Genomic DNA, 47,169 nt, shown 5'->3' on the forward strand with positions numbered 1-47,169 from the left:
GAACGCCCCGCATACGAATACAGATTCCACGCCAGCGGACCCTCGACCCCGAAAATCGGGGTTTTTCGGCCAACTTGGTGGAATCTGTATTCGGATGACACAACCGCGGTGGTCGAGAGACCACCGGTGACACCGCTCAGGCGGGGACGGTTTCCTTCTGCTCGGGAGCGGCACTGAACTCCCCGGCCGGTGTGAACCGGGCCAGCACATCGTCGGCGGGCTCGCCGGCCACCGCGGAGATGAAGCCCAACACGTCGTCGCGAGACTTCAACGACAGCAACGGATTCGGATCGGACAGCAGACCGAACAGGGCGGAGGCGATGTCGGTGTTCACCGCCGCTGCCGGGAACGCCAGCTCGAGGTGGGTGGCGAAGTCCGGATCGCCGAGATACAGACGGGTGACCTCGGTGGCCGCGTGACCACGCCGCTCCCAGTGCTTTTCGAACTCGGCGGTCAGCCAGTTCTCGTCGAGGGCGGCATCCGGGTCGTCGGCCAGCCGGGCGCGTGCCGCCTTCACCAGTTCGGCGACCTGGATGAGGGTGTTCGCCGCACCCTGACCCGCGACGGGGTCGACGGCGATCGCGGTGTCACCGATGGCGGCGACCACATGACCACTCGCGGTGTGTCCGACGGCCTTACGAACCGTCGGAGTCACCGCGCCGGTCAGCCAGGAGTACGGATCGGACTCGATCACCTGCAGCCGCGAGACCACCGGGGCGTCCTTCGGGAAGAACTTCTCGAAGATGTCGAGGACGGTCTGGCGCGCCGATCGCGCGTCGACGACGTTGTCGATGAGCGGCGCCCACTGCCCGTCGGGCTTGGCGAACACGATGAACGACCACGTCGATCCGGCATCCTTGTGCAGGAACGGGCCGACGAAGATCTCGCCGTTGTCGCTGTCGAGATTGAACAGCGAGTGCTGCCCGCCCTCGCGCGAGCGGTAGGCGAATGTGTCCGGGCCGTGGTCGACACCCTCGAGGGTCACCTGGAGAAGCCGGCGCTGCGGCTCGTGATAATGCGTGCGCGATTCGTCGACCTCGAACAGCGCCGACAGGCCACCCTTGCCGGTGGCCACGAGGGTGACGTCGTGGGCGCCGGCGATCTCGTCGAGGCGAGCGGCGTCGACATGTCCCACCTCGAAACGCCCGCCACGGTCCAGGAAACGGCCGAGTCGGTCGTCGGCCCGCAGTCGGAGGTCCACCGCCTGCGCCACATAGCCGTAATCGGGATTGAATGCGAGCACGTCCGCGCGCTCGTCCCCACTGCCCGAATGCAGCCGAACGCTGATGCCGGTGGTGTTACCGACCTCGTAGAGATCCTCGATGATCTCCGCGTCCCACTCCCGCGGCTTGCCGAACAGCACGCCCACGCCCGTCGGCGGCACCTTGTCGCGGAGCTCTTCGCGGTTACGGTCGCTGTAGAGGGTGACGTCGAAACCGGCGTCGGCGAACCCGAGCGCCGCGCTGGTCCCGGCGAGCCCAGCGCCCACCACCGCCACCGACCTCTTCCGCGCTTCCCCGTTGTGCTGATCTGTCATGTGTTGTCCTCTTCCCTTGTCGACCTCGTGGTCCGCTCGGATTCGACGTCGCGGGTCAGGCGTCGCAAGTCGCCCGAGCGGGCAGGTGCGAGTCAGGGTGCCGGGTCCTCAGGAACGGCAAAAGGATTTCGTTCAGTGCAATCTCATCGGTCGCCTGCAGGGAAAGATGAGGTCAGGGCGACGTGCATCAGAAGAGCACATGTCGGATTCGCGAAATTCATGTGATGTTGTTCACTTGGGAACGTACGTCCAGAATTGTCTCAGCGACCCGCAAGGTGGCGCTGATACTGTGACGCTTGATCACGGATAGATCACGACGGTCTTCGGATGCGACGCCGCGTCCGCACGTCGGCGGTGTCGCGGACCACCCCGCGCGACGTGGCGATCATCCGTCCCGAGCAGCCGTTCGAGAGTTGAGGAATGACGACAGCACTCACGCGCGCGACCACCACCGGCGTGCAGACGCAGGCACCTTCGGCCAGCGCCCCGTCCGTCGGGCAGCGCTCCAAGCGGGCCTACCTGCACCACGTCGACCTCATCCGCGCGACGACGTTCTCCCTCGTCATCTTCGTACACTGCCTCACCCAGACCACCGACGAGTTCACCAGCCTGCCGGTCAACACCACCTCGATGCTGTTGCACTTCACCCGCAACACCTTCTTCGCGCTCACCGGCTTCGTGCTGATGTACCAGAACTTCGACAAGCGTGACTTCTCGACGTTCGCCTTCTGGCGTCGGCGCATCAAGCTCGTCATCTTCCCCTACGTGATCTGGTCGTTCATCTACTGGGTCGTCGAGGACATGTGGGTACACGGACGGCTACGCGAGGTCCCGACGAGCCTCAACGAGTTCGGCAAACTCGCGATGTGGGGCCTGTCGGGCTTCCAGATGTACTTCCTGTTCGTGATGTTGCAGGTCTATCTACTCTTCCCGTTGGTCCTGTGGCTGGTGCGGGCGACCGTGGGCAAGCACAAGTGGGTGCTGCTGGCCAGCCTCGCCGCGCAACTCGCGATCACCGCCACCATCACCTATTGGGAACCGCCGGCCTCGATCGCCACCTACTGGTGGCACAACTACGCGACCTTCATCCCGTACCAGTTCTTCATCCTCTACGGTGCGGTCGCCGCAGTGCATCGTGAAGAGATCGGGCGCTGGCTCTCCGGAAAGGGCTGGTGGCTGTTCGGCGCGCTGCTGGCCACGGCCGCCCTCGCCTTGGGTACGTACCTCTACGGGGTGTGGTACGACGGAAAGCCGGTGCACGACAACAACTCCGCGTTCTACCCCGCGCTCGTGCCGTTTCTCGTCGTGGCGATGACGTGCCTGTATGCGGTGGCCGCGCATTGGGGTGAGCACTGGCGCGAGATGACGCCTCGGTTCGCCCGCGCGGTCTCGTTCGCCTCCAACCGGTCCTTCAGCGTGTTCCTCTGCCACGTACTGGTGTTGTTCTTCATCCTGTACCCGCAGATGAACGGCAGGCCCGCGATGCTGGTTCTCATCGGCGAGCCCTGGAGCACCTTCGTGGTGTACCTGCTGACCCTGGCCGGCTCGCTGCTTCTCGTCGAGATACTGCGTCACCTTCCCGGCTCGCTCTACGTCACCGGACGCCCACGCTTGCCGATCCCGATGCCGTGGCGTCGGAACCGGGCCTCGCAGAGCTGACCGGGCGCATCGCGAGCACCACGGCCGACGCCGGCCGATAGCCGCTCCGGGCGAGGCATTCCGTCCGCACAGCCGCGCGAATGCACAATGGACCCGTGACGTCATCGGGGACACACCACACCACTCGGTACCTCGTCACGCTCCTGGTGATCCTCGCGGGTCTCGTCGCGGCGTGCGGCGCACCCGAATCGGCAGGCCCGGCATCACCGCCGCGTGGATCGCCCTCACCATCGGCGCCACCGACGAAGAAGTATGTGGCGCTGGGAAGTTCATATGCGGCGGGACCGGGTGGGACGCGGCTGACCGACAAGCGGTGCATGCGCTCGGCCGACAACTATCCCAGTCTGGTCGCGCGGCGCCTCGGACTCACACTCACCGACGCGAGTTGCTCGGGCGCCGTCGTGGCCGACGTCATCGACCGCGCCCAACCGGGACGGGCGAGTCGACCACAGGTCGACGTGCTCACCCCCGACACCTCGCTGGTGACCGTCACGGTGGGCGGCAACAACATCCACTACGTCGGTCGAGTCATGGCCTACAGTTGCCAGGCGGTCGGCCCGGTCGTCGGGGTACGACCCGACCACTGCAATGCCAAGCCCTCCCCACCACCGGGTGTGCGCGAATTCGCCCATCTCACCGACGATCTGGTCCGCATGCTGCGTGTGATCCACCAGCGTGCGCCGCGGGCGTCGGTCCTGTTCGTCGACTATCTCCCGCTCGTCGACGGCACGCAGTGCGACCTGCTGCCCTTGACCACCGAGCAGCAGGCCGAAACCGACGCCGTGTATCGCGGGCTGAACGCCGCCATCACGACCGCGTCGAAACGCGGTGACGCGCGCGTCGTGGCGGTGTCGACGGCCGGGCGAGACCACGGGGTGTGCTCACCGGTTCCGTGGCTGCTCGGATACCAGGGGCCGGCCCCCTATCACGAGACTCCGGCGGGCAAGGTGGCAATCGCCGACTTGGTGTCCGAATCGGCGCGCGGCACAACCTGATCGGCACTACAGAACCGGATCGTCGCCGTCACCATCCGGTCACCGCCGTCACCAGTGCTCTGGGTCGTGCGAGCAGCGCCTCACGGATCACGTTGCGCGCCTGCGTGATCACCGAGCACTCGCACCGCGCATCCACACCGGTGGCGTCGACACCGAGACTGCGGCACAACGCAATCGCACGCGGGATGTGGAAGTCCTGCGTGATGAGCACCGGACGATCGACGCCGTACACCGTGCGCAGGCGTCGACAGGTGTCCGCGGTATCGAACCCCGCGGGATCGTCGACGATCACCCCCGACGGCACACCCCGCTGTTCGAGATAGGCGCGCATCACCGCGGGCTCGTCACCGGCATCGGCAGAACCGTTGCCGGAGTTGATGATCCGACCAACCGCACCGGATCGGTACAGGTCCAGCGCGGTGTCGAGACGGCCCCGGACGTAGTCGCCGGGATCACCATCGGAGACCAGGGATCCGAAGACGACAACCGTCGAGCCGCGGGGCACCCGATCCGGCGCCAGCACACGACCATGGGCAGCGACGAACACCCATGTCGCCGCGATGGTGACGACGAGTTCGACGACGATCAGCGCCACCGGGATCGCACGCCGGGCCGCGCTCCGCAGATCCACCCGCCCACCGTAGCCCGACCCGCCAACGGGCACCCGGGACCTTTGGCCTGCGTCGATGGATCTCGTGTGGGCGCCTGCCGCAAGAGGCGGTAGTGTGATCCCAGCCACAGTTCGAGTCAGCAGGAGGGGGTGGCCCGCATGCCGTACATGCCGATCACGGAATCGATGTTTCTCATCGCCGAGACCCGCGAGCAGCCGATGCACGTCGGAGGGCTGCAGCTGTTCGTCCCGCGCGAGGGCCAGTCGTCGAACGAGCTGGCCGAGGAGATGGTCGAGCGGTTCTACGCCTGCACCGAGCTGCATTCACTGTTCCGCAAGCGCCCGGCGAGTCCGGCCAGCGTCATGGGATATACGGCGTGGTCGTTCGACGAGGAGATCGACTTCGACTACCACGTGCGCCGCGCCGTTCTACCCCGGCCCGGCCGCGTCCGCGAGCTGCTGCGTTACGTGTCGCTGCACCACAGCGCGCTGCTCGATCGCAATCGTCCGATGTGGGAGGTGCACATCGTCGAGGGTCTCGACGACGGCCGCGTCGCGCTCTACACGAAGATCCATCACTCGCTCATCGACGGCGTCTCGGCGCTGCGGATGCTGCAACGGACCCTGTCCACCGATCCCGACGACCGGAGCGGGTCGGCGCCGTGGGATCCGGCGCTCTATCGGCGATCCCGTAAACCCAAGGCGCCGAGCCCCTCCCGCATCCCCGGCCTGTCCGGCGCGATGGGACTGGCGGGTGCGGCTCTCGAGGTCGGCGGACAGCTCGTCGGCATGGTCCCCGCCACCACCAAGATCGCGTGGACGGCGATGACCAACAAGGACTTCGCCGCACCGTTCCGTCCGGCACCCAAGACGATCCTCGACGTCCCGATCGGCAGTGCACGCAGGTTCGCCGCCCAGCAGTGGCCCACCGAGCGCCTGCGGGCGGTCGCCCAGCAGATGGACATCACCCTCAACGACGTGGTCATCGCCATGTGCTCGGGTGCGCTGCGGTCCTATCTGATCGACCGCGACGCCCTGCCGTCGGCGCCACTGATCGCCGCGGTCCCGGTGTCGATGCACCTCGGTGGCCCCGACGGCAAGGACGGCAACTCGATCACCGCGATCCTGGCGAACATGGCCACCGATCAGCCCGATCCCGAGCGTCGGCTGCACACCCTGGTGAATTCGATGCGCGAGTCGAAGAAGGTGATCCGCGGACTCGCCCCGCTCCAGGCGCTCGCGTACGGCGCCGCGACGATCGCCTCGCTGGCGTTCGCCACCATCCCCGGCTTCGTGCGGTACACGCCGCCGCAGTTCAACATCATCATCAGCAACGTGCCGGGCCCGAGTGAGCACATGTACTGGAATGGCGCCCGCCTCGACGGCGTCTACCCGGTGTCGGTCGCCATGGAGGGCCTCGCGCTCAACATCACCGTCACCACGACCGCCGAGCACGTGAACTTCGGCCTGATCGGCGCCCGTAAGGAATTGCCGAGCCTGCAGCGGCTGCTGACCCATCTCGACACCGCCCTCGAGGAACTCGAGAAGGTCGCAAATGTCACACCCGCCGGTACTGACTAGACAGTAAGTTACCGGCGGGTATTCTTTTCTGGACAACTCCGAAGACCGACCGAACGTTACTTAGGTCAGCCTTGGCAGCGCTTGCACGTCCTCAGCAATTACGGTTACCCGTAGTAGACGTCGGACCCCGCGCACGTCAGCCCGCGCCGGAAGGTCTCTAGACAACCAGAGAGGGGCCGTGACGCCGTGAATGCCACGACGATCACCATCGGCACGATTGCCGCGGTCATCAGCCTGTTCTGCTGGGCGTTGTTCCTGCGCGGCGTGTGGACAATGATCCGCGCCATCGCACAGGGCCAGCGCGTCGACAGTTCACGCTACTTCCCGATCCTCCCGCGACTGTGGACGATGCTCAAGGAGTTCGTCGGCCACACCCGGATGGTGAAGTTCCGAACGGTCGGCTGGGCGCACTGGCTGGTGATGTTCGGCTTCCTCATCGGCGCGATCTTTTGGTTCGAGGCCTACGGGCAGATCTTCGACCCGCACTTCCACTGGCCGGTCATCGGCGCCTGGAACATCTACATCTTCGCCGACGAGGTCCTCGGCCTCGGCACCGTCATCGGCATCACCGTGCTGATGATCATCCGCCAGCTCAATCACCCGCGGGTACCCGAGCGCCTGTCGCGCTTCTCCGGCTCCCGTTTTGGTGCCGCGTACTTCGTCGAGTGGGTGGTGCTGCTCGAGGGTCTGGGCATGGTCTTCGTCAAGACCTTCAAGATCTCGGCCGGCCTCGAGAATCCGCCCATCTGGACCTCCTTCTTCACCCACTACTTCGCCCAGCTCTTCGAAGGGTCCTCGGAGTACTGGGTCACCGGTGCCGCGGTCATCAAGCTAATGAGCGGCATGATCTGGCTGGCCGTGGTGGGCTCCAACATCGACTGGGGTGTGGCCTGGCACCGCTTTGCCGCGTTCTTCAACATCTATCTCAAGCGCGAGGCCGACGGCGGTGTCGCACTGGGTGCGGCCAAGCCGATGATGTCGGCGGGCAAGGTCCTCGACATGGAGACCGCCGACCCCGACGTCGACGCCTTCGGTGCCGGCAAGGCCGAGGACTTCTCCTGGAAGGCGTGGTTGGACTTCACCACGTGTACCGAGTGCGGCCGTTGCCAGAGCCAGTGCCCGGCATGGAACACCGGAAAACCGTTGAGCCCCAAGCTGCTCATCATGTCGCTGCGCGATCACGCGCAGGCCAAGGCGCCCTACCTGATCGCCGGTGGCCGCACCGACATGGGTGGCGACGAGGTGGGTCTCGTCGACGCCGACGGCAATCCCGACGAGGCCAAGCTCGCCAAGATCCCCGAGGCCGCGCGTGCCGAGGCCGCCCGCAAGCTGGTCGGCGAGTCGGCCGGCACCGGGGCGATCGACGGTGAACTCGGTGCGGTCATCGACACCGAAACCCTGTGGAGCTGCACCACCTGCGGGGCGTGTGTGGAGCAGTGCCCGGTCGACATCGAGCACGTCGACCACATCATCGACATGCGCCGCTACCAGGTGCTCATCGAGTCGGACTTCCCGACCGAGCTCGCGGGCATGTTCAAGAACCTGGAGAACAAGGGCAACCCGTGGGGCCAGAACTCCTCGGCGCGCACCAACTGGATCGACGAGATGGACATCGAGATCCCGGTGTTCGGCCAGGACGTCGAATCGTTCGAGGGCTTCGAGTACCTGTTCTGGGTGGGTTGTGCCGGCGCCTACGAGGACCGCGCAAAGAAGACCACCAAGGCCGTCGCCGAGCTGCTCGACATCGCCGCGGTGAACTTCCTGGTCCTCGGCGAGGGTGAGACCTGTACCGGTGACTCGGCTCGCCGCGCGGGCAACGAGTTCCTGTTCCAGATGCTGGCGCAGCAGAACATCGAGATGATGAACGAGGTCTTCTCGACGGCTCCGCAGCAGCGCAAGAAGATCGTCGTCACCTGTGCGCACTGTTTCAACGCGCTGGGCAACGAGTACCCGCAACTGGGCGCGACATACGAGGTCGTGCATCACACCCAGTTGCTGAACCGCCTGGTCCGGGAGAAGCGTCTGGTCCCCGTCGCGCCGCTCGGTGAGGGCGTGACCTACCACGACCCCTGCTACCTCGGTCGCCACAACAAGGTCTACGACGCCCCGCGCGAGCTGATGGCGGCCTCCGGGTCGAACCTGCGGGAGATGCCGCGCCACGGCGAACGGTCCATGTGCTGCGGCGCCGGTGGCGCCCGCATGTGGATGGAAGAGCAGATCGGCAAGCGCATCAACATCGACCGGGTCGACGAGGCACTCGACACCCTCGGCGACAAGATCGGCGGCGACGTCCCGCAGAAGGTCGCCACCGGTTGCCCGTTCTGCCGCGTGATGCTCACCGACGGGGTGACCGCCCGAACCTCGGGCACCGAGAACGAGGGCAAGGTCGAGGTCGTCGACGTCGCACAGTTGCTGCTCGAGTCGGTCACGCGTGGGGCCCCCGAGGTCAAGCGTGGTGGACGTTTCCTCGGTCCGATTCCCAAGCCGGCACCGGAGCCGGAACCCGAACCCGAGGAGGAGAAGGCTCCCGCCGCGGCCGCCGCATCTGCCGGTACCACGACCGAGGCCAAGCCGAAGCCGAAGGTCGGCCTGGGTATGAAGGGCGGCAAGAAGCCCGGTGCCGCCAAGGCCGCCCCCGCGGATTCGGCTGAGGCCGGCTCGGGTGACGCCGCTGCGGCCGAAAAGAAGCCCGCGGCCAAGGGATTCGGGATGAAGGGCGGCAAGAAGCCGGGCGCCGCCGCGAGCTCGGCCCCGGCGCCTGCTGCCGACGCCGGCTCGACCGAGACCGCAGCAGCCGAAAAGAAACCCGCCGCCAAGGGATTCGGGATGAAGGGCGGCAAGAAGCCCGGTGCCGCCGCGAAGTCCGCTGCGCCCGCACCGGCCGAGCAGGAGTCGTCGGCCGCGGTCGCCGACGCCGCCACCGAATCCGGTGAGACCAGCGGTGCTCCGAAGAAGGCCGCCGCCAAGGGCTTTGCGATGAGTGGCGGCAAGAAGCCCATGAAGAAGCCCGGGGGCGCTGCAAAGGCCCCGGCGCAACCGAATGCGGCCGCTGCCGACGCCGGAGTGACCGCACCCGCGGAAAACCAGGTGGACGACGCCGATTCCGCGCCCGACGCCGCGGCAACCGCCGACACCGAGTCGGCCGGCACGGTGAGCGCGGTGACCGAGGCGAGTACCGCCAAGGCCAAGGGCTTCGGTATGGCCGCAGGCAAGAAGCGCCCCGGGGCGAAGGCCGCAGCCGCACCCGCCGCATCCGCGACAGCGCCCGATGAGGAGCCGACAGCGCCCGAAGAAGCCGCGACGGCGCCTGCCGAGGAGCCAACGGCGCCTGCCGAGGACGAAACCCCGGCGGCGTCGTCCGACGGATCGGCGTCCAACGGATCAACATCGGACGATCGGACGATCGGCGAGGTCGGTGCGTCGAAGGCCAAGGGCTTCGGATTGGCCGCGGGCAAGAAGCGGCCCGGTCACCGGTCGTGACGATCGACGCCTGAATATCCGCTCACAACGAGCCCGCCCGGTGAATTCCGGGCGGGCTCGTTGCTTTCGGCTCGTCGAAGGGCGCTGTCGACGCCATGAGGAGCGCTGTCGGCGAAATGAAGGGCGCCGTCGCGGGTTTACTGGGCGCCGTCGGCGAAAACAGAGGGCGCTGTCGGCGAAACAGGGGGCGCCGCGAGCGCGCTCACCAACCCCGAGAAATCGATTTGCCTGCGGCTGCGACAATTGAACCCGTGAGTAGGCCTTACGTATCCCACCTGAACCAGAACCTCAAGCCGCTCGAGCAGTCCCTGAAGCTGCAGAACGTGTGCTACGAGATCAGGGGGCCGGTGCACGCGCACGCGGCCCGGTTGGAGGCCGAGGGCCACCGGATCATGAAGCTCAACATCGGCAACCCGGCGCTGTTCGGCTTCGAGGCCCCCGATGTCATCATGCGCGACATGATCCACGCCCTGCCCTACTCCCAGGGGTACTCCGAGTCCGCGGGCGTGCTGTCCGCCCGGCGGGCCGTCGTGACGCGCTATGAGCTCATCCCCGACTTCCCGTACTTCGACGTCGACGACGTGATCCTCGGCAACGGTGTCTCCGAGCTGATCACGATGACGATGCAGGCGCTGCTCAACGACGGCGACGAGGTCCTCATCCCGGCACCGGACTATCCACTCTGGACCGCGATGACCGCGCTGTCCGGCGGTCAGCCGGTGCACTATCGGTGCGACGAGAGCAACGGCTGGAACCCCGACATCGAGGACGTCGAGGCCAAGATCACCGACCGCACCAAGGCCCTTGTGATCATCAACCCGAACAACCCGACGGGCGCGGTCTACTCACGCGAGGTGCTCGAAAAACTGGCCGACATCGCGCGCAGACATTCGCTGCTGATCCTGGCCGACGAGATCTACGACAAGATCCTCTACGACGACGCCGTCCACACCAACATCGCCTCGTTGGCCCCGGATCTGTTGTGCCTCACCTTCAATGGGCTCTCCAAGGCCTACCGCGTGTGCGGTTATCGCGCCGGCTGGGTGGTCCTCACCGGCCCGAAGGAGCACGCGCAGGGCTTCATCGAGGGCCTCGGCATCCTCGCCTCGACGCGATTGTGTTCCAACGTGCCCGGCCAGCACGCGATTCAGGTGGCCCTCGGCGGGTATCAGAGCATCGACGCGCTCGTCGAGCCGGGCGGACGGCTGTACGAGCAGCGCAACGTCACGTGGGAGAAGCTCAATCAGATCCCCGGCGTCAGTTGCGTCAAACCCAGCGGCGCGCTGTATGCCTTCCCCCATCTCGACCCCGAGGTCCACCAGATCCACAACGACGAGCTGTTCGTCCAGGATCTTCTGCTACAGGAGAAGATCCTCGTGGTGCAGGGCACCGGCTTCAACCTCGACGACCACAATCACTTCCGGATCGTCACCCTGCCGTGGGCGCGTGAGCTCGGCGAGGCGATCGAGCGGATCGGCAACTTCCTCTCCTCGTACCGCCAGTAGCCAACCCGCAGTCACAGGTACCGACACACCGACGTCCGAGCCCCGGACGTCGGTGTTCTCGTATGCAGAGCCTGCCCATTGGCTATTCCTGTAACCGTTGGTAACGTGTACTCCCATCCAGGGGATCGAGGAGTCGATGGTGAGTTGGAAGCGGCGCAGAAACGTCAACAGCGCAGGGGTGAACCTCGCGCTGTTCGAGGCGGTCGCCGACGACGGCACCGCCACCGACGACGACGCGCCGACAATCCTTCTCGTGCACGGTTGGCCCGATACCCACGTGGTGTGGGACGGCGTCGCCTCCCATCTGGCCCGTCACGCTCGGGTCTTCGCCTACGACACCCGCGGCATGGGTGACAGCGATCGCCCGCTGCCGGTGTCGGCGTATCGGATCGAGAATCTCGCCGACGATCTGTTCGCCGTGGCGGCCGCGGTCAACCCGGGCGGCAAGGTTCACGTCGTTGCCCACGACTGGGGATCCATCCAGAGTTGGGAGGCCGTCTCGCGCAGCGGCGCCGCAACGCAGATCGCATCGTTCACCTCGATCTCCGGGCCGAGCCTCGACCACGTCGGAGCCTTGTTGCGCCACAACATCACTCACCCGACGCCACGCAATCTGGGCACCTCCATCTCGCAGATGGTCAGCTCCACCTACATCGGCCTGTTCCATCTACCGGTGCTGCCTCGACTGTTTCTCGGAGTTCTCGGCTCCCCGCGGGTGTGGCGCGAGTTCCTGCATCTGATGGACGGCACACCGCGCGATGCGATCACCACCGCCCCGACGCTACGCCGCGACATGAACTCCGGGGTCCGGTATTACCGCGCCAACATCCTTCGGCGCCTGCTGTTCCCGTCCCCGCGTACGGTCGCGGTACCGGTTCTCGAACTGCTCAACACCCGCGACTTCGCGATCCGTCCGGCAACGTTCTCGACCACCCACCGCTACGTCACCCGGCTGTGGCGCCGCGACGCCGCGACCGGGCATTGGCTGCCCTCGACGCACCCCGCCTACATCGCCGAGAACGTACACAACCTCCTCGCCACCCTCGACGGCGATCGTCTCGTCCCCGAGAGCTTTTCGCGAACACGACGTTTCGGCCCCGGGCAGGCGTTCACGGGCCGGCTCGCGGTCATCACCGGAGCGGGCAGCGGTATCGGCCGCGAAACGGCACGGGCCCTCGCCGAACTCGGATGCGACGTCGTCCTCGCCGACATCGACACCACAGGCGCCGAGGTGACCGCCCGCCTGTGCAAGGAAAGCGGCTCGGCCACAGCGGTATACCACCTCGACGTCGCCGACACCGACGCCTTCATCGACTTCGCGAAGGACGTCGAGCGTGAGCACGGGGTCCCCGACATCGTCGTGAACAACGCCGCGATCGGGCTCTCCGGATCGTCGCTCGACGCCACCGACGAACAGATCGATCGCCTGTTGGAGATCGATCTTCGCGGTGTCCTCACCGGGTGCCGGGAGTTCGGCCGACAGATGGTGACCCGCGGAACCGGCGGCCACATCGTCAATCTCGCGTCCGCGGCGGCCTTCACCCCGCAACGGGGGCTGGGCATCTTCGCCGCGGCCAAGGCCGGGGTGTTGCTCTACAGCGAATCGTTACGCGCGGAGCTGGCCGAGCATCACATCGGCGTCAGCGCCATCTGCCCCACCGTGCGCGACACACCGGACGCCGACGAGGTCGCCACACAGATCGTCACAGCGATCCGAGCCGACAAGGCCGTGGTGCCGGTGACAACCGAAGCCCGGATCGGTTATCGCCTCTACCGTTTCACCCCGTGGATCTCTCGTGTCATCGCCCGACGTCAGGTCGTCGGCGCGACGCGACCGTGAAAGGAACGATCATGTCTGCCCAGGCCCATTCCATCAACGACTCCCGCGAGCCCGCCGACGCCGACGGGTCCGACCCCGGCCCCGTCGAACTGCATGCCCGCAACGTTGCTTTCGACTGGACGCAGACACCACTGCACTGGATTCCCGGACACCCGGTCGCGTCGAACTTCATCAGCGTTCTCAATCTCCTTCTCCCCGAGGGCGAACGGTGGTTCGTCCAGACCTACAACGAGGCACTGCCACTGGTGCGCGACGACGAGCTCGCCGCAACGATGCGCGGATTCATCGGCCAGGAGGCCATGCATGCCGAGGCCCACGACCACGTGCTGTGGGAGTTCCTCGACCACCACGGCATCGATCCGCGCCCGTTCTGTCGGCAGATGGAGTGGATCTTCCGGAAGTTGTTGGGGCCACTGGAGAAAGCCACTCCGGCAGCGCGCCAGAAGCACCTCATCGAACGTTTGTGGCTGATCGCCGCGCTCGAGCACTACACCGCCATCCTCGGTGACTTCGCGCTCAACAACACCTGGGTCGAGCACGGCGCCGACCCGGCGATGACGGATCTGTTCACCTGGCACGGCGCGGAAGAGGTCGAACATCGGGCGGTCGCTCACGAGGTCGCGGTGTATTTCGGCGACAGCTACCTGCGTCGCGGGCGGGCCATGCTGGTGGCACTGCCGGTCTTGCTGCTGCTCGTCAATCGTGGGTTCCGGTTCATCATGAAGTCCGACCCGACGATCGACTACAACTTCTTCCAGCGCGAGTACCACTACTTCCGCGGGGTGCGAGCCGGGGTCCTGCCGAAGCTGTGGAAGATCGTCTTCTCGACCTTCAGCTACTTCCGTCCGGGGTTCCACCCCAACGAAATCGGTTCCACCGCACAGGCCGTCGCTTATCTGGCGGCCTCACCGGCGGCCCGGAACGCGAGCTGAGGAGCTGCGACGAGATGAACCAGCGCGCACATCCCCACACGACGACGTTGACCTCTCCGCCACCGCATCTCTACGGGCGCTGGCGCCACGACCCGTTGCTGACCGTCGGCACGGCCATCTCGAAGATCTGGTGGCCACTGTGGCGGCCGTTGTCGCCGCTGCACGACACCGTCGCCGACAACGGCATCACCGTGGTGCGCGTCGTCGGCCGTGAGGTGGTCGCCGAGGACGAGAACGTCGTCGCACTGACCTTCGCCGACCCCGACGGCGGGCTCCTGCAGCGCTGGCACGCCGGGGCACACCTGGATCTGCTGTTGCCGTCGGGCCGGATGCGTGAGTATTCGCTGTGCGGCGATCCCGCCGATCAGTACACCTATCGCATCGCCGTGCGCCGCATCCCCGACGGCGGTGGCGGATCGATCGAAGTGCACGACACGCTGAAGGTCGGTGATCTCCTCTCGATCAAGGGCCCGCGCAACGCCTTTCCGATCTCGCTTCCGGGTCATGGCTCCGCGGCGACAAAGCTGCGGTTCATCGCCGCGGGCATCGGGATCACACCGATCCTGCCGATGCTCGCCGCCGCCGAACGCTTCGGTCTGGACTGGTCGATGATCTACACCGGCCGCTCGCCCGAGTCGATCCCGTTCCGTGACGAGGTCGCGCGCTTCGGCGACAAGGTGACCATCCGCACCGACGACGCCGACGGACTTCCGACGATGGACGCACTCCTCGGTGCCGTCGACCCCGAGACCGGTCGTGCCCCATCGGGTCTCGCGGTGTACTGCTGTGGCCCGGTGCCGATGCTGGAAAGTCTGCGCCGACATCTCGCCGACCGCCCCGACATCGAGCTGCACTATGAGCGATTCACCCCACCGCCGGTGGAGAACGGCCGTGAGTTCATCGCGACCATCGCCTCCACCGGTGCCGAGATCACGGTCGGTGCAACCGAATCGCTGCTCTCTGCTGTGCAGCGCGAGATCCCGTCGGTGCCGTACTCGTGTCGACAGGGCTTCTGCGGAACCTGCAAACTCGGGACCCTCGCCGGGGCGATCGACCATCGCGACAACATCCTCACCGAGCCCGAGCGCGACGCAGGTCAGATCCTGACCTGCGTCTCACGCGCCCAGGGCGATCACCTCACGCTCGATCTCTGACCAACCCATCGTCGGCGGTATCACTGTCGCCGGCAACGGAATCCGCGGAGGGCGACACGCCACGCGGCGCCCCCGTAACAGCGCTGCTGCGGCCACCGCGGCCGCCGCGGTGATCGCCACCGCGACCCACACCGCCGAGTGCAGCCCGTCGACGAAGACGTCTTGCACGGCCGCGCGCATGGCGTCGGCCGCGGCACCCGGCGCCCGCCCGGCGACCTCGACACCGGCCATCACCGACTGTTCGGCGATGGCGCCCGCCGCATGGGGAACTCCGAGCGCGGCAAGCTTGTCCCCGACCCCCGAGGTGTAGACGGAGGTGAGCACCGACCCGAGCACCGCAACCCCCAGCGTGCCGCCGACCTCGCGCGTGGTGTCGTTGACGGCACTGCCCGCACCGGCCTGTTCGGGCTTGAGCGCATCCATGATCAGTTGCGTACACGGGCCGGAGATGAACGCCAATCCCATGGCCATCAGCGACATCGACCAGATGATCAGTTCCCAATAACCCGAAGTACGCGTGGAGAATTCGACCAGCGCGAAGCCGCCGGCCATCAGCAGCGCTCCGGCCACCACCACCGGACGTGGCGAGAAGCGGTGCGACAGCGCCATCGCGACCGGCGAGAAGACGGCCATCACCACCGCGAACGGCAGTGTGCGCACACCGGCGTCGAGCGGGCCGTATCCCTTGACCGCCTGGAAGAACTGGGTGATGAGGAAGATGAATCCGAACAGTGCGAAGAATGCGACGCTGACCATGCCTGCGGCGGTGGCGAAGTGGCGATTGGCGAAGAGCCGGACGTCGAGAATCGGATGTGCGATGACGAGTTGGCGCCAGATGAACAGCCCGATCACCACCACGGCACCGGCGAGACCACCGATGGTCCGCGGATCGCCCCACCCGAAGTGCGGCCCCTCGATCAGCGAATAGACCAGCAGGCCGAGGCCGACGATCGACAGCAGCAGACCGCCGATGTCGAAGCGGGACACCGTCGTCGGACGCGTTCCGGGTACGACGGCGACGATCGCGGCCGCCGCGATCACCCCCATCGGCAGGTTCACCCAGAACACCGACGACCAACTGAAGTGCTCGAGCAGCCACCCACCGAGCACCGGGCCGATCGCGACCGCCACGCCCGACGTCGCCGCCCAGACCCCCACGGCCGCAGCACGTTCGCGCCCCTCGGCGAAGATCGTGGTGATGAGGGCCAGGGTCGCCGGAAAGACCAGTGCGGCAAAGAGTCCCAGTCCGCCACGGGCGGTGATCAACTGCCCCAGGGTCTGCGACTCGGCCGCGAGCGCCGAGACGGCAACGAATCCGGCGATGCCGAGCAGCAGCATCCGGCGATGCCCGTAGCGGTCACCGAGATATCCGCCGGTGACGAGGAGACCGGCGAACACGAGGGTGTAGGCGTCGACGATCCATTGCAGTCCGGAGATGCCGGCGTCGAGATCGCGCGACATGGTCGGCAGCGCGACATTGACGATCGTGTTGTCGATCATCACGAGTAGTTCGGCGAAGCACAGGGCGCCCAGCGCCCACCAACGAGTCCGCATCACACGTCCTTTCGGGAAACGGCCAGAAGAGTTCTGTAACGGCGATCCATTGTTGTAGCACGTTGTTCTACACAAGAAGAACACTGTTCTAGTAGGTTGTCAATATGGCCAGCCCCTCGACCCCCGGTTCTCCGACGCGCGCTTCCTCACCCCAGCGCCGCACCCCTGCCACCGAGGTTCGCGCCAATCTGATCCGCGCCGGGCGCCGCATTCTCGAGACCGACGGGGTCAACGGCCTCACCGTGCGGGCGGTCGCAAAGGCCGCGGGGGTCGCGCCGATGGGTGTCTACAACCACTTCGACGGCAAGGAAGGACTACTCGACGCCCTGGTCAGCGACGCCTTCGTCGAGTTGGGACGGGTCGTTGCCACCACCGAGGCCGACGCCACCGAGCGACTGGCCCACAGCGGGCGGGCCTACCGGCAGTTCGCCCTCGATTACCCGATGCTCTACGCGCTGATGTTCTCCGCGGACTGCGATCCGTCGACCGAGGCCGCCGCGTCGGCGTTCGACGCACTCGCCGACGTGATTCGCTACGGTCAGGTCGCGGGCGTGATCCGGGTGGGCGACCCGCTGGAATTGGCGATGCAGGTGTGGTCGTGTGTCCACGGCGCGGTCAGCCTCGAGTTGGCGGACGCGGGTCCACCCTTCATCGATCCCGCGCAGAACTATGGCGCGGTGATCGCACTGATCGCGCGCGGACTGCGCCCCTGACCACTCGCAGTTCGCCGACCTGGCCGAACGTCGAGGCCCATCTGAGAGAATGTGCAATCGTGACCGAATACCGGATTGACGACCTGGCGCGCGCGGCCGGGACGACCACCCGGAATGTGCGCGGGTATCAGGACCGTGGCCTGCTACCGCGACCGCTCCGACGCGGGCGCATCGCCATCTACACCGATGCCCACCTCAAGCGCCTGAAGGTGATCAACGACCTGCTCAAGCGTGGTTTCACGATTCGCCACATCGGCGAATTCCTCACCGGGGTACAGCGCGGCGACGACCTCGCCGACGTCCTCGGGTTGCGCGAGGTGGTCTCCGAGCGGTGGTCGACGACGCAATCGGCGACGGTGAGCGCCGACGAACTCGCCGAGATGCTGCACACCACCGACCCCGACAACATCGCTCGGCTCACCGAGTTCGGCCTCATCCGGCCCGACTCCGACGATCCCGACCCGAAGGGTTACGTGATCCTCGACCCCGAGACCGTCGCCGGATACGGCCGCCTCGTCGCGCTCGGTCTCACCCTGAGTCACATCCTCGACGTCCACGCCGAACTCGATCGCGCGATGGATGCCGCCGCGAACACCCTCATCTCCGCGGGCCGGCGTCAGGTGACGCTGGGGCATGCCGACGGGTGGATTCCGCAGACTGCCGAGGAGTCCGAGAAGACCACCCGGCTCCTCACCGAACTCCGTCGCTCAGGCCAGGTTTCGGCGCACAATGCGCTCGACCGCGCACTCGATCGGGACATGGCACGCCAGCTCGCCGACTACCTCGACGCCGCACGCGAATCCGGCCAGGACCCCGAGCTCGCCGACTGAACCATTGGGCGCAGAACTCGCCGGGCTCGCGCGCCTCACGGAATGACGATGGGCGGGCGACCGGGGATCGGGATGGTCAGTCGGGGCGCGGGTCGCGGCTGAGCCCGGCGTGGTGGGTTGTTGGGGGTGCGCGAGTTGGTCTGAACCGGCGGCGGAGGCGGCGGTGGCGTCGTATAGACGACCGCGGGTTGACGCGCCTGCACCAGATCTGACGGGTCGGCGAACTGCGGTGGCGAGGTCGGCGTCGACGACGTCGCGGCGGCCTGCTCGGTGGTCGTCGAGACCGCGGCCGCAGGCGGTGCCGGTGCGGGCGAGCTACCGGCGGACGACACGGCCATCGCGGCCCCGAAGACGAGCAGCACCCCGGCCACCGCACCGCCGAGCAGCCAGCGCGGCCGCGAATACCATCGGCGATCCGCCGCGTGGAGCTCCGAACCGGCAAACACACCGTGGTCGTAGAGGGAATCCTCGTGAAGTGGATCGTCGCTGTGGGGATGATCGTCGCCGTGTAGTACCGGAATCTTGTCGGTCACCGTGAGGATCTCCTCGGTGACGGCGTCGGCGACCTCGGGCGTGGACTGCTCGGCGGCGAGTGACCCTGGGGCGGGCGGCTCGGCGGCAGGCGGCTCGGTGGCAAGCCCTGTGGCGATCGGTGCGGGCTCCACGACGCTGACGACGTCACCGCTGACCGGGCCGGGGGTCGGGAAATCGCCGGACGGCGTCGGTGTCACGCCATGGGTCGGCGTGTGCAGGCTGGCCTCGTCGTCGACGACGATGACCGGCTTGCGGCGCGCGTCGGCGAGCATCGCGGGCAGTCCGGGCCACTGCGTATGGGTGGTGGTGAGCACGACGGGTGCATCGGTGGACCCGGTCTGCGCGAGCACCCCGTCGAGATGTACCGCGAGGTCGGCGACCAGCGCGGCGGTGGCCACCTCGACGTCGCGTCGCGTCACGCGGAACAGCCGGACCTGCCGCTCACCCATGATGAACGCACCGCCCGACGCCGCGAGCCGGGTGCGGGCCCGGCCGGCCAGTTTGCGGAGTTCGTCGCGCCACTCGTCATCGGTGGGGCGGTTGACCCGCCCGACCGCGACGAGGTGGTCGGCGAGTGCGCGATCGAGCTCGCGCGGCGTGATGTCGTGCAGCGGGGGTGCAGCCAGAAGTACCTGGTCATCGACGGTGTCGGCGACCACGATCACCGCTCCGGAGACGTCGAGGTCCACGACCGCGGCGACATGCGCGCCCAGGGTGGAGACCCGCTGTCGGACCGGCTCGGTGAGAGCCGCGTCGATCACGCGGGTTGCGGTGTGTGACTGTTCGATCATCGTGGGTGACATTCCTGCGGTCGTCGGGGGCGCGGCACTCGTCGACCGATTACCCCGGTCGAACCGGGATGAATCCCGGTCGCCCGGACGCCCCCCTGCGCCCATCGATTGTCAACTTAGCATGTGACCGCGTCGTGACCGGACCGATGAGAGAGCGGTCATCCGGTCGGCGGGCCCGGCGACCTCCGCCGATGTGGTCACCGGCGATGGTCGGCGGACCTCGCCGCCGAGGGCCCGATACTCCCAACCGGCTGCCCGCCACTGCGCTGCCGCGAGGCATCGGCGGCCGTCGACGATGACGCGGTGCGCGACGACGCCGTCGAACTCATCGGGGCTCATGTGGACGAATTCGGCCCATTCGGTGGCCAGTGCGAGGACGTCGGCGTCGGCGGCCGCGGCGCGCGCGGTGTCGGCGAAGTGGAGCATCGGGTACATGCGACGCGCGTTGTCGGAGGCCTTCGGATCGAAGACCGTCACCGACGCACCCCGCAACGCGAGCTGGCCGGCCACCGAGAGGGCGGGCGAATCACGGACGTCGTCGCTCTCGGGTTTGAATGCGGCGCCGAGGATCGCGATGTTCGCACCGATGAGATCACCGGGGCAGGCGTCCTCGATCAGATCGACCATCGCCGCACGCCTGCGCATGTTGATCGCGTCGACCTCGTGCAGGAAGCGCAAGGTGCGCCCGGCGCCGAGCTCCTCGGCGCGTGCCATGAACGCGCGGATGTCCTTGGGGAGGCAACCACCGCCGAAACCCAAGCCGGCGTTGAGGAATCGTCGACCGATCCGGTTGTCGTAGCCGATGGCGTCGGCCAGGGCCGAGACGTCGGCGCCGACGACCTCACACAATTCACTGACGGCATTGATGAACGAGATCTTGGTCGCCAGAAAGGCATTCGCGGAGGTCTTCACCAATTCCGCAGTGGCCCAATCGGTGGTGACCATCGGGACGCCGGTGTCGAGGATCTCGCGGTACACCTCGCCGATCACCGCGACCGCGGCGCTCGACGACGGATCATGCGCCGGGTCGGTGCCGACGACGATGCGATCGGGGCGCAGCGTGTCCTCGACGGCGAATCCCTCGCGGAGGAACTCCGGACTCCATGCCAGTTCGACGTCGGCGAGGTCGCCGGTGATCGCCGCGATCCGCTCGGCGAGTTCGGCCGAGGTTCCCACCGGGACAGTCGATTTCCCGATGATCAGGTGCTCGCCGCGCACGAGCCCGGCGAGCGTTTCCACAGCCGAGAAGACGTGTGAGGTGTCGGCGCCGTAGCCGCGCGCCTGTTGCGGGGTGCCCACACCGACGAAGTGCACGTCGCCGTGGTCGGCGGCCGCTTGCATCGACGTCGAGAACTCGAGGCGGCCGGCGGCGATGTTGCGGCGCAAGATGTCGGAGAGTCCGGGCTCGAAGAACGGCACCTCACCGGCGCGCAGGCGGGCGACCTTCTCGGCGTCGACATCGACCCCGAGGACGTCATGCCCGAGTTCGGCCATGCAGGCCGCGTGCGTCGCGCCGAGGTAACCACATCCGATCACGGTGAGCTTCATAGGAGTAGACGTACGCGCGGCGTCGGGCGCACAGCCCACCATGGCGTGGCGACGCAGCGACGCGTCGGTGAACTCCCGCCCTCGTGCTCTCGCCGATTTTCCTCCCGATGGCCGACGCCTCCCCCGACGATCGAGGCCTCCCCCGATGGTCGAGGCCTCCCCCGATGGTCGACGCCTTCCCCCGATGGTCGAGGTGAGAGGAGCGATAGCGACGAACCTCGAGACCACCCTCACCGACGCCGGAACCACCCCTCCACCGATCGCCGACGCCTTCCCCGACGGTCGAGGTGAGAGGAGCGATAGCGACGAACCTCGAGACCACCCTCACCGACGCCGGAACCACCCCTCCACCGAAGGCCGACGCCTTCCCCCGATGGTCGAGGTGAGAGGAGCGATAGCGACGAACCTCGAGACCACCCTCACCGACGCCGGAACCCGCCCACGGCCCTTCAGTCGGCGTCGCGCACGAAGTTCAGATACGCCTTCGACGGCGTCGGTCCCCGCTGTCCTTGGTACTTCGAGCCGACCGCGGCACTTCCGTACGGATTCAGCGCGGCGCTGGTCAGCCGCAGTAGACAGAGCTGCCCGATCTTCATCCCCGGCCACAGCGTGATCGGCAGGTTCGCCACATTCGACAGCTCGAGGGTGATGTGACCGGAGAAGCCCGGGTCGATGAACCCTGCGGTCGAGTGCGTCAGCAGCCCGAGGCGTCCCAGTGACGACTTGCCCTCGAGTCGGCCGGCGAGGTCGTCGGGCAGGGAGCACACCTCCAGCGTCGACCCGAGCACGAACTCGCCCGGATGAAGCACGAACGGCTCCCCCGGAGCCGGCTCGACCAGGGTCGTCAGCTCGTCCTGGCGCTGTGCGGGGTCGATGTGGGTGTAGCGGGTGTTGTTGAACACCCGGAACAACCCGTCGAGGCGCACATCGATGCTCGACGGCTGGACGAGAGCAGCGTCGAACGGGTCCAGCGCGAGGCGCCCGCTGTCGATGGCGGCATGGATGTCGCGGTCGGAGAGCAGCACACTGCGAGGCTATCGGACCAGCGTGCGCAGACGTAGCAGAAGGTTCGCCCAGGGAGTGACGTTCTGCTACGTCTGCGACGCTGGGAAGACGTACCGTCACTACCCATGGACGACGGGCGGCTCTTCGCCGAGATCGCCGATGAGCGTCGGCGTCTGGCCGACCAACTGAGCGGGCTGACCGACGAACAGTGGGCCACACCGTCGTTGTGCGCGGGCTGGACCTGTCGGGACGTCGTGGCGCATCTGGTGATGCCGCTGGTGGTATCGACGCCGACGATCGTCCTCGCGATGATCCGCGCGTTCGGCGACTTCGACAAGGCCAACGTCGCGGTGACGACCAAGGTCGCGCAGCGTTACGACGACCTGGCCGCAGTGCTGCGCGACAAGGCCGACAAGCGATTCACCCCGCCCGGCAACGGACCGCTTGCACCCTTGAGCGACATCGTGATTCATGGAGCCGACATCCGCCGACCACTCGGTCTGCCGTCGACCACCGATCCCGACCGTCGTCGGACCGTCCTGGACTTCCTCGTCACCCCCAAGGCGTCGCGCGGCTTCACCGACGGTGTTGCCCCGGTCCGCTGGGTGGCGACGGATCTCGACTGGACCTTCGGCGACGGGCCCGATGTCCGGGGTCCCGCCGAGTCGTTGATGCTGGTCATGACAGGCCGTGGCATCGCCATGGCCGATCTCACCGGCGACGGGGTCGCGACGCTGACCTGAACGCGCCGCATGTCGCGACCTGCTGCGACGCGCTCGACAGATCCTTTGCTAGCATTGCCGTCGCGGGTCCTCGGGTCCGCACGCCGATGTAGTTCAATGGCAGAACATCAGCTTCCCAAGCTGAATACGCGGGTTCGATTCCCGTCATCGGCTCCACGGTAGGTCCTGCTATCACCGCAGGTAAGAGCACCTTTTGGTCATGATTCTGCTGTCTCCCTCCCTTCGTTCTCCGTAGAAGTACGAGCCAGGTACAAGTTCAGCTGGACAACCGCCTCGGCGTGATCGTTCCGTGCAACCCGGGCGTACCGATCGGTTTGCCTTAATGAAGAGTGACCCGCAAGTTCGCGAACTTCCATGAGCGGAATCCCGGCCCGAATCCACGTGACGATCGCTGTGGCGCGTAAATCATGCCAGTGGAAGTTCGGATGACCGAGCTCCTTCACGATGTCCCGGAAGCCGGATCGCGATAGCACGTTGGCGTGTCGAAGCTGGCCACCCTTTACACCGGTGAAGAAGAACCCCGTGCGATGCTTCTTCTCGGGCCGCCAGCGGCGCTCCAGCACCTCATGAAGGTCCGCAGGCCAGGGCGCGGTCCGTGTCTTGCCGTTCTTGGGCGGTTTCAGTTCTCGTGTCTTACCGACACCTGACCATGCCCGACGAACCATAACCCGACCGACAGACGGGTCAATATCTCCATGCTGTAGGGCGAGCAGTTCCCCGGCTCGAAGTCCCGTCAGAGCTGCGACGAGCGCCATATCGGCGTAGAGCTGGTCCTTCTCGGCGAGCTTCACTAGGACGATCCGCAGTTCATCCGGCGTCAACGTCAGCACATCTCGTTCAACGCCTTTGGCCGGCTTGCGTGCTTTTAGAACGACATTGGCTTGTATCGCATCCATCTCAACGGCGTGATTCAACGCACGACTGAGCGCGCTCCGAGTTCCCATTAGAACCGTGTACGTAGTGCCATCCGCAGCCCACTTAGCTTGTGCGCGTTCAATATCCAGGCTCGTCAGCTCGTTGAGTCGAATCCTGCCCAGAGTCGGAATAATTCGTAGCCGATGATGCCCTCGGTAGTTCGCCGCCGTCTGCTGGCTCGCCAGTCCCCACAGAATTTCGTCCTCGTACTTCTCGATAAACCTCTGCAGGTGCATCGCCGCAAGATCGGAGCGGACGACTCCCCACTCACGTGCGATAAATTCCTCAGCCTCCCGCTTTGTCGGGAACTTCCGCTTCCGCTCCCCTACCGTCTTCTGCGCGATGGGATCCCAATTTGTCCAGCGCACCTGCCAAGACACCGCGCCCCCGGTGCGAACCTTCTTGGGCACCGGGGGCGCGTGACGCCGCCTCGGGTTAGGCGTCATTTGTCTGTAATCCGTCCTTTCACCTTATCGACCAGACAGCGCAGCAGTAATCGCAGCGCAACTGACGATAATCGAGCTCACACACCCCTTGACCATCCACCCAGCGCCCACAACCGGGGCATTGACTTTCCCGGCCCCACGTCGCTGCGCGACGTAGATCCGGCCAGAACTCCAGTGGTTGCGTCTCAATCTCAATCACCTCGTCCGGTTTACCCAGCGGGACAAGCGCTTGTTCGACCTCGACTTCCAGCTGTCCGCCGTTCTTCCCAGTTACGCGCAGCAAGAGATGATCGAAATCGAACCAAGTGCCGCAATCCGCGCACTGCATCACATCGCCGAGCTCACCCACAAGCGGTGCCTCGCGACCGCAGCCACAGATCGCCTTCGATTCGAGGCTCTTGACGATTGCAGATGAGACAAGCCGTTCAAGATCGTTCATGCCGAAACCCGCTCCGCAATGAACCGCTCGACGTCTTCAAGTCGGAAACGTCGTTCCCGCCCGCTCAGTAGCACGCAACGAAGTTGACGTTGTCGAGCCAAGTTATGGACCCGCCAGGTGCTGATCTGCAAAATCTCCGCCACACCGTCAGCAGTTAGCAGCGCTATCGGCGTCTGACTAACAACTTTCACCTTCATGTTCTCCTCCTAGCCGTGAGCGTTCGGTCGACGCTCGAACGCTAGACTATCAGATAGTTTTACAGTTCTATCTCATGAAGTCAGTTGAACCTACCTCGTTGCAGTAGACTGACCGCATGGAGGACTACGTGACCCGCAAGGAACTCGCGGAGAAGTTGCAGCTCTCAGGACCAGCGATCGACGCGCTTATCAGCACGGGCATCGTCAAGACGGCCCGTAGAGTCGGTCGAACAGTCGCCATCTCCGCCGAGGAAGCGACTCAGCTAGCAGCACGCGATTACATCGACGATGCCCAGCACCCCCCGATCCTCGTCGTCAAACTCGCCGCTGCCACGGAGGATGAAGCCGATCCAAGTCGCAAATGGCTCGGCTGGAACCCAGACGCAGCCCCAGACGATCCAGATCAAATTAAAGCCGTGAGCAAATACTGGCGAGTAAGACATCCCGAAATCTACGTCGGCGAACGACTCGCAGCAACTACCAGCGGTTTCCCTCATGCCATATACAAGATTAACGGCTATAAGAATGCCCCCGGAGGAACACGAGAGTTTGATCTAACAATCGATGACAGCGAAATCGGAAAGCAACTCACGAAGATGCGATTCAGACCAATTCAGGGCGGTGTCATCAATCTACTTTAGACGCTATAGTCGATAGCGAGAGTCTTCCTAGCCGAACCTCTCCGCCCCCTTCGCCTCTCCTACTCTTGGCGAAGGGGGCTCTCTTTCGCAGCATCGCAGCAAGTACTTCGATACGGTATGTTCGTGACATACCAACCTGACCCCCATCAGCAGGGACCACAGTCGAGTCCACAGTACCCCTCACCTGCACCGATCGGCTATCCACAGCAGGCACCGCAGGGAACACCGACCAACTACCACCCGTACCCGCCGCCACCTGGCTACCCGATACCAGCCCACCAACCCGCGAGCCAGGCTAAGGGTTACCTCATTTGGGCAGGAGCAATAGGGATAGCGTTTGCCGCGATAACATTCCTAATCGTCCTCCTCATACTGATCAGCGACCCCGAGATCAGCGCGATAGGCGAAACACGAGATACTTCTGGCGTAATATTCCTACTATCATTCGGCTACGCCGTCGGCGCATTAATACTCGGGATAGTCGTAGGCGCAGTCATTAAACTCATTATCAACGCTTCCCGACGCCAGCCCCGCCCAATAGCACCTCAACAGACTCCAACCCAGTACCAACACCCTCAGAACAGGTCATTCTAACCAGGCCCCCGCTTCCGAGTCTCAAGTCCTCAACCAGGTGACCTACCGCACCTCTCGCACTATCATCTTTGGCATGTCGCATCCGGGGCCCTACCAAAGTGCGGTACCACTCCCGTCACCACTCGAACAACCGGAGTTCGGGCTGCCTGGCGAAGGCCTGGTCTCGCATCAAGCCTTAAACGCGATGGACGAAGGTCCACTGCTCAAGGGCTTGGTCGGCGAGCAAAAATCCGCCGCACTCTTCAAGACTGAGATCACAAAGTACCAGGTCAAACACGTAATACAGATCGTGCATGGCCTGAGATTCCCCGGCACAGAGAGCGCCGACATCGATCATGCCCTCGTGTGCGGCGACCGCGTTCTACTGGTCGACAGCAAGTACTGGGCTCCCGACAGGTACCGCTGGTACGGAGAATCCATCCTTGCTGGCCCCGACGATGACCCCCGGCTCGTCCGCAGCAACTTCCTCACCGCATCACGGCGCTTTGCCAAGATCGTTGCACCAGCCTACGTAGCACCGATCATTCTCGTACATCGCAGCCGACCGGGCGACCTGTCCCTCGACAACACCCACCGCGGAGAACACCCCGAACTTTTCGCCGCCGATGAGGGATTCAAGACTCAAATCGCGTGGCTCCTACAAGGTATACCGATCGTGAACGGCACCGTCGATTGGACACTGTTTCAACAATGGCAGACCGCAACGATGACAAAAGTGCTGGAACAGAAGGATGGCACCCCTCAGGCTCAGCGAAAAGCAGCCCTAGAAGCACTCGCCGCACAGCAGGAGCAACAACGTCTACTAAGAGCACAGCGAAGTGAAGAACTCACCAGACAAGCGATAGAGTTTCGCGAGAACCGCCAACGTAAAAAGGCCGCGAAACGACGACAAGAACAGCAACGCATCGCTGCCAGCAAACAAGCGGAGCGAGATCGTCTTCAACGACAGATCCTCGAACAGCAGCGAGCTATCAACAACCAGCAACTACCGTTCTGGAAACAGCGTCGATGAACAAGACCAACCCCACCGCAGAAGTCGAGCAGATCCTCGAAGAGGGCGCCAAGATCGGGCAACAACTCGACATCCAACCCGGCGAAGACCCGACAGAAGAGCTTTACGACGACAACGGGCTACCCAGATAGCCCTGAGACGCCCGTGAACGAACAACCGGGAGTATCGCGTAGATCTACGAGAGCGAAGAAGCAGTGAGTCTCAGATGGACGCTGAGAGCGAATCTGTCGTCGGGTGTCGCTCTCCTCGAATCTCCGATACCCCGTCCGAACAGCCGTAGGCTAGCGCAGTACGAGAGCCCCGATTCTCGTAGGGGACAAGTCCCACGCGCACCCGACGACAGTCAGCCAGTGCCGGCGTCGACGGAGTCGAAGCTGTCACCGTCTCCGACGTCCAACCCAGGGGTAGTTCCCCTCCATCGCGATCAGGTCGCGAAGCGTCTCAGCCGAGATGCGGAGTCGCCGAGAGGGATTTCTGGCAGTGTCCACATAGCCCTGATGAACCCACCGATACAGAGTCGGTGCACCGATTCCCAACTTTAAAGCTGCCCGCTTGACTGAGTAGAACTCCGGTTCATCCATCGACTCACCAAGATCCGCAACGACGTCCGCAGGAATCTGGAGTTTTCCAGCAGGATTCCTGGACGTCTCGATCAGTCCGTCGTAGGCCCACCTGTAGAGGGTCGTGGTCGACACCCCGAGTTCGTTCGCCGCGAACGGGATCGAGTAGAAAGCAGGATCACTCATCAGCGCCCTCCAACAACCTAAGCAGCTGACGCTCATGTTCGCGCTGAATCGACTGATCCCGTTCCAACACTGCAGCTTCTGACACCTCTAGCGCGCCCAGAATACGCTTCGTGAACAGCTTAAACAGCGGATCAGGTTCCACACCCGCACCGACGTTGCCCTCGTCAGCCAACAACCCCGCACGAAACTTCCGGATCGGATCACCGGGAAGCTGACAGACCCCGACGCCGTTCTTGTATCCCTTGATCTCCGTCACCCACTCGGGCCCGAGATCATCGTGCAGCATATTCAGGGACTCGGTCGCCTCAACGCGGAACGAGATCCGGACAGCGAAGTTGCCGCGAGTATCCGTGTCAACGATCCGGGCAGAAGCCCTCTGGGTCATCAGGACAACCCTGAACGCCGCCTTGGCACCCTCAGCCGTGAGCCGAGCCAGCGCCGCCTCGATACGTGATCTCGTCTGGGCCCTCTTCCGTCCACCAACTGCGTCCTCTGCATCGGCAGCCTGGAGAACACCGGCATACTCCTCGATCACGATCATTCGAAGAGGCAGCTCAGGAGTCACCTCGGCCACCTTGTCCTGCCAGTTCTTCACCAAATCGGCGATCCGCAGGTCCATCTGCCGAACTTCCTCTTCCAGGAACATCGCCAGCTCAGTGAACCGCCCGTTACCCGTTGAGCCTGGATACGGTACGACAGAGTTCTCATCGAACGCCGAGAACGGCAGTGCGACAATCCCGGTCGGGTCCACAATCCGGCAGACCACGTTCCGCATCGACGCCACCTGGGCGAGGACCCCATACATGAAGGCAGTCTTACCGCCGCGAGTTGCGCCTTGAATGATCCAGTGACCGGCAGTCTCCATCAGGTTCACTGTCACCGGTTGGAGAGCCTTGTCGCAACCCAGGAACACCTTGTCCGTGTTCGCATCCAGACAGGAGTCAAACCGAACAGGGATCGTGGAGGTCATCACGTTGTCGCGGTACATCGTCAACTCCCAGCGCACCCGAGACTTCCTCACCCGACCGGATACCTCCTTGATCACGCCCGCTCCGTAACCGAGCCCGCGAGCGACAGCGTCCTCCGTCTCGATAGCATCCATCGTCGGAACAGCCAGAGCGGAGATGATCGCAGTGCAGGTCCGCTGAGACGCTCTCACCCACAACAGATCTGGCACACCGGTCTCGTTGGCAAGCAATCCGCAGTCCTTCGCGACGATAGGCCAACGCCACCAGACCGTGAGAATCTCATCACCACCGGCCATCCGGGCGAGCAGCAGAAGCAGGCCAGCTACGACGAGACAGGACATCCACCAGCTCGCGGGTGAATACGCATACCAGAAGGCCAACCCGACCAACGCGAGAGTGCCGGCCACCGCAGAGAGGAAGTAGGTCTTCACAGTCCGCTCGACAATGCCCTCTTCACCTGTCCGAGACCAGAATCCGGGCTTCTGCGGAGAAGTCATCGTGATACACCACTACTGGCGATAGACCTACCGCAGATCCGAAACTGCTCTCGAAGCTGGTCACCGTAATCAGTCCGGTAGATCCGATCCCCTCTGATCTCCACCCAACCACGACGCTCCGCATAGGCGCGACCAGCGTCGGCAACATCCTCACTGACATAACGATTCAGAGTGGACAGTGAAGTCACCGTATAGAGAGACAACATCACGTAGACAGCCCTACCGATGTCGGGTTGGTCCAGCCGTTCACTGGCCAACTCGTAGTGATCGCAGCAGCTATGTGCTTCATACTCCTGGAATAGCAACACTGTGGCTGCGTCAGAGAGAGAATCAGAAGAAGTCATCTCACAACCTCGATACCACGATGAGCCAGATTGGATACCAACACAGCCTCGAAGTCCACCATCTGATCGTCCAGCCACCACAACGGATCATCCTCGACAGCCGCCTCCACTGCCGCACTCGACCGTCGTTCCAGACTCCCAACTGTCGCAGTCCCAGGATCAAGCACGGTAATCCGCCACTCAAACACCGCCCGTGAGACGTCGCCTGTTCTGAAGTGTTCTACAACCTCCACCCAGAGAGAGAAATCCGATTGCGGATCGTCCGGCCGAATCCGACGAACCTCCACATCATGAAGCGACGAAACCACCTGCCGTAGCGCGACATCTCTCCGCCTCACTGTTCCACCTCGATTCCACGCTGACCGAGAGCCTGTCTCAGTCGCGCCCCGATCACGACCTGATCGTCTGGCAGGCGATACTCCCCGTCCTCGACCAGCCCTTCGATCGCAGAGAACAGCAAATTCTCCACGGACCGGACCGTGGTCTCCGATGCGTCCTCCAGCTCGACCTCCCATTCGAATACCGTTCTGTCGCCCGATCCCCCGGTGAGCACGATCTCCACGTCAAACAACGATGTTGGATCATCGGGGTCCTGCCTGGACACTGAAACATCCTGCACCGCAATACTCGCTTCGTCACTTCTGGTCATGTCCATCACCATTCTTCAGAAAGTCCGTTTCGAATTGTCCAGAGCGCACGAGCCAAACACTCCTAGCAAGTTTAAGTAAATGGTTAGAGAGATCCAGATCCATGCCTCGTCGAACTGATCTCTCTAAGCTATCCAAGCTACTTGCCATTGAATCGGATGGGTGTATATCTTCAAGCCGAACTTCCCAGTTCATCTTTCTCACCGAGTCGAACGCCGAGATCTTCACTTCAACAGACACATTCTCAATGCTTGCGTTCATACGTACGCCCTCGTCACTCATCTTTCGCTCCTATCCATTGTTCCAACACTGTTCTCAACCCTCTCGCCAGCACCGCGCGATGTTCCTCCAAAGTGAGACCGACCAGCACGTAGATCTGCTGGTTTGACGCATCACTGACAGCGAGCAGGCCAGCCCAGTTCCGCAGAAAGTGCTCAGCATGACTCGCGCAGAACTGCAGATTGACACCGTTGTCCTGCAGCAGCGGTACGCCATCCTCCCTAAGCCGGATCATGACGACCAGGTCGCCGTTATCATCAACTGACGCAGGCTCTTTGCAGCCCATCGCTGAACACTGATCACCGATCACGTCAATCACCTGCCATTGATTGACCAGCACCACAGGTCATCTCAGCCGCTGGAACACTCCGATCATCGTCACTCTGATCAGAGAGCCCGCATACGCGAAAGCGGTTATCCCGCAGGTCAACTGCAACCAGCACCAAGCGATCCTGAGCTGGCAGTCCGACCGCTCCGAGCTGTTTGATCCGAGTCAACATCGTCTGGGACACCCCGAGGCAGGTCTGCACCGAGTCATACGACGCCGGCTGTGAGATACCGACACCCCGATACACCACCACCTGAGTCGCATCAGACTTCGGATCAGCCGAACATGCGGGTATCGACACCACACCGTGATCGATCTGGGGAAGCTGCGCATCCGCACTGGAGTCGCCGCCACCTCCACCGCCGCCACGACAGGAGTGCAACACCAGCACGATCAGCACCAGAAAGATCAGCGCGACAGCTACTCTCAGTTTTGTCATCGCGACCGTCGCAGGATCAGATCACCGGTCGGTATGCCGAAGCTGTACTGCACTCCTTGATAGCCGAATCGGGTGTGATACAGCTCCGTCCGTGAGCCGAGGCGCCCATCCGGATCACCTGGATAGCCCGTCAGAACGACCCCGTTTCGACGGGAGTGAATCCGCAAGTGCGACAACGCACCGTTGGTCTGACGAATCATCAGCTCATCGCCCTGGATTCGTCCCCGCAGGTTTGCGCCGGGAAAAACACCGTAAGCGACAGCTTGGACCGTGTACACACCCTGATCCACGTCAGCGTGTGCGCTCCCAGGACCGAACGACACACCGATCAAAGACGCAGCGAGAGAAACGATTCCGATCCTGCTCCGTACTGCGAACCTCAGCTTGCCCATCGTTCTCCCCTCTCCTGAGTGACGAACTGATCCCGGTCCCAGAGCAGTAGTTCCGTCCGATACCGAGAGTCCGGATACTGCACAGCTGGAACAGCTTTCACCCGGCTCGCTCCCGAGCTCAGCCAGAGATCAATCGAGTGCTGCGCAGACGTGGCCACCATCCACCGACAACCGGTCAGTGTGAGAGCCGTGACAGCCTCCGCAGCGAGAAGAGGCGATACGACCAGATCAAGTGACCAGGCGGTCGACGCCTCCGCGACAAGAGCGCTGCCGACAATGCCCCGAAGAGCGACACGCACCTGAGTCGAGTCCGGCCAACAATGAGGTGCGAGAAGATCCTCGACAGGTAGGGCCCGGACAGAGAAGCCGCCCAGAGGTTTCCCACTCCGAGAAAGAGTGCAGAAGTGCAGGTCATCGAGACTGGACACGGTCAGGTCATCCAGCCAGGACAGCGCCTCCTCGCAACCCTGTGCCGCGTACGCCTGGTGAGCGAGACGACAGAACAGTTCCCACTCCGAGGGAGCCCTACCCGCGCGAAACCAGTGCACGTCGATCAGCCCACCGGATGAGCAGGTCATCTCGCCTCCTGCACGTCTCGGAGATCAAAGAAGTACCGGCCGGAGCGATACCGATCCGAGCGCAGGATCACCAGCTCACGGACAAACGCAGCGACCAGACCAGCGGCGACAGCAGCAGTGGGAGCGAACTGTGGAAAACCACTCCGACGAGCCTTCACTGCCTCGAGAAACTGGGACGAGCAGTGACGACCGAACAACTGCAGCTGAGCTTCACCCACTGACAGTGACGGAGACACCAGGTCATGGAATGGTTCCCAGTCAGGTTCTCGGGCATAGTCCTCGACATCGATCACCACCCGATCCCAGAGATCAGTCGCAGTGATGAGGCAGACGCCGTGCTCCTTCGCTGAGTGCCGCAACCACCACTTGACCGGGAACTGGTCCACCTCCTCGATCACGACACTGCTACCAGCGACAAACTCCTCCGCGTGGGCGAACTCCTCGATCCGATCCCGAACGGCAACCTCGACACCGAGCGCATCGAGATGGTGAGCGACGACATCTTCCTTGAGGCAGCCGATATCCTCGACAGTCGCGATGGGATGCCGATTCAAGTTGGACAGTTCAATCGCATCGCCGTCGCAGATCCGAAGCTCGCCAGCACCGACCAGGCCGAGTTGCAGAGCGATGCCGGCGCCGACACCCATACCGGCAATAGCGACCCGAGTCTCCCGCCAGCGCTGTTCCTCATCCGGCTGAATCATCGGATTGTGTCTCACAAGGCGTGCGCGCTCAACTGAGTTCATACTTCACAACCTTGTCGACAGCCAGCATGGTCAACCGACCAGTGCGAAGCGCATCAAGAGGAGTAGCCGAGAGAACAGCGGAATCCGTGAGCCACCACTCCGCTACCCCGAAGGGATCGTCACGAACACCAATCGCTCGATTCGCATACCGGACAGTCTCATTCATCCGGACAGTAGCCAGACCAAGCTGAAAGACCGGACAGACCAGATCATCCCCGCGTTGGAGCTGGATCAGGTCAGGCCAATCCGCCTCACCGACGTCGCACCGTCTGCGAACCTCATCGACCGACAGGCACTCCAACTGGCTGAGAATCCACCTACGAGTCTCAGCCTCACGCCGATCGTGATCAGAACTCACTTCGCCGAACCCTGGTCGAGCAGAGCTGAAGTCGAGTCCAAACCAAACTCATCGGCCAGAAGCGAGATGCCGTCGGCACGGAACCAGAAGTCCGACTCCGCGGCGTCACGACCATCTATCCTCTTCGTATGCTGAGCCCAGCTACCAGCAACGAGATTGTCAAGAACAACGTCACGGCCTTCGAACCGATCGAGCAGTTCTTCCTCGGTGACATCGTCAATACCGATCTTCACGTCGATCTGTGACGTTGTCCGTCCCGCCTTGGTGACGACCGTGACAACGAATGTGAACTTCCAGGCAAGCAGGCCGTCGCCCGTCGTCTTGTGAATAGGGACATCAAGCTTCTCACCCTCCTCGTACGTCTGAAGATCAGGATGGATATCAACCAAGACGAATCTACGAAACTTGGTAACATCCACCGGAACCATCTGGAGTGCCTTCGGCGCCATAGCTTTTCCTTTCGAACTACGTATCCGTCAGAGAGTGATCGGGATCAGGACCTGTAAGAACCTGATCGGATCATGCAGAGTCGCGAGCAGGAAGTTGATTACTTCCAGAGAGTCTGGCATTGCAGTATTTCCTCTCAAGAGATTTGTTTTTCTTCTCTTAATTGATTTTAGTAGCAATTAATACAATGTCCAGTACAATGAGAATTTGCGCCCTTGACTCACGCGACCACAGCCTTCCGTCGAGACTTCGCATATCGAATCACGGCATACTGATATCGATCGCCATACGGACGGTGCTGAAACAGCCTATGACAGATCCAGTCCTCTCCAATTAGAAGTTGTACGCCGTACGAGTCACACACCGCACGAAGCGAAGCCGAAATTGTGTCGGCAGAGGACAGCTCCGCGACCCGAAGAAGCTCCTCCTTCATCGAAAGTTGTTGATTCCGATTCAACTTCGACCATTCACTTGGCAACATTCCCGCGATGGAGTGCATCTTCACGACTTCATTCGGTACGTCGTCAGGCTGAGAGACAGACTCGTCATCGACCTTAGATTCCTTAACACCTAATTCCTCGCGAAGACCACGAGACCACGTGACCTGTCGCCTATCGTGCGTGACCTTCTCCCACTCACGCCAGATTGCGAGATCACGAGAGCGAGCGTCCTCATCGAAGTCACCTTCTTCGGATACGAGATCGGCCAGGACTTGGAATGGTGTTCGATTACCCTTTCTCGACCTTTTCTCGGAGCCACGCGCAACCTCTGATGGAATGTCCCACGACGAACTGATCTTCGACACATAGTCAGCCAAAGCTGTATTATCTACCTCGTCAGTTGAGCCAGCATGAAGATCAATCACCTGTAGATCTTGGCCTTTATGATCTGCATACCTTCCCTGAGCTTCAACCGCAGCAGACCACTCGCGCTGCAACTTCGTCCAATTTCGGAGAACCAGATCCTCGGCACCTTCATCTGGAACAAAGAGAACGATATGAAAGTGGGGGTGCCAGCCAGTTACTTCCGATACCGTCGCCTCGAATACACGAAGATCATGAATGCCGACCTTACGAAGGAGTTTCCATGTCTTCCTCTGCCTTAATGACCGCCATGCAGCCTGTAATCCGTCCCATAGCTGAGACAGCGAAACACCGAGATGGTGATGCATAGTCAACGTCATAAACAGGGCATGACCACCACGACGCGCATGAGCATCCAGAGCCTGCCGAATCTCGTCGGCACGAACCCGACCGATCTTGGGACCACAGGTAGGACAGGCCCATACCGAGGTACAGGTAGCCAGGCCCCTGAAGCCGGCAACCCGAGGACCACCTTGGACTGGCGTACCGACATCGATTGATACATCGCCTACAGCAACACGACCGCACTTCCGTACGCGCTCCAAGGTGGAGTTGCGATACAGGAACCGCATCATGTCTAGACGCTCAGCACGACGAGACCATCTCTCCTCGAGAACATCCATCTGGTTATCACCGGAGGAGTCCGGGATCCGGGATGACTCTTTAATTCGCGTAGTATCAAGTAGCCCGCTTCGCGGGCGGGGCTTCCGCCCCTTCCCGCTCGGAGGCGCTTCCGCTTCGCACGCGCCTCTCGCGGTTCGGGTCGTTCGCCCGCTTCGGTTCGATCCTTCGCCCATGCCGTTCGACAGGCCGAATCATGACTGGAGTGCTCTCAGCTCGGGTCCGAGTTCGAGTCCGAGTAGAAGCAACCGTGATGCTCTCTGCCCACGTCAGGCAACCGTGTGCAACCCAGATCAACCCAGATCACGCCTATAGGATCACGTTCCCAAGCTGAATACGCGGGTTCGATTCCCGTCATCGGCTCCGCAGGTCAGAGGGCATTTTCGCCCTCTGACCTTTTTCATTGGATAGGCGCTGCAACCAATCAGGGTTACGTCCACGCGCTCGAAGACCCGATCACACCGGTATGGCGCGACGGCCACAACGCCGCCGACCAGTACCTCCACCAGTTACCCGGACCCGTCGCGCCGGCACTACTCGCCGCGATCCTCGACGCCACACGGGACAAGGACGGCGGACCGCACTACGAGGCCGGATTCCGTGAGCGTCGTCGCGAAGCTCTCGACCCCAGATCCTGTCCGCTGACTTCCGTTCGCCCCGGACAGTTCAGCCGTGGCCGCGTCATGCGGCATCGAGCCCCTGAGCGCGCGTTGCCGATTCCCGACCTCGCGCCCGTCGTTCTCATACCGCTCGAAGCAAACCAGCGGGCAGCATGTAGCCCAGTCCTCACCCGTGCCGTGAGACCACCACTCTCGATGTCGCGAATTGCGAGCCGGTGTCACAGCGATACCGCCTACCCCTCGGGTCAGGTGGCAATCGGTCGTTGGTCCACGCGGTAAGTGCATGGTCCGTCGGTCGATTCCAGCGATGGGGTTCTGGCTTCTACCACCCTAATGATGTATTTGGCACCCTCCCACGGATGGATTACACCGTAGGTGCTGTTCCTGTCTCGTCGATTCACAGCAGGTAAAATCGGACATGAGGAGGTAACCGTGACACGACCACAACTCACAATGATCGCTGGTGCGATCCTCGCCGCCTTCGGAACCGGCGGAATGGTAGCGCGCGGCTCGTACACCGAAGCCGCTATCGTCGCCGCCGCGTGGCTGATCCTCGTCGGCCTGTTCTTCATCGTTCGCCCCCGGAATGACGCTGAAGCCTCGTAGCCCCAGAACGCAGAGAAGCGCCCCACCGAATCACTCAGAGCCAGTGGGGCACGCACACACCGCAACCGACCTTCGGCCGGCATCGTCTTCTGGTACCGGCGAAACCGGTCATTGACCACGCCCGTCTCGACGATCAGGCCGCGAGTGCCGGTGTCGATCTACGCGGCGGACGGCGGGGGCCCACCGAAAGGGGCCGCGGTTCCGCTGAACATGGACTCCGACTTGACGTTCCGCGGAACGCGACGACGGCGAAACGACCCGCGGAACGCCGGTGTTCAGGAACTCAGGCGTCGGGCGACGGTGCGGACGTCGTCGAGCGCGGCACGGATGAGAACATCCATCGCCCGCCCATCGTCCTCATCGATCCATTGCGCGAACGCCGAGTTGAATGCGGTGATGCCCATTTCGGCGGCGAGTCGGGCCGTCGTCTCGTCGACGCCGCGATCGCACAGCCCGGCGGTGAGAGCCGCGGTGAGTGTGGCCATCTTGAACAATTCCCGTTCCTGCAGTTCGGGATTCGCGTCGATCACGGTTTGTCGGCGTCGTGAGAACGGTTGGCGTTCCATGGTGAAGAACGCGGTCACCGCGGCTTCAAGGGCATCGCCCACCGCTTCGAGCGGGCCCACATCCGGTGTGACTGAGTCGAGCGCCGACATCGCGGCGTCCCGCAGCCCGGCACCGCCGTCGAAGAGCACTTCGCGTTTGTCGCCGAAGTGGCGGTAGAAGGTGCGCTCGGTGACCTCGGCGCGTTCGGCGATGTCGGCCACCGAGGTTTTGTCGAACCCGCGCTCGACGAACAGATCCAGGGCAGCGAGCATCAGCCGCTCCCGTGAACCGTCCGGCCATCGTCCCATGTGACGATGATAGGTGATGACAGGTTCTGACATCACGGGTAAGGTCTGTGATGTCAGACCATGACATCACTCACCACAGGAGTCTTCCATGCGGGTATTCATCACCGGCGCTTCCGGCCACGTCGCGTCGGCACTCATCCCAGAACTTGTTTCCGCTGGACACCAGGTTGCCGGGTTGGCGCGCTCGGACGAAGCAGCCGAGGTGGTCGCCGCACGAGGGGCTCAGGTGGTGCGCGGTGACCTCGGCGATCTCGACGTCCTCCGCGGTGCCGCGGCAGCCGCCGACGGTGTCGTCCACCTTGCGTTCCGGCATGACCTGATGCAGGTTGGCGACATGGCCGGAGCCGCCGACGCCGACCTGGCCGCGGTGAACGCGATCGCCGACGAACTGACCGGAACGGGCAAGGCGCTGGTCGGAACCTCCGGCACCGCGATGCTCGCGTTGATGGGGATCACCGGACGGCCCGGGCTCGAGTCGGACGCCTTCGACGGCGGCCCTCGTATCGACACCGAGAACCTGATCATCGGTCTGGCGGACAAGGGAGTTCGGTCATCGATCGTCCGGCTGCCGCCGACCGTGCACAGCGACCTCGACCACCACGGCTTCGTCCCCGGACTGATCGGTTTCGCGCGCCAGAATGGTGCGGCCGGCTACCTCGGCGACGGCGCCAACCGGTGGCCTGCGGTGCACACCCGCGACGCTGCGCGCCTTTATCGGCTCGCGGTGGAATCGGCCCCGGCGGGAACGCGCCTGCACGCGGTCGCCGACGACGGGGTGCCGTTCCGTGACATCGCGGCTGCGATCGGACGCGGGCTCGACCTCCCGGTGAAGTCGGTGGGACCCGACGACGCTCCGCAGATGTTCGGTTATCTCGCCGGGTTCGTCGGGGTGGACAACATGACCTCGTCGTCGGCGACTCGCGCGTTGCTGAGCTGGGAGCCGACCGAGCCGGGTCTCCTCGAGGATCTCGGTCAGCCACACTACTTCGCCTGAGCCAGCTCGATCCGAGTACCGCTTTCGCCGAAGCAACACGCTCCCAAGCCGAGTACATCCTCGGCTCCGGCACGCGCGATTCATGCGCTACTGCCACCCCGACATCGCGCAAAACATACCGCCCGGTTTGTTAAAACCTACCGGTTGGTTTATTCTCGACTCGTGAGTCCAGCCGAACCATCGACCGCCAAAGGTGCCGCCACCCGCGCCCACCTGTTGACGGTCGCTGCCCAGCGCTTCGCCGAGAACGGTTACAGCTCAACCAAGTTCGCCGACCTCATCGCAGCATCGGGACTCACCAAGGGGGCCTTCTACTTCTACTTCCGGTCGAAGGCCGAGCTCGCGCGAGCGGTTGTCGACCATCAGGAAAAGCTGTGGATCGAGGCCGTGCAGACCCGAGTACTCGCTCAGTCGACGCCGGTGCTGCAACTCATGGAGGTGATCCCGGCCATGCTGAATCACCTCCAGAACGACCCGGGCGCATGGAGCGTCATCCGTCTGGTTCGTGAGCTCGCCGGCGAGGACACCGACTTCGTCAAACCCGTGGACGCGTGGATCGCGCTCGTCGCCAACATCATTCGCGAGGGGCAAGACGCAGAACAGATCCGCACCGACATCGATCCCGACGCCCTCGCCGCAGTACTCGTGGGCGCGTTCGACGGCATCAAGACACTCGTCGACGCGGGGGCCGCCGACAGTCGGGATCGAGATCTGGCTCGCTACACCGACATCCTCATGATGCTGGCCGCCTCCGGCCTCGACATCAGACCCGACAGGGACATCAAACCCGACAGGACGTGATCACCATGGAATATCGCAATATCACCACACTCATCACCGGCGCCAGTGGCGGAATCGGCGAAGAGTTCGCCAGAACGCTTGCGGCCAAGGGCGCCAACGTCATTCTGGTGGCGCGCAGCGTTGACAAGCTCACTGCCCTCGCCGACGAACTGCGCAACACGCACGGGATCCGCGCCGACGTGATCGGGTCGGACCTGTCCGTGCCCGGCGCCGCGACTTCGCTTGTCGCCGAGGTCGACAAGCTCGGCGTCGACGTCGATTTCCTGATCAACAACGCGGGATTCGGCACCCACGGCGATCTGGCCGACGCCGACCCCGACCGGATCCGCGACGAGGTCGCCCTCAACGTTTCCGCTCTCACCGACCTCACCACCGTCTATCTGCAGCGCATGACGGCCCGCAAGACCGGCTCGATCATCAACGTCGCGAGCACCGCCGCCTTCCAGCCGGTACCGCACATGGCCGTCTACGCAGCGACCAAGGCCTACGTGCTCTCGCTCAGCGAAGCACTGTGGTGGGAGGCCAAGCGCGACGGAGTCCGCGTGCTCGCCCTCTGCCCGGGTGCCACCGACACCGCGTTCTTCGACGTCGCAGGCTCCGACGATGCGGCGGTCGGCACGCGACGCAGCACCCGGCAGGTCGTCGACACCGCGCTTTCGGCACTCGAGGCCGGCAAGCCCAGCGTCGTCGACGGGGCGTTCAACAAGCTCAGTGCGGGCTCCAGTCGATTCGCGCCACGGCGACTGGTGGTGGCCGTCGCCGAACGTGCGGTGCGGTCGCGGTGAAACCCCCTACCCGATCGACGCGAAACAGCGCCCGATCGATGTAAAACAGCGCCCGATCGACGCAGATGAGCGCACGGTCGACGCCGAGGCGAGCCAGCCGCTCAGCCCTGAGGCCCTCGATGTAGCTGCCGCTGCCCTACCGCCAGCCTGGAGGCACGATGGACACACCACACCGTCCAGAACGCCGAGCACACCGCCAACGTCAGCAATTCGCTTGTCAGCCACCACAATCGGCCGCCATCGACGGTGTTGGACGGGTCTTGGACGATGAGGACGGCAGCTCCCACGCCCAACGCTGCCACCACACCCGACGGCCAGGCGGCGCGTGCCTCGAGATGATGCTTCTCCTCGATGACCGCGGCCGCGCGCACCTCCCTGCCCGACACGGCGGCGTCGTCGTCGAGATCCGCCAGTGCGACGAAGAGGTCGGGGTCGCGCCGCACCTGCGCTGACCGTCGATACGACAGCACCCACCCGCCCACCGCAACAACGGCGACGAGGAGTGAGAGGTAGACCACAACCCAGGCTAACCCTCATGCGGCGCCGGGGCGCGATGAATTCGGCCACCGCGTCGGGTCTACCTGTCTGACCCTGTCCGGAACAGGACACCGCACAACCGCAGGAGACCTCCGATGCACAACATGCTGTTCCTGAACCTGCCCGTCGACGATCTCGCCCGCTCGCGGAAATTCTTCACCGACCTCGGCTACACCATCAACGAGAAGTTCTCCGACGAGAACGCGATCACCGTGGTCCTCGGCGAGAGCTTCGTCGCCATGCTCCTCACACGCGACTTCTTCGGCTCCTTCCATCCCGCGACCACCGCCGATGCCACGACCACCAAGGAGTGCATCATCTGCCTTGACGCCGAGTCCCGCGACGCCGTCGACGCCTTGGTCGACCGGGCGATCGCAGCCGGCGCCAAGCCGGGTGACACCGAGGATCACGGCTTCATGTACGGCCGCAGTTTCGACGACCCCGACGGCCACTCGTGGCAGATCGCGTGGATGGATCCGGCTGTCATGCAGGGCGATACGGCCGAGTCCTGAGCACGGGGTCGGGTGCGCCGAGATGCACCGCGAGCATCCGCCGCACCGACTCGGGCCACGCGAACGCGGCGGCCCGCTGCCGAGCAGCCCGTTCACGCTGCGCACGCGGCACCGTCAACACCCGCTCGATCGCGGAAGCGAAAGCGGCACCGGTGTTCTCGGCGACCGCACCGCAGGTGTCGTCGACGAGTTCGTTGACCGCGGACGAGCGGGAGGCGACGACGGGCGTCCCCGACGCGAGCGATTCGAGTGCGGCCAGGCAGAAGGTTTCGTGCGGACCGGGCGCCAACGAGACGTCGGTGCTGGCCAACAACGCCGCCACCTGCCCGCGATCGGGGACGTGACCGAGGAAGGTCACCGGTAAGCCGCGACCACGTGCGCTGTGCTGCAACGCCGTTCGCATCGGCCCGTCCCCGGCGACGACGAGATGCGCGGGTATCCCGGCGCGGTCGAGTCGGGCCACCGCGGCGATGCTGCGGTCGGCGCGCTTCTCCACCGACAGCCGCCCGCAGTGCACCAGCAACGCGGCATTCGGTTCGGTCCACCGCTGATGCAGTTCGGGATCGAGCCGACGCGGATCGAACAGGTCGAGGTCGACGCCGAGCGGTACGCGAACGAGGTTGTGCGCACCGATCTTCTCGAACTCGGTGGCGGCAAAAGCGGTGGTGCACACCACGGCGTCATAGGTGTCCGCGGTGGCACGGTTGGCGCGGTCGGCGAGCGCCCTCGCCGCGACGGCCGGCAGCATCAGGCCGAGGAGTCGGTCGAGTCGCTCGTGCGACACCATCGTCGAGTGGATGCCACGACGTCGGGCCCAATTTCCGAAGCCGCGCAACGTGAGTCGGTCCGACACCTCGATGGCGTCCGGTCGCAGCGTCGCAAGAATGTCGGCCACACGTCGTGGTGGGGCCAGCCGGTAGCCGCCGGCGAACGGCACCCGCGGTGCGGGTACCGACACCTTCGCGACGCCGGATGGCAGCACCTCTTCGGCATATCGTGCGCCGGGCACGATCAGCACCACCTGGTGTCCGGCGCCGACGTAACCCGCACCCCACCGGTCGACGGCGGTCCGTAGTCCACCGGATCGCTCTCCGTAGAAGTTCGCGAGTTGCACGATGCGCATGAGCCCAGTGAGCCGTGCGCGTGTGAACACCGCGCCATCAGCCGCCGACCTGCATGTGAACCGCACGAGTACGTGCCGGCGACGCCGCCGCTCAGGCCTCGGGACGGTCCCGGCGCAGCAGGTCGCCGACGTCCGGCACGTCACGAACCGCGGGCGACGTCGGCTCGAAATACTCTGCGCGGCCCACATGATGGGCGGCGGCCACCCACGCCGACGGCATCGATTCGATCCTGGTGTTCAGCGCGCGCACGTTGGCGTTGTAGAGCCGACGTGCGGCGGCGATCCGGTCCTCGGTGTCGGCAAGTTCACGCCGCAGCGCGTCGTATCCACGCACCGCCTGCACCTGCGGGTACTGCTCGGCCAGCGCCTGCATCCGGGTCAGCGAGGTGCTCAACGACTCCTCGGCTGCGGCGACAGCGACGACGTCGGCGTCGTCGCGCGCCGTCAACCGTTGTGCGTCGGTGCGGGCACGCGTGACCGACTCGAGCACTCCCTGTTCGAATGATGCCGCCTGACGCACGGCCGCAACGAGATTGGGTACGAGGTCATGGCGGCGCTGCAACTCGACGTCAACCTGCTTCCACGACTCGGCCACGAGGTTGCGCAGTCGAACGAAAGCGTTGAACGCCGACAGGTACCACAGCCCGACACCTGCGAGGACGACCACGACGACGATCACCACGATCCAGGTACTCACGACACGCTCCGCTCACCCGGACTGGCTGACACCCCGAAGTCGGTCCAGATGAATCTCGGGATCCCGTCGGCGATCAGCGCCATCGCGGCGAACACCTCCGAGATCTGGTGTGGCCGATTCCCGAGGGTCGTCACGGCGACCAGGCTGTCGCCGACGATCTCGAACTTCGTCATGATCACCGCGCCGCTGGTGCGGCCCAGTTCGGTGAGGCGCTCGATGGTGCGTGGCGTGAACACCGCGTGCGCGAAGGCCGGATTCGTCGAGTAGACGCTGAATCTCTCGTTGAAGTCCGCCGATTCGAACAGCACGCGTTCTCCGGTGGTGGTGTCGATGGTGACGCCCATCGTCAGTCGCGGCAGCGCCGCAGGCAACCCGAGGGTGAACACGTTGCGGTAGTGCGTCGTCAGATTCACCCGGTTGTTGTTGAGCCAGGTGTAGTGAAAGTACGTCGCCGGATACTCGCCGATGCGACCGGTCATCGCGTCGCTCACCCGCTTGCGTCGGGCCCGCCCGACGGAGAACGGTGTGAAGTCCCACGGCGGTAACGGCCACCCGGACTCGGGAAGATGGTGAAAACCATTGGCGGACGCCCACTCCCGAACCCACCGCCGGCGCGCACACTTGATGATCACCCCGGACGGCACGAAGGCCAGAATCGGGGTGCCCAGCAGGAGAACCCACAACAGGGGCCGTCCGTGACCCTGCCACCACCACACGTGAAAGGCGGTAAGCGCGAGAAAGGTCAGCGCCGACAACGTATTCAGGAACCACGTGCGTGACCACCAGGGACCCGAGACGGGCCCACCCGCGCGAGCCCCGTGGCGCCAGTCGTCGATCCCGATCATGGCGAACACGCTAGTCCAGGAGATCCCGTGATCACCGATCGGAGCGGCCCGCCGGTCATTCGGTCGGCTGCTTCCCCGCGATGACTTCTGGGCGCCCAGCAAGTCAGCATTCGAGACAACAGGATCAACAGCAGTGGAGGGTGACCGATGGGTTCTCGGCGCGAGATATGGCCGGTCGTGCACGCCGAACGCCGACGGCTCGTCGATGCACTCGAGAACGTCGACGAGGACGCCTGGGCCACACCGTCGCTGTGCCCGGGTTGGGATGTCCACGACGTGCTGGCCCATCTGGTCGACGGTGCCCGCACCACACGGACCGCCTTCGTGTGCCGGATGATGCGCTCACGCTTCGATTTCGACGCCGACAACGACCGCGGGATCGTCTCGGCGAAGGCTCCGGACCCGCGTGAGACCCTTGCCCGTCTGGCACGGTCGGCGCAGCTGCGCCGCACCCCGCCGGCGGCACCGGCGACGCGGCTCGTCGAGGTGTTCGTCCATGGTGAGGACATTCGCCGCCCTCTCGGTATCGACGCCGACCTCCCCGTCAAGCACGTGATGACCGCGCTGGTCCACCAGACACGCACCCGCGTCGCCTGGGGAGGCGGGCGCGAGCGGGTGAACGGGCTGCACCTCGTGGTCACCGACGCCGAGATGCTCTACGGCGAGGGGCCCACGGTGCGTGGTCGGGCGATCGATCTCTTGCTCGCGGTGTCGGGACGACCGGTCGCCGACGGGGCTCTCACCGGGCCGGGCGCCGCACGGCTCCGGACTTACGCCGTCGCCCACTGAACCACGTTCGGACGTCAGTGAAGATCGGCCCCATCGGGCAGACCCGACATCGGCGATGTACGTAATGTCCGAATCTTCCTGATCTGCAGAACCTTTCGGCGAACTTGTAACCCACTTCACACCGATCCGACGAGCGATCTGACGGGTACTTCGCTTAGAGTAACTAAGTAATTAGTTACCCAAGGTCAACTATCAATCCGTTCGGTGGTGAGTCATGGACGAGATGTCCGGCGCAGCGTCCGTCGCGACCCTCAGCGACGCGGCCGCGATCCATCGCGACCTCATCCGGATCGGACGGGCCATCCGCGCCCGGTCCGACGCCGGACCGTTGTCGCCGGGTCAGCTGTCGGCGTTGTGGACGATCGCGCAGAACGCCCCGATCCGCGCCACCGAACTCGCCACGCGGGAGTCGGTGGCCGGCCCGACCATGTCACGGGTCGTCGCGTGCCTCGAGCAATCCGGCATGGTCACCCGCACCACCGATCCGCACGACGGCCGCGTCAGCCTACTGACCCCCACAGCCACCGGCTACCAGTACATGCGCGGTGCCACCTCGCGGAAGTCGGACCTGTTCGAGGAGGCACTCGACCGCCTCGAACCCGCCGACCGCCTCGCGGTCACCCGCTCGATGCGACTGCTCGCCGACACCGTCTGCGAGCTCGACCACCCGTCCACAGCCCCACACACTGCAGAGGAAGGAGCCTGATGGAACCCGCCATCAACGGTCACGGAGGTTCAGGCCTCAACAATTCGGGTCGCGGCGACTCGGTTGTCGGCCTGATCCAGGGCGTGGTCCACCGCCCGGACGGCGGCCCGATCGCCGATGCCACCGTCACCGTCATCGATCCCGGCGGCAGCCAGGCCGCCCGTACCATCGCCGGTGCCGACGGCACCTTCGGTGTGCGGGTCGCCGGCGCCGGCCACTACGTGCTCGCCGTCTCTGCGGCCGGCCACGAGCCGGCCGCGGTCACCGTCACCGTGGGGACCGCCCCGGTCGACACCGAGATCATCCTCGCGTCGATGGGGACCCTCGCGGGCATCGTGACCACCTCGGCCACCGGCGAGCCGGTCGCCCGCGCGACCATCGCCATCGCCGACCGCACCGGTCAGGTCGTGGCGACCACGGTCACCGACGGTGCCGGCCACTGGCAGATCGGCGGGCTCGGCGACGACACTCTCACCGTCATCGTCACCGCTGCAGGCTGCGATCCGGTCGCCGAGACCGTGCACCTCGCCGACGGCGAGATCACCACCGTGCTGCGCACCGCAGCCGAACTCACCGGCGTGATCACCGACGGCACCACCGGCGCCGGGACCCCCGTGGGGCACAGCCAGGTGGCACTGCTCAACGACGCCGGGGAGATGGCCGCGAGCACCCTCACCGACGAGGTGGGCCGCTACCTGTTCGCCAACCTCACCCCGGGTGACTACACCGTCGTCGCCAACGGCTACGCACCCGTGGCTGCCACCATCGACGTCGCGGCGGGTCGCGTCGCCAACCACGAATTCGTCTTGGGCGCAAGGGGGCAGGCATGAACGCCACCATCACCGCACGCGTCGTCAGTACCGCCGGACGGCCGGTTCGCGACGCCATCATGACGATCATGTCCGACGCCGGCGCGCAGCAGGCCGTCGCCCGCTCCGACGACAACGGCACCGCGGTCGCCGACGACCTCGGCACCGGGACCTACACCGTGGTCATCGCCGCCGAGGGCTACCAGCCGACCGCGCGGGTGGCCGTGGTGGCCGGCGCCGGGACCGTCAGTCTCGGCGAGATCACCGCGGTACGCGCAGGCGACGCACCCACCCCGAGTACCGGCCACTGGGAGATCGACCCGGGACACTCGTTGCTCGAGATCAGCGTGCGCCACTTCGGGATCTCCACCATCCGTGGACGTTTCACCGATTTCACCGGGCACATCGAGGTCCCCGAATCGGTCGAGCAGTCCTCGGTGTTCGCCGAGATCAAGACCGCCAGCATCGACACCGACAACCGGACGCGTGACGAGCATCTGCGTTCGGATGCGTTCTTCGACGTCGAGAGCTTCCCGGTCGCCACCTTCGCCGCCTCCGGCGTCCGGCCGCGTGGTGACGACACCTGGACCCTGGCCGGCACGCTGACGCTGCGCGGGCATGCGGTTCCGGTCGAGCTGGAACTGAGCTATCAGGGCGAGGTCGACGATCCCTGGGGTGGCCGTCGTGCCGCCTTCGGTGCGACGGGAACGTTGCACCGCAACGACTTCGGGATCAGCTTCGACGACACGCTCATCAGCGGTGTGGCCCAGATCGGCGGCACCGCACGGATTTCCCTCGAGGTCGAGGCGGTCCGGACCGACGGATGACTCCGTCACCCCCGTTGTTCGCGGACACGGTCAGCGCCGACCGCACAGAATTGACATATTGATCTGAAAGGCAGGACATGTCGAATACCGCAGTCGCCGAGACCGGCGCCGCTGCCGGACCGCCACGCCGGTCCCGGCAGCGCTCGCTGGAGGAGC

At 64.5% G+C, this 47,169-nt stretch carries 47 protein-coding genes and 1 tRNA gene; 24 read left to right on the top strand and 24 right to left on the bottom strand.

What is annotated here, in order from left to right; genetic code table 11:
- Positions 1 to 136: 136 nt before the first annotated feature.
- Positions 137 to 1,537 carry a styrene monooxygenase/indole monooxygenase family protein gene (locus GOPIP_RS12345; protein ID WP_006369989.1) on the bottom strand — a complete coding sequence of 467 codons (1,401 nt, stop codon included), beginning with the start codon at positions 1,535 to 1,537 and terminating at the stop codon, positions 137 to 139.
- 420 nt (positions 1,538 to 1,957) lie between these two features.
- On the opposite strand from GOPIP_RS12345, the gene GOPIP_RS12350 reads away from it, so the two are divergent.
- Positions 1,958 to 3,196, top strand: a complete 1,239-nt coding sequence (locus GOPIP_RS12350; RefSeq protein WP_006369990.1) for an acyltransferase — start codon at positions 1,958 to 1,960, stop codon at positions 3,194 to 3,196.
- Between the two features lie 95 nt (positions 3,197 to 3,291).
- Complete coding sequence (locus tag GOPIP_RS12355) at positions 3,292 to 4,191, top strand: SGNH/GDSL hydrolase family protein (protein ID WP_244421146.1); 900 nt, start codon at positions 3,292 to 3,294, stop codon at positions 4,189 to 4,191.
- A 28-nt stretch (positions 4,192 to 4,219) separates the two neighbouring features.
- Here GOPIP_RS12355 and GOPIP_RS12360 read toward each other — a convergent pair whose 3' ends face one another.
- The gene (locus tag GOPIP_RS12360; RefSeq protein ID WP_050955262.1) at positions 4,220 to 4,822 is read right to left on the bottom strand and encodes a SanA/YdcF family protein; all 603 of its coding nucleotides are present in this window, start codon (positions 4,820 to 4,822) and stop codon (positions 4,220 to 4,222) included.
- A gap of 138 nt (positions 4,823 to 4,960) precedes the next feature.
- Here GOPIP_RS12360 and GOPIP_RS12365 point away from each other — a divergent pair, with 138 nt between their 5' ends.
- The 6 genes from GOPIP_RS12365 (at position 4,961) to GOPIP_RS12390 (ending at position 15,293) form a co-directional block, all read left to right on the top strand.
- Positions 4,961 to 6,382 (top strand): WS/DGAT/MGAT family O-acyltransferase, encoded by a 1,422-nt coding sequence (locus GOPIP_RS12365; RefSeq protein ID WP_035727905.1) that lies wholly within the window; start codon positions 4,961 to 4,963, stop codon positions 6,380 to 6,382.
- A gap of 186 nt (positions 6,383 to 6,568) precedes the next feature.
- Positions 6,569 to 9,862, top strand: a complete 3,294-nt coding sequence (locus GOPIP_RS12370; protein WP_020173236.1) for a (Fe-S)-binding protein — start codon at positions 6,569 to 6,571, stop codon at positions 9,860 to 9,862.
- 251 nt (positions 9,863 to 10,113) lie between these two features.
- Entirely contained in the window at positions 10,114 to 11,367 is a 1,254-nt protein-coding gene (locus tag GOPIP_RS12375; RefSeq protein ID WP_006369995.1) for a pyridoxal phosphate-dependent aminotransferase, read from the top strand.
- 136 nt (positions 11,368 to 11,503) lie between these two features.
- The gene (locus tag GOPIP_RS12380; protein ID WP_006369996.1) at positions 11,504 to 13,207 is read left to right on the top strand and encodes an SDR family oxidoreductase; all 1,704 of its coding nucleotides are present in this window, start codon (positions 11,504 to 11,506) and stop codon (positions 13,205 to 13,207) included.
- A gap of 11 nt (positions 13,208 to 13,218) precedes the next feature.
- Positions 13,219 to 14,139, top strand: coding sequence for a metal-dependent hydrolase (locus tag GOPIP_RS12385; protein WP_006369997.1), 921 nt, complete (start codon positions 13,219 to 13,221; stop codon positions 14,137 to 14,139).
- 14 nt (positions 14,140 to 14,153) lie between these two features.
- On the top strand, positions 14,154 to 15,293 hold the full coding sequence (locus GOPIP_RS12390; RefSeq protein ID WP_006369998.1) for a PDR/VanB family oxidoreductase: 1,140 nt from the start codon (positions 14,154 to 14,156) through the stop codon (positions 15,291 to 15,293).
- On the opposite strand, the gene GOPIP_RS12395 is transcribed toward GOPIP_RS12390, so the two are convergent.
- Positions 15,255 to 16,847, bottom strand: coding sequence for an MFS transporter (locus GOPIP_RS12395; RefSeq protein WP_006369999.1), 1,593 nt, complete (start codon positions 16,845 to 16,847; stop codon positions 15,255 to 15,257). The genes GOPIP_RS12390 and GOPIP_RS12395 overlap by 39 nt on opposite strands.
- 104 nt (positions 16,848 to 16,951) lie before the next feature.
- On the opposite strand from GOPIP_RS12395, the gene GOPIP_RS12400 reads away from it, so the two are divergent.
- Positions 16,952 to 17,560, top strand: coding sequence for a TetR/AcrR family transcriptional regulator (locus GOPIP_RS12400; protein WP_006370000.1), 609 nt, complete (start codon positions 16,952 to 16,954; stop codon positions 17,558 to 17,560).
- Between the two features lie 59 nt (positions 17,561 to 17,619).
- Entirely contained in the window at positions 17,620 to 18,390 is a 771-nt protein-coding gene (locus tag GOPIP_RS12405; RefSeq protein ID WP_006370001.1) for a MerR family transcriptional regulator, read from the top strand.
- Positions 18,391 to 18,425: 35 nt separating this feature from the next.
- Here the strand turns inward: GOPIP_RS12405 and GOPIP_RS12410 are convergent, their stop codons facing one another.
- The 3 genes from GOPIP_RS12410 to dcd all read right to left on the bottom strand — a co-directional run bounded on the left by GOPIP_RS12410 (position 18,426) and on the right by dcd (position 22,288).
- Positions 18,426 to 19,715, bottom strand: coding sequence for a hypothetical protein (locus GOPIP_RS12410; protein ID WP_006370002.1), 1,290 nt, complete (start codon positions 19,713 to 19,715; stop codon positions 18,426 to 18,428).
- Positions 19,716 to 19,826: 111 nt separating this feature from the next.
- Positions 19,827 to 21,263 (bottom strand): UDP-glucose dehydrogenase family protein, encoded by a 1,437-nt coding sequence (locus GOPIP_RS12415; protein WP_006370003.1) that lies wholly within the window; start codon positions 21,261 to 21,263, stop codon positions 19,827 to 19,829.
- Between the two features lie 449 nt (positions 21,264 to 21,712).
- On the bottom strand, positions 21,713 to 22,288 hold the full coding sequence (gene dcd, locus GOPIP_RS12420; protein ID WP_006370004.1) for a dCTP deaminase: 576 nt from the start codon (positions 22,286 to 22,288) through the stop codon (positions 21,713 to 21,715).
- A gap of 105 nt (positions 22,289 to 22,393) precedes the next feature.
- On the opposite strand from dcd, the gene GOPIP_RS12425 reads away from it, so the two are divergent.
- Together GOPIP_RS12425 and GOPIP_RS12430 are read left to right on the top strand one after the other, a co-directional pair.
- Positions 22,394 to 23,011: a maleylpyruvate isomerase family mycothiol-dependent enzyme gene (locus GOPIP_RS12425; protein ID WP_006370005.1), complete on the top strand. Its 618-nt coding sequence runs from the start codon at positions 22,394 to 22,396 to the stop codon at positions 23,009 to 23,011.
- An 82-nt stretch (positions 23,012 to 23,093) separates the two neighbouring features.
- Positions 23,094 to 23,167, top strand: a tRNA-Gly gene (locus GOPIP_RS12430).
- A 41-nt stretch (positions 23,168 to 23,208) separates the two neighbouring features.
- On the opposite strand, the gene GOPIP_RS12435 is transcribed toward GOPIP_RS12430, so the two are convergent.
- From GOPIP_RS12435 to GOPIP_RS29890, 3 genes are read right to left on the bottom strand one after another with little or no spacing between them, the layout of a single operon-like run.
- Complete coding sequence (locus GOPIP_RS12435; protein WP_035727885.1) at positions 23,209 to 24,336, bottom strand: tyrosine-type recombinase/integrase; 1,128 nt, start codon at positions 24,334 to 24,336, stop codon at positions 23,209 to 23,211.
- Between the two features lie 55 nt (positions 24,337 to 24,391).
- Positions 24,392 to 24,811, bottom strand: coding sequence for a hypothetical protein (locus tag GOPIP_RS28750; protein ID WP_006370007.1), 420 nt, complete (start codon positions 24,809 to 24,811; stop codon positions 24,392 to 24,394).
- Positions 24,808 to 25,008, bottom strand: coding sequence for a helix-turn-helix domain-containing protein (locus GOPIP_RS29890; protein WP_081482499.1), 201 nt, complete (start codon positions 25,006 to 25,008; stop codon positions 24,808 to 24,810). The genes GOPIP_RS28750 and GOPIP_RS29890 overlap by 4 nt, the downstream gene beginning before the upstream one ends.
- A gap of 116 nt (positions 25,009 to 25,124) precedes the next feature.
- Between GOPIP_RS29890 and GOPIP_RS28755 the strand changes: the two genes are divergently transcribed.
- From GOPIP_RS28755 to GOPIP_RS29690, 3 genes are all read left to right on the top strand, one after another.
- The gene (locus GOPIP_RS28755) at positions 25,125 to 25,649 is read left to right on the top strand and encodes a hypothetical protein (protein ID WP_006370008.1); all 525 of its coding nucleotides are present in this window, start codon (positions 25,125 to 25,127) and stop codon (positions 25,647 to 25,649) included.
- Positions 25,650 to 26,316: 667 nt separating this feature from the next.
- Positions 26,317 to 27,255: a nuclease-related domain-containing protein gene (locus GOPIP_RS28760; protein ID WP_138944112.1), complete on the top strand. Its 939-nt coding sequence runs from the start codon at positions 26,317 to 26,319 to the stop codon at positions 27,253 to 27,255.
- A complete protein-coding gene (locus GOPIP_RS29690; protein ID WP_280110118.1) occupies positions 27,252 to 27,386 on the top strand; it encodes a hypothetical protein in 135 nt (44 codons plus the stop codon). Before GOPIP_RS28760 ends, GOPIP_RS29690 begins: the two co-directional genes overlap by 4 nt.
- 246 nt (positions 27,387 to 27,632) lie before the next feature.
- Here GOPIP_RS29690 and GOPIP_RS12455 read toward each other — a convergent pair whose 3' ends face one another.
- From GOPIP_RS12455 to GOPIP_RS28780, 10 genes are all read right to left on the bottom strand, one after another.
- Positions 27,633 to 28,001: a helix-turn-helix domain-containing protein gene (locus GOPIP_RS12455; RefSeq protein ID WP_006370011.1), complete on the bottom strand. Its 369-nt coding sequence runs from the start codon at positions 27,999 to 28,001 to the stop codon at positions 27,633 to 27,635.
- On the bottom strand, positions 27,994 to 29,466 hold the full coding sequence (locus tag GOPIP_RS12460; RefSeq protein WP_006370012.1) for a hypothetical protein: 1,473 nt from the start codon (positions 29,464 to 29,466) through the stop codon (positions 27,994 to 27,996). The genes GOPIP_RS12455 and GOPIP_RS12460 overlap by 8 nt, the downstream gene beginning before the upstream one ends.
- A complete protein-coding gene (locus GOPIP_RS28765; protein ID WP_006370013.1) occupies positions 29,463 to 29,810 on the bottom strand; it encodes a hypothetical protein in 348 nt (115 codons plus the stop codon). Before GOPIP_RS28765 ends, GOPIP_RS12460 begins: the two co-directional genes overlap by 4 nt.
- A 334-nt stretch (positions 29,811 to 30,144) precedes the next feature.
- Positions 30,145 to 30,459: a hypothetical protein gene (locus GOPIP_RS12465; protein WP_138944114.1), complete on the bottom strand. Its 315-nt coding sequence runs from the start codon at positions 30,457 to 30,459 to the stop codon at positions 30,145 to 30,147.
- A complete protein-coding gene (locus GOPIP_RS28770) occupies positions 30,446 to 30,739 on the bottom strand; it encodes a hypothetical protein (RefSeq protein ID WP_006370016.1) in 294 nt (97 codons plus the stop codon). Before GOPIP_RS28770 ends, GOPIP_RS12465 begins: the two co-directional genes overlap by 14 nt.
- Entirely contained in the window at positions 30,732 to 31,076 is a 345-nt protein-coding gene (locus GOPIP_RS12470) for a hypothetical protein (RefSeq protein WP_138944115.1), read from the bottom strand. Before GOPIP_RS12470 ends, GOPIP_RS28770 begins: the two co-directional genes overlap by 8 nt.
- Positions 31,048 to 31,503 (bottom strand): hypothetical protein, encoded by a 456-nt coding sequence (locus tag GOPIP_RS28775; RefSeq protein WP_006370018.1) that lies wholly within the window; start codon positions 31,501 to 31,503, stop codon positions 31,048 to 31,050. The genes GOPIP_RS12470 and GOPIP_RS28775 overlap by 29 nt, the downstream gene beginning before the upstream one ends.
- 966 nt (positions 31,504 to 32,469) lie before the next feature.
- The gene (locus GOPIP_RS28285) at positions 32,470 to 33,219 is read right to left on the bottom strand and encodes a ThiF family adenylyltransferase (RefSeq protein ID WP_006370021.1); all 750 of its coding nucleotides are present in this window, start codon (positions 33,217 to 33,219) and stop codon (positions 32,470 to 32,472) included.
- Between the two features lie 354 nt (positions 33,220 to 33,573).
- Positions 33,574 to 34,026, bottom strand: coding sequence for a hypothetical protein (locus GOPIP_RS12500; protein WP_006370024.1), 453 nt, complete (start codon positions 34,024 to 34,026; stop codon positions 33,574 to 33,576).
- Between the two features lie 218 nt (positions 34,027 to 34,244).
- On the bottom strand, positions 34,245 to 35,462 hold the full coding sequence (locus GOPIP_RS28780) for a protein rep (RefSeq protein WP_168436294.1): 1,218 nt from the start codon (positions 35,460 to 35,462) through the stop codon (positions 34,245 to 34,247).
- Positions 35,463 to 36,560: 1,098 nt separating this feature from the next.
- Here GOPIP_RS28780 and GOPIP_RS29090 point away from each other — a divergent pair.
- On the top strand, positions 36,561 to 36,734 hold the full coding sequence (locus GOPIP_RS29090) for a hypothetical protein (RefSeq protein WP_158512645.1): 174 nt from the start codon (positions 36,561 to 36,563) through the stop codon (positions 36,732 to 36,734).
- Between the two features lie 275 nt (positions 36,735 to 37,009).
- On the opposite strand, the gene GOPIP_RS12505 is transcribed toward GOPIP_RS29090, so the two are convergent.
- Complete coding sequence (locus GOPIP_RS12505; RefSeq protein ID WP_035727913.1) at positions 37,010 to 37,588, bottom strand: TetR family transcriptional regulator; 579 nt, start codon at positions 37,586 to 37,588, stop codon at positions 37,010 to 37,012.
- Between the two features lie 88 nt (positions 37,589 to 37,676).
- On the opposite strand from GOPIP_RS12505, the gene GOPIP_RS12510 reads away from it, so the two are divergent.
- The 3 genes from GOPIP_RS12510 (at position 37,677) to GOPIP_RS12520 (ending at position 40,168) form a co-directional block, all read left to right on the top strand.
- Complete coding sequence (locus tag GOPIP_RS12510; protein ID WP_006370030.1) at positions 37,677 to 38,582, top strand: SDR family oxidoreductase; 906 nt, start codon at positions 37,677 to 37,679, stop codon at positions 38,580 to 38,582.
- Between the two features lie 162 nt (positions 38,583 to 38,744).
- On the top strand, positions 38,745 to 39,383 hold the full coding sequence (locus GOPIP_RS12515; RefSeq protein ID WP_035727900.1) for a TetR family transcriptional regulator: 639 nt from the start codon (positions 38,745 to 38,747) through the stop codon (positions 39,381 to 39,383).
- A 5-nt stretch (positions 39,384 to 39,388) separates the two neighbouring features.
- Positions 39,389 to 40,168, top strand: coding sequence for an SDR family NAD(P)-dependent oxidoreductase (locus tag GOPIP_RS12520; RefSeq protein WP_006370032.1), 780 nt, complete (start codon positions 39,389 to 39,391; stop codon positions 40,166 to 40,168).
- A 101-nt stretch (positions 40,169 to 40,269) separates the two neighbouring features.
- Here the strand turns inward: GOPIP_RS12520 and GOPIP_RS12525 are convergent, their stop codons facing one another.
- Positions 40,270 to 40,686, bottom strand: coding sequence for a hypothetical protein (locus GOPIP_RS12525; RefSeq protein WP_006370033.1), 417 nt, complete (start codon positions 40,684 to 40,686; stop codon positions 40,270 to 40,272).
- Between the two features lie 114 nt (positions 40,687 to 40,800).
- Here GOPIP_RS12525 and GOPIP_RS12530 point away from each other — a divergent pair, with 114 nt between their 5' ends.
- Entirely contained in the window at positions 40,801 to 41,217 is a 417-nt protein-coding gene (locus GOPIP_RS12530; protein ID WP_006370034.1) for a VOC family protein, read from the top strand.
- On the opposite strand, the gene GOPIP_RS12535 is transcribed toward GOPIP_RS12530, so the two are convergent.
- The 3 genes from GOPIP_RS12535 to GOPIP_RS12545 form a co-directional block, all read right to left on the bottom strand.
- Entirely contained in the window at positions 41,189 to 42,340 is a 1,152-nt protein-coding gene (locus GOPIP_RS12535; protein ID WP_006370035.1) for a glycosyltransferase, read from the bottom strand. The genes GOPIP_RS12530 and GOPIP_RS12535 overlap by 29 nt on opposite strands.
- 91 nt (positions 42,341 to 42,431) lie before the next feature.
- Complete coding sequence (locus GOPIP_RS12540) at positions 42,432 to 43,037, bottom strand: LemA family protein (protein WP_006370036.1); 606 nt, start codon at positions 43,035 to 43,037, stop codon at positions 42,432 to 42,434.
- Positions 43,034 to 43,882: a DUF3137 domain-containing protein gene (locus GOPIP_RS12545; protein ID WP_006370037.1), complete on the bottom strand. Its 849-nt coding sequence runs from the start codon at positions 43,880 to 43,882 to the stop codon at positions 43,034 to 43,036. Before GOPIP_RS12545 ends, GOPIP_RS12540 begins: the two co-directional genes overlap by 4 nt.
- 147 nt (positions 43,883 to 44,029) lie before the next feature.
- Here GOPIP_RS12545 and GOPIP_RS12550 point away from each other — a divergent pair, with 147 nt between their 5' ends.
- The 4 genes from GOPIP_RS12550 (at position 44,030) to GOPIP_RS12565 (ending at position 47,013) form a co-directional block, all read left to right on the top strand.
- Positions 44,030 to 44,671 (top strand): maleylpyruvate isomerase family mycothiol-dependent enzyme, encoded by a 642-nt coding sequence (locus tag GOPIP_RS12550; RefSeq protein WP_006370038.1) that lies wholly within the window; start codon positions 44,030 to 44,032, stop codon positions 44,669 to 44,671.
- 214 nt (positions 44,672 to 44,885) lie between these two features.
- Complete coding sequence (locus tag GOPIP_RS12555) at positions 44,886 to 45,377, top strand: MarR family winged helix-turn-helix transcriptional regulator (RefSeq protein ID WP_006370039.1); 492 nt, start codon at positions 44,886 to 44,888, stop codon at positions 45,375 to 45,377.
- On the top strand, positions 45,377 to 46,207 hold the full coding sequence (locus tag GOPIP_RS12560; protein WP_006370040.1) for an MSCRAMM family protein: 831 nt from the start codon (positions 45,377 to 45,379) through the stop codon (positions 46,205 to 46,207). Before GOPIP_RS12555 ends, GOPIP_RS12560 begins: the two co-directional genes overlap by 1 nt.
- The gene (locus GOPIP_RS12565; RefSeq protein WP_006370041.1) at positions 46,204 to 47,013 is read left to right on the top strand and encodes a YceI family protein; all 810 of its coding nucleotides are present in this window, start codon (positions 46,204 to 46,206) and stop codon (positions 47,011 to 47,013) included. The genes GOPIP_RS12560 and GOPIP_RS12565 overlap by 4 nt, the downstream gene beginning before the upstream one ends.
- Positions 47,014 to 47,169 lie beyond the last annotated feature (156 nt).

It is taken from the genome of Gordonia polyisoprenivorans NBRC 16320 = JCM 10675, from assembly GCF_000241325.1.
GTDB classification, from domain to species: domain Bacteria; phylum Actinomycetota; class Actinomycetes; order Mycobacteriales; family Mycobacteriaceae; genus Gordonia; species Gordonia polyisoprenivorans.

What these genes read in the sequence shown, in the direction of transcription:
- GOPIP_RS12460 (WP_006370012.1), bottom strand. Translation starts at nt 29,466, where the DNA reads ATGACTTCTCCGCAGAAGCCCGGATTCTGGTCTCGGACAGGTGAAGAG.
- GOPIP_RS12465 (WP_138944114.1), bottom strand. Translation starts at nt 30,459, where the DNA reads ATGACCAGAAGTGACGAAGCGAGTATTGCGGTGCAGGATGTTTCAGTG.
- GOPIP_RS12390 (WP_006369998.1), top strand. Translation starts at nt 14,154, where the DNA reads ATGAACCAGCGCGCACATCCCCACACGACGACGTTGACCTCTCCGCCA.
- GOPIP_RS12530 (WP_006370034.1), top strand. Translation starts at nt 40,801, where the DNA reads ATGCACAACATGCTGTTCCTGAACCTGCCCGTCGACGATCTCGCCCGC.
- GOPIP_RS28765 (WP_006370013.1), bottom strand. Translation starts at nt 29,810, where the DNA reads ATGACTTCTTCTGATTCTCTCTCTGACGCAGCCACAGTGTTGCTATTC.
- GOPIP_RS12395 (WP_006369999.1), bottom strand. Translation starts at nt 16,847, where the DNA reads ATGCGGACTCGTTGGTGGGCGCTGGGCGCCCTGTGCTTCGCCGAACTA.
- GOPIP_RS12550 (WP_006370038.1), top strand. Translation starts at nt 44,030, where the DNA reads ATGGGTTCTCGGCGCGAGATATGGCCGGTCGTGCACGCCGAACGCCGA.
- GOPIP_RS12345 (WP_006369989.1), bottom strand. Translation starts at nt 1,537, where the DNA reads ATGACAGATCAGCACAACGGGGAAGCGCGGAAGAGGTCGGTGGCGGTG.
- GOPIP_RS12545 (WP_006370037.1), bottom strand. Translation starts at nt 43,882, where the DNA reads ATGATCGGGATCGACGACTGGCGCCACGGGGCTCGCGCGGGTGGGCCC.
- GOPIP_RS12455 (WP_006370011.1), bottom strand. Translation starts at nt 28,001, where the DNA reads ATGAGTGATCCTGCTTTCTACTCGATCCCGTTCGCGGCGAACGAACTC.
- GOPIP_RS12425 (WP_006370005.1), top strand. Translation starts at nt 22,394, where the DNA reads ATGGACGACGGGCGGCTCTTCGCCGAGATCGCCGATGAGCGTCGGCGT.
- GOPIP_RS12565 (WP_006370041.1), top strand. Translation starts at nt 46,204, where the DNA reads ATGAACGCCACCATCACCGCACGCGTCGTCAGTACCGCCGGACGGCCG.
- GOPIP_RS12555 (WP_006370039.1), top strand. Translation starts at nt 44,886, where the DNA reads ATGGACGAGATGTCCGGCGCAGCGTCCGTCGCGACCCTCAGCGACGCG.
- GOPIP_RS12520 (WP_006370032.1), top strand. Translation starts at nt 39,389, where the DNA reads ATGGAATATCGCAATATCACCACACTCATCACCGGCGCCAGTGGCGGA.
- GOPIP_RS12500 (WP_006370024.1), bottom strand. Translation starts at nt 34,026, where the DNA reads ATGGCGCCGAAGGCACTCCAGATGGTTCCGGTGGATGTTACCAAGTTT.
- GOPIP_RS28770 (WP_006370016.1), bottom strand. Translation starts at nt 30,739, where the DNA reads ATGAGTGACGAGGGCGTACGTATGAACGCAAGCATTGAGAATGTGTCT.
- GOPIP_RS28750 (WP_006370007.1), bottom strand. Translation starts at nt 24,811, where the DNA reads ATGAACGATCTTGAACGGCTTGTCTCATCTGCAATCGTCAAGAGCCTC.
- GOPIP_RS29890 (WP_081482499.1), bottom strand. Translation starts at nt 25,008, where the DNA reads ATGAAGGTGAAAGTTGTTAGTCAGACGCCGATAGCGCTGCTAACTGCT.
- GOPIP_RS12505 (WP_035727913.1), bottom strand. Translation starts at nt 37,588, where the DNA reads ATGGGACGATGGCCGGACGGTTCACGGGAGCGGCTGATGCTCGCTGCC.
- GOPIP_RS28285 (WP_006370021.1), bottom strand. Translation starts at nt 33,219, where the DNA reads ATGAACTCAGTTGAGCGCGCACGCCTTGTGAGACACAATCCGATGATT.
- GOPIP_RS12560 (WP_006370040.1), top strand. Translation starts at nt 45,377, where the DNA reads ATGGAACCCGCCATCAACGGTCACGGAGGTTCAGGCCTCAACAATTCG.
- GOPIP_RS12410 (WP_006370002.1), bottom strand. Translation starts at nt 19,715, where the DNA reads ATGATCGAACAGTCACACACCGCAACCCGCGTGATCGACGCGGCTCTC.
- GOPIP_RS28755 (WP_006370008.1), top strand. Translation starts at nt 25,125, where the DNA reads ATGGAGGACTACGTGACCCGCAAGGAACTCGCGGAGAAGTTGCAGCTC.
- GOPIP_RS28760 (WP_138944112.1), top strand. Translation starts at nt 26,317, where the DNA reads ATGTCGCATCCGGGGCCCTACCAAAGTGCGGTACCACTCCCGTCACCA.
- GOPIP_RS29690 (WP_280110118.1), top strand. Translation starts at nt 27,252, where the DNA reads ATGAACAAGACCAACCCCACCGCAGAAGTCGAGCAGATCCTCGAAGAG.
- GOPIP_RS12400 (WP_006370000.1), top strand. Translation starts at nt 16,952, where the DNA reads ATGGCCAGCCCCTCGACCCCCGGTTCTCCGACGCGCGCTTCCTCACCC.
- GOPIP_RS12510 (WP_006370030.1), top strand. Translation starts at nt 37,677, where the DNA reads ATGCGGGTATTCATCACCGGCGCTTCCGGCCACGTCGCGTCGGCACTC.
- GOPIP_RS12535 (WP_006370035.1), bottom strand. Translation starts at nt 42,340, where the DNA reads ATGCGCATCGTGCAACTCGCGAACTTCTACGGAGAGCGATCCGGTGGA.
- GOPIP_RS12380 (WP_006369996.1), top strand. Translation starts at nt 11,504, where the DNA reads ATGGTGAGTTGGAAGCGGCGCAGAAACGTCAACAGCGCAGGGGTGAAC.
- GOPIP_RS12350 (WP_006369990.1), top strand. Translation starts at nt 1,958, where the DNA reads ATGACGACAGCACTCACGCGCGCGACCACCACCGGCGTGCAGACGCAG.
- GOPIP_RS12385 (WP_006369997.1), top strand. Translation starts at nt 13,219, where the DNA reads ATGTCTGCCCAGGCCCATTCCATCAACGACTCCCGCGAGCCCGCCGAC.
- GOPIP_RS28780 (WP_168436294.1), bottom strand. Translation starts at nt 35,462, where the DNA reads ATGATGCGGTTCCTGTATCGCAACTCCACCTTGGAGCGCGTACGGAAG.
- GOPIP_RS12365 (WP_035727905.1), top strand. Translation starts at nt 4,961, where the DNA reads ATGCCGTACATGCCGATCACGGAATCGATGTTTCTCATCGCCGAGACC.
- GOPIP_RS12415 (WP_006370003.1), bottom strand. Translation starts at nt 21,263, where the DNA reads ATGAAGCTCACCGTGATCGGATGTGGTTACCTCGGCGCGACGCACGCG.
- GOPIP_RS28775 (WP_006370018.1), bottom strand. Translation starts at nt 31,503, where the DNA reads ATGACAAAACTGAGAGTAGCTGTCGCGCTGATCTTTCTGGTGCTGATC.